Origin of the sequence: uncultured Sphingobacterium sp. (assembly GCF_964277905.1) — a bacterium.
Classification (GTDB): domain Bacteria; phylum Bacteroidota; class Bacteroidia; order Sphingobacteriales; family Sphingobacteriaceae; genus Sphingobacterium; species Sphingobacterium siyangense.
Window position 1 is genome coordinate 230,685 of record NZ_CAXYKD010000007.1, and the last position, 57,671, is coordinate 288,355.

Genomic DNA, 57,671 nt, shown 5'->3' on the forward strand with positions numbered 1-57,671 from the left:
CAAACCTCAATTCGGATAGCATTCGTTCGTGATTATTTATAAAATACTTCATCAGCTTATACTGTTCGGTAACCTGATGTGAAATTAGCTTTATTCCATTTTCAGATACCTGCCCTAGAACGACCCCGTTATAACGTCTGACTCATGTAGCGGCTTTGTGGCTTTTTGGGTTACGCTCCAAACTGCTTTAAATGGTGGTTGCAATGTTTGTATATGAATTGTCCTAATTGGGCTCTGGACATTCTACCAAAGAACCAATGTACAAATGTATCTTTTTCAAATGTTTCATATTTCTCGATTAATAATTTCCAATTTCGTTTCTCCATTTCTAAATCATGTATGTCTTCATTTACGATAAATACAGCGGATGTGAGTGCGTTTTTGCCAAAACTTGTTGTTTCATCTTTCAATATCCCCTTTATCGCATTTTGACCAAACATTCGCCCTAAAAATGAACGTTTAACCTTTATGGATCCTTGGTAATATTGTTCACATAATATACAATGCCTGACCATTTGCGTTACTGTCATTTTTCCCCAAAGAGCATCGCTGTCCTCGTGTAATAAGTTAATTCTTTCGATGAGCGCTTCTCTTATGTTTTTCTCAAATATTGATTTCATATTAGGAACATTTATACATTCTATCTGGATTTTGATCATTTGTAGTCTTACAAATCTAACAGATTTGTTCTTCGATCGACTTTGCATAGGATAAGAAATAGAATTGCATATCTAACGCATTGATGATAAGATTTGTTTAAAACTCATCATATTTCCAGTTAGAGGAATGGATAAATAAGATACCTTTCTATTTTAATTTTCTAACAGCCTTATTTTCTACGAGCGACTTCATTTGTGTTACCGCTACTTTATTCAGTTGCATAAGCCGTTCATTTTGTGGTACTCCTTGTTGAATTAATAACGCGTTTATACTTTCCATGTTACTTAGTACGACCAACTGTTCTATAACCGCGTAGTCTCGGATATTTCCCTTTTTATCAGGATTAGTATCTCGCCATTGTTTGGCAGTTATTCCAAATAGTGCGATATTAAGTATATCGGCTTCGTTGGCATAAACGGAATTTGACTGTTGTTTGGTGATTTCTGGCGGAATAAGATTTTCTTTGATAGCATCTGTATGGATTTGATAATTCACCTTAGCTAGCGTTCTATTTAAATCCCAATTTAATTTCAAACGATTGTTTTCATCGTCTTTTAAACGTTGAAACTCCTTTATTATATAAAGTTTAAACTCGATTGAAATCCAGGAAGCGAATTCTAGTGCTATGTCCTTATGAGCAAAAGTTCCCCCGTATCTCCCAGCTTTAGAAATTATACCAATTGCATTGGTATTTTCTATCCAGCGTTTGGGAGTCATCACAAAACTATTGAGACCAGCTTGTTTTCTAAACCCGTCGAATTCGACGGGTTTAAAATTGGGATTATATATACTTTCCCAAAAACCTAAGAGTTCAATGGTATTGCGATTTCTCATCCAGTTTTTAATTAAATCGTCAGTATGTGCCGAATCTTTGTGTCTTGCAATATCCGTAAGTGATATGTAATCATTTTGATGTTCTTGATATAGGAGAATATCTACTCCTTGTACATTAATTTTTTTATTCTTAGTCATGCTTTTAGATTTGATAAGTTCTTCCCATCAGCTCGAGAAAACTAGATGGCATATTGGCTATTACAATTTTATTTTACTTTTTATGAAGATAAATATACTAAAAAAAATAGCAATACATAAATAGATATATATCAAGATTTAGAATAAAACCTCAAGAAAGATTTATTGTCAATAGTCTTATCGCTAGGCTCGCAAAATCTATCCTATGTTTTATATACAACATTTGTCTGCTGTTTAGTAATATTCATGATAATAATAATAAATAGCTCATTAATTATAATTTTTATTTCCATTTTTTTATCTTGATATCACATAACCCTGATATATTTAAAGTGTCGGATTTTAATGAATTTTATAGATGAAGATGTTGCTTGCTTTTATACAGACTATTATGTTCTTTTTTACGGAATTAAACGAAATATAGTGGGGTATATTAACAGGAGTATGAGCTGTAATAAACTGGTTTCAAAATCAGGAATTAAAGAAAGGACATATTATTCGCAGGATAGACTTAAACTAGTTTATATCATTTTTTTTATTTTACTTTTTAGCTGTAAGACCGAAAAATCGATTTTTGGGATCTACAGTAGCGAAAATTTTGGGAGAATTGAGTTGAAATCGGATTCAACGTATAAATATCGAGGGGGACATTTAGATTTGGTATATTTTTCGAGCGGCGTCTGGCAGAAAGTCGAAAATAATTCTGTTTTGTTAAACAGTACAATTACCAATACTACTGCCCAGCTTTTCCTAACAAAAAACAATAGGGCAAAAAATAACAGCAAAACTCTAAAGTTTATCCCAACCTTAGTTGGTGATAATGATATAAAAAATTATCGTTTTTACTTATATATTGATAATGAGAGGTATACTGATGTTAGATGTGATTCATTAAATCAAATAGATATTCGCAAACAATTTAGCCAGTTATTTATAAAGATAAATTATGAGCCACTATTGTCTACTTCTACGGCCATTTCAACACCGATAATATCCGAAATATTTAACTTTGAGAATACTGATGCATTGGATTTGGAGTTTACCGTGTTTATTGAAAAGGATAAATTCTTTTATAAAAGTTTTGATTCCTATTTATTGAATGGAAAAAGAGCAACTCTTTATTTTATGAATGAGTATACTGGGAAATGGGAAAAATTGAAAAAGATAAATTGAGATTAAGATTACAGGGCTAGGTTCTATGACCCTGAAATAGGACGATGGAATGTTTTGGATCCAAGAGCAGAGGAAGGAAGAAGATGGTCACCATATCGATATGCATATGATAATCCTATTAGATTTATAGATCCAGTAATAATTTTTAAAAAGAAATTGAGTGAGGGAGATTTCAACAGTTGGCAAAAATCCACAAGAAGAGTAATAACGGATGTTTATGGCGGTGTAGTTGTTCAAAAAACCTTAGTTGCTCCTTATAGAAATGATTCAAGAGGTCAAAGATGGATTAAAGCAGGGGGCATGTATTATGAAAAGAAGAAATAGGTTCGGTTTTATTTTATGGGCAATTGTACTTGTTACAGCTGCTTTCGTCATTTATAAAATGGCAACATTCTCACTATTTGAAAGCGAGGTAAAATGTCTCGTAGAGTTTGATGTTCCTGAACAGGATTATAAATTGAGGGTGTATCACGTCCCATCAAATGCTACAATGCTTGATTATATTCAAGTTAGGAAATTTAAAAACAACAAAGAGGATATCCTTGAAAACTACGAAAGGTACGATTCACTAGTATCTTATTTGTTGTCTGATACATCACTGGAGCTAAGGATTATTAATACCGTGCAAATGAAACCTAGAATAGATACACTGATATTAAGATTGAAATAGCTATATAATACAAGGCCAAACCGATGAAAGATTCAAAGAGAATTATTGAACAATAGTACTTCCCGCAAGGAGTGATGAAAGACCAAGATTTGTTTATCAAGGAGTTGATTCAATTGTTTCCGAGTTTAAAAGAAGAACTTTTAGATGAAGATTGCTAGTGCGAGCGATGTTGGAACTTATTCAGCAGGATTTATCAATATCTAGGTCATTAATCTTGGATAAATATGTTTAGGCAAAAAACTTTTATGCATAAAAAATAGAAGCATGAAAACGATTATTAAGGTTATTATTATCATCGTTATATTACTATTGGCGTTTGATCAATCTAGAACTATCTATAAAATAGATGATAACCATTATATAACAGTTTGGAAAAGGTTAGGGGGGAAATGTATTATCACATTTGATAAACATTATTCAATCTTTAAACCATCTCGATATATAGAAACTACAACAGATAATTATCTAACGATTGTCATTAACAAAGAATCGTCAAAGTCAAATTTTGCCGTTTTATCAGGATATGATCTACCTGTAAAGTTCGTAGGATACAAAAACTTAGACTTTTATCAGCCGGATCAAAATGATGACTTTAAAAAGCGATATTATATTAATGGCGATCATTTACAACATTATTTATATTTCTCAATAGATATTAAAGAACAATATATGTCCAAATAATAAGAAAAAGGAGTTTAGTTAGCATAGCATAATGATTTAGTAAGGATGTATCCTGAATCTGAAAAATCAATTTTTCCTTTAAAACCGAATAGGAATTATATTTTTACTAATAGTACAGTTTATGATGCTACCCCTGCTTCAGTAAAATTTTATATTGATAGTTTAGGAAATTTTCATAGTTTGGACAATCGAGTTTGTGAATGATGTGTTTAAAACACAAAGGCACTATGATAAACCGTACGATTACGAAGAAAGGTTCTACGATGCGGAAATAGGAAGATGGAATGTGATGGATCCGCTAGCAGAGAAGTATTTTAATCATTCTCCATATAATTATGTTCTTAATAATCCAGTTGATATTATTGATCCGAATGGGAAAGATATTATAATACTATCATATGGGCCGCTCCAGATTAGACATAAGACAGGTCATTTGGCGATGCTAATTGGAAATAATAAGGATGGATGGACTTATATTCAAAAGACGGTGATAATGGAGGTGAGACAATAATAGACGAAAAAGGGAATAAGTCTTACAATAACACTTTTACTGTGGAAAATTTTAAAAGTCTCGAGGACTTTGTTAATAGTGAATATAATACTTTTAAAGAGGATTATGATGATGTTAGACAGGGCGTTAAAGATAAATTTGCAACCTCAGAAAGAGATAGACATGGCAATATCAAACAACGATATGAAAATGGATTTCTAATGAGGTCAGACAAGGAAGCAGACAAGAGAATGAAAGATGTTGCAGATGCAACGACTAAAACGGACTATAGTGCAATCCAAAATAATTGTATAAGTAATGTGCAGGCAACTTTAAAAACTGGAAATTTTAAAACCGCTAATCCGTGGTACCATACAAACCCATTTGGCACGTATGAGGACATTAGAAGAAATAATAATGGTTATAATATTGGGATTATATTGAATCCTAAAGATTATAAAGCTTCCTTGGAACGTATCAAAACAAAACAAAAAACTAAATGAGAAAGTTAACTCTCAAAAGAGGTGGTATAGTATTTCTAAAAGTAACCGCCACAATAGCTGCTTTTTATGTTTTGATATCAATATTGATTCTTCCAGGTGGTAAATTTATTTACACTTATTATCCCACTCAAACTCCTATCAAGGTTGCAAAAGATAATGGAAGCTTTATTAGAGAAATTTCTCCGTCAAGCATCAATATTATTGATACGATATCCTATGATAAGATAAAAAGTGATTTATCAATTTATCTATGTAAAGATTTATCATATAGGAGATATGGTTTTTTTCAGTTTATTAGAAGAAAAGTTGAAAATCCAAATTTTGTTTGCTTAAATATAGTGAGACCGAATGTAGATATTTTATTTGTACAATATGATAACTTATTGCCAATAATGGCTATTGGGGATAGTGACGCTGATTTTAAATTTTATAAAGTAGGATCAGATGCGACTGTCAGGATTTTTGGCAAGAATAGAAACGAAATCGTAAGCATGAAATTTTCGAACCTCGGAAACTAAGGAGCTGTCTAATAAAATGTGTAAGTTACAAAAATTCGAGACTGTAATGTAATCTGTGTCAGAGGAATAATTCAATAAGATTATTTATATTCAATTATTCAAACGACACGCTCATGAAAGAAAAAGACCCATTCGATTTTTGGTTAGTGAGAAAGGGACTGTCCCAGTAAGTGTGTAAATAAAACTACGGAGTTCAGTTATGTTCCTTATAACTGGACTCTGTTTTCAAATAAAGTTAAGAACTGATTTAGGATAATAGCCCAGTTACGAATGGGCATTGTCCATTTTTTAGAGATTTCTCTCAAAGCCAAATATACAGATTTCAATTTTTCATGAAAGGAAAGCTCACATAGATTAGAAGGGCTCGGTTATAAAAATATAACTGAGCCCTTCTTCCTTTTACTTCGAATCCCCTGGTTTGATTGCTTGAATAGTTCCTATATAAAAAATGTTTTTATCTAAATTTTTGTCCGATACCAGACGGATGATGTTGAATAATGAACATTCGGTATATTTATCAATAATATAGATTTAGTTCACAAATGAGAGCCTTATTAATTATAGATATGCAACTGGGGAGTTTTAGACCCTATGAGCTGCGGCTGGATACAATTGCTGTTATTAATCGGATAAACAGACTTTCTGATGCATTCAGAAAGAACGGAGACCTGGTCATTTTTGTTCAGCATGATGGGACAAAGGAAAACTGTTTCATACCGGGCACAGAAGAGTGGTCTTTGTTACCTGAGCTGATCAGAGGTGCCGCAGACATATTTGTTTCTAAGACAGCGAATGATTCATTTTATAAAACTGATCTTCAGACGATATTGAGGAGTAGGGGAGTGAAGGAACTGATCGTGACCGGATGTGCTACAGATTTCTGTGTGGATGCGACTATAAAATCAGCCTTGACGAGAGACTATTCTATTACCGTGGTTGCTGATGGACACACCACCGCCGATAGGCCCATGATCCCAGCTCGGCAAGTGATTCAGTATTTTAACTGGCTATGGTCAGAGATGACGTCAACAGAAGGGGGGATTAAAGTCGAAATGTGTGATGTAATTTTATAATTTATATCAAAATAAGATAACACGTCTAACAAATAGAGAAGACAACAACCCTTCAGTTATGGATTATATAGCAACAGGAATTGATACCAGTATATTTTATTCAATTGTGAAATTTTTACAACAAAATAAGTGGAGATTAGATTTTGAATATGATGAAAAGATGTTTGATAAAGGAATAGATTTTGATCTTTATCAATTTAGTAAAGATGGCGAAATAATCCTACTGGCCTGGGACAACTGTTTTGAAGGAGAAGTTAAAGCCAGCAAAAAAAGATTAGAAGAATTATCTGCTGATTTTAATTTTGAACTTTTTGATAAAGGAACAGCGTATCTTCATCAAACTGACTTAATTCAGAACATGAGCAAGCTAATTAAATTCTATAGCTAAGTATTGTTACTGGAGATTTATAAAACCTGATTATTCAAGCTTTTTATAGCGTTATCGCTTCGTCGAGAGAGTGCACGCTACATTTCTGATCCGCCGTCAACTAACTGAGCGGTTCAATCCATTGGGGTATACCGATAAACATATCATTTACAAATTTTTCTGTATACCGCTGCATTCCAGTTTCCTCTTTATCAAAGTAGGTCTTTATTTTTGAGCATACTTTAGGGTTGTAGCATAACTTGACGCGGAAGTTTTCGATCCATTCGGCCCGTATAACAATGGTAATTAATTTTTTTGTATCTCTGGACAAGCCGATTACGGTAATAGCTTGACACATCCCAGCATACCAATCGATAATATACACCTTGGTGCCCGGGCTAAACTGTTTCGTGCCATAACGGGTTTGCAGTTTTCCTTGACCATAGCTAATTTCCTGTTTGATGTTAGCTACCAATGTCCATAATGGTATAGGTTCTAAATGATCCATATGACGTTACTGGTTTTTGAATTTACAGAAAAGAATCTAACATGGCAAAATATAGAGCTCATTAACGATGATTTCCATCTCTATTTGTAATCTTGGTATTACATTGCCCAGATATATAGTGTCGGTTGTGAATAAACTTTTGTGGAAGAATGGCCTGTAGATCGCTTTGTCGGGTAGTAGCCCTGTTGAAAACTGACTGAAATTTTGGGATACTCATATTTCATTTTGAAATAACCTTGCATTTATATAGATTTAATATAAGTTTTGTTGCTTAGACCAAGTGTAACCTAGGGAAAATATAACCATGGATTTAAATGCAGTTCCATTGAGTCTTGATGAGTTTAATCGCTTTAAATTGGGAGACGAGAAGGTTTTTAAAAAGATTTTTGATTTTTATAGGCCTTTGATGTACTACAAGGTACGTCGTGTATGTTCTTCCGAATTAGACGTGGAGGAGGTTATGCAAGAGATTTTTGTGCAACTTTTTCTAAAACGGAATTCAATCCCGTCTGCGGAAGCTATCTTTCCATTTTTATTTTTAGTAGCAAAGCGAACGGCCATCACTTTGTTTCGAAAAGAGCTGTCTAGACAAAAATATCAAGTATCACAATTAGCAGAATGGGATGAATTAAGTGATGAATTAGAGCGGACAATCGCTCATAAAGATTTAGATAAAGTACTCAAGACGATTGTATCCTGCTTACCGCCACAGCAAAAACTTGTATTTCATAAGAGCAAAATAGAGGAAATGAGTTATGCAGAAATTTCCGAAGAAATTGGTATTTCCAAAAATACCGTACGCAACCATCTTGTAGCAGCATGCCAGTTTGTACGTTTGAAACTTGATGGCTTACTTTTAATCCTTTTTTTAATAAAAAATATCTTTTGACTAGTTCATCGATCCTAGTTGTACGAATAATATTATAGCGTACAACAGATAAGGATGTCCAAAGTAGAAGCATATAAGATTATTATCAGCCAATTTTTGGCAAAAACATTAGACGAGCGTGCAAAGCAAAATTTTGCCAATTATCTCAATGATCCGGATTTTTTGAATGCGTGGCAACAGCTTATGGACGAGGGAGAGATAGAGCAGTCTCCAGACAATCAAATTGCGCACGATAATCTTTTTAAGACAATCATTGAAGATGAAAGAATAAAAGACCAAGTTGTTTCCAGCCCAATTGCAAAGAGATCATCAATTCACATTCTACAGTATGTCAGTATCGCAGCTATATTGTTGCTAGTTGGTATATCTGCTTCGATCTTCTTCTTTATACAAGAAAATAGACCGGATGACCGGGCAATGGTCAACAATCTACCTGCGGTAGTTCCCGGATCCCAAAAAGCCGAAATAATTTTAGAAAGTGGCGAGCGTATAGATCTCGAAAAATTGAAATTGGATACGATCATAGATAATGGTGCGTTTGAAATTATCAAATCCGACAAAGGTATTATATCCTATCGTCTGAAAAGCTCAGGGACTAGCAATCAGCAGACAGCGTATAATACAATCGTTACGCCGCGTGGTGGGGAATATAAGCTATTATTGGCAGATGGTACAAAGATTTGGCTGAATGCCGCTACTACACTACGTTATCCAATTAGTTTTAACGGTGATGAAAGAAAAGTACAATTGCAGGGTGAAGCTTATTTTGAGGTTGCTAAACAGGTCTATCAAGGAAGACGGGTGCCCTTTATTGTTCATGCAGGTAATCAGAAATTGGAAGTTTTAGGAACAGCATTTAACCTTCAAAATTATGGTAAATCGATCGTGACAACTTTGGTGGAAGGCAAGGTGAAATTAAATGTTCAAGATAGCCCTCAGGACAACCTCTACTTAAGTCCTGCTGAGCAAGCCGTGTTTCAATTTACAAGCAAAAAGTTTCTAAAGACGGCTGTAGACCCACGCTATTTCATTGCCTGGAAAGAAGGAAAATTTGCTTTTTATAATACACCTATTGATGAAGTCATGGAAATTATCAGTAGATGGTATGACGTGGAAGTCCAATTTGATTATCATCCCGAAAATTTTGCTTTCTCGGGCACAGTGTCAAGATATGATAATATCGACAAACTACTCCGTACGATCGAACTAGTCGGAGATATTCATTTTGAATTGAAAGGGAGGAAAATTTATGTGAAAAGATAACCCATAAAGAAGAGTTCAGGAGCGTTACGACCGCCCCTGAATTTGTCTTCGAAAAGACCAGGCTGAAAAAGATTTAATAGACTTAAAAACCATTACAACCGTATGCAAAAGTACAAAAAAAAACGGTATGGAGATCCTTTGCCTAAAAGTAGGATCTCTGCCAAAAAAGAATTTGCTATGAAAATGTCATTAGCGATTCCCTTGTTGCTGGCCTCTAACCTCCAGTTGAGTGCAATTACATTTGGGCAAGGAGTCAATTTCCAAAAGAAAAATGCCAAACTCGAAACCATATTAAAGGTTTTAGAAGAACAGAGCGGTTACAATATTCTGTATAAAGCTACTCTGCTAAGCAATGCCAAGCGTATCGATGTCGATTACAAAAATGTACCTTTCGAATATGCATTGAAGGATGTGCTTGCAAACTATCAGATCGTCTATAAGATTATGGACAATAATGTCGTATTAAGCAAGCCAGCTTCTACAACAGAAGGAATCCCGTGGAATCGATATGTTACAGGTCTCAATACTACTCTTGTCCTTCAACAGCGTCGCGTAGGGGGAAAAGTGGTAGATTCAAAGGGCAATCCAATTAGCAATGTTATTATTACGGAGAAAGGAACGGATAATAGAACAACTACCGACGACAATGGTAGGTTTGAGATTCGCCTTAAAACAAATAATGATCAGCTTGTATGTTCAATGTTAGGCTATCAGTCCAAGGAGGTAAATGTAGATGGACAAAATGAAATTCAAGTTAGCCTAGATGTCGCTATTACTGCAATGGATGAGGTCGTTGTAGTCGGTTATGGTGAACAGAAAAAAGTTAACCTAACCGGGGCGGTGAGCCAAATATCGGGTAAGGAGTTTGAAGATCGTCCTGTCACACAGCTTACCCAAGCCCTTCAGGGCAATATTCCCAATCTCAACATTGTCTTTGGATCAGGAAAACCCGGTACAAGTGGTTCAGTCAATGTGAGGGGAAATACATCCATTAACGGTGGTGGTCCATTGATTTTGATTGATGGTATTCTAGGTACCTTGGATCGAATTAATCCCAATGATGTAGAGTCCGTAACGGTGCTTAAAGATGCTTCCGCAGCGGCTGTTTATGGAGCGCGTGGTGCCTTCGGTGTTGTTTTGGTCACAACAAAAAAAGGGGGTAAAAATGGAAAGACCTCCATTGAATATAATAATAATATTGGTTTCACTACCCATGCCACAAATACTGATTTCATAACAAGTGGTTATTGGAATGCGAAGATCAACGATGACGCTATGTACAACGCATTAGGGTATCGGACCACGCGTTATACCGATGAGGATTATGAAGAATTACTTGCACGTGTTAACGATAAGACTGAAAATCCGGATAGACCCTGGGTTGTGGTTAAGAAAGATGCTAGTGGTAATGACATATATCGTTACTATGCCAACTTCGATTGGTTCAATTATTTGTACAAAAAAACAAGACCAAAAAACGAGCATAATCTTTCTTTTTCTGGATCTTCTGGCAATACACGTTATGCAATATCTGGTTCCAAAGCGAGTGAACAAGGGATATTCAATATTGATCCCGATAAATTTGGACGTTATAATCTACGTGCAAATATCGCGTCAGATATCCGAAGCTGGCTGACCATCAGCAATAGCACACATTTTTTCAAATCCAGCTATGATTGGGCCGGACTGGAAAATAATTTCAGCACCGTTGCCAACAACGTGAGCAATAGTCCGACCTACCATTATCATGCGATGTACGTGCCGCGAAATCCGGATGGCACACTTACGGGGTATTCGGGTATTAATAGTTATCCTATTGGGTACGGCCTGCACAATGCGCTCGAAAGCGGCACAATGCGTGGCTATACGCGGGGCACAGAATTTACCAATATGACAGAAGCGGTTTTGAAATTGGGAAAAGGTCTATCCCTAACTGGAAACTATTCCTATCGTGAATATCGTTCTGACTATTCCTACCGACAGACCAAACAGTATTATTCGAAATATCCTGGACAGCTCGAATTGTCTTCACTCGGAGCTTTGAATCAAGATAAGCTTCGGGAAAATATGGGTAAATATGCTTGGCATTTTATCAATGTTTTTGCTACTTACCAAAAGGATTTTGGCGATCACCACCTTACTGTGATGGGCGGTTTTAATCAAGAAGACCGTTTTTATAAGCGTATTGGAGGAATTGGTCAGGATCTATTGTCTGAGAATTTAAATGATCTTGATTTGGTGATCGGGGAGAAACAGTTTGAGGCAGGTGGCGATGAGTGGGCAGTACGTGGAGGGTTCTATCGTGCCAATTACGATTACAAAGGCAAATACTTGCTGGAGGTAAGTGGTCGATACGATGGTACCTCACGTTTTCCAAAGCACAGTCGTTTTGGATTCTTTCCATCCTTTTCTACAGGCTGGCGTATCAGCGAGGAGAAGTTCTTCGCTCCACTGAAAAACAAGATCAATAACCTGAAGATTAGATATTCGTACGGCTCACTTGGTAACCAGGAGGTGGATACCTATGCTTATATTTCATCCATGGGTACAGGTCAGATCTCCTATTTAGTCAATGGTCAAAAGTTAAATGTTGCCAATAGCCCCGCGCCGGTAGCGCCCACATTGACTTGGGAAAAAATTACCACCAGCAACTTAGGTCTGGACTTTAGTTTATTCAATAATAAGCTCGATTTTCAATCTGATTTTTATGTCCGGCAGACAAAGGGTATGCTGAGTAAAGGCAAAACCCAGCCGGCTGTATTTGGTGCATCTGAACCCAAGGAGAATGCAGCCGACCTCAAGACCAAAGGTTTTGAACTTTCTCTTTTATGGAAAGATCATTTTGATTTAGGCGGAAAACCTTTCAATTATTCAGTTAGAGCAATGTTGTCTGATTATCAAGCCGAAATTACCAAGTTTGCCAATGATGCCGGGCTATTGAGCAATTATTATACGGGACAAAAATTGGGCGAAATATGGGGGTATCATTACGACGGATTTTTTAAGACAACCGAAGAAGCACAGGAGTATGCGAAAATCGTCAATCAAGATCAGATCAATAGGCGTCGTGTTCAGGCTCCCACAGCAGACTTGCGCATGCTTCAAGCAGGTGATATCAAAATATTGGATCTCAATGGCGATGGTATCATTGATGCTGGCGATAATACGCTTGCCAATCCTGGTGACCGTACCATTATCGGAAACGATCAACCGCGTTATTCCTATGGGCTAAACCTAGGCGCTAATTGGAATGGCATTGACCTATCTGTCTTTTTCCAGGGGATTGGGAAGCAAAATTGGTATCCTAATCTCGAGGCACAGGCGTTTTGGTCCGTCTATGCGAGACCATGCGACTCATTTATTCCGTCTAATTTTCAGGATAAAATATGGTCTCCAGAAAATCCAGATGCTTATTTCCCCTTTTTACGCGGGTATACAGCACAAAACTCTGAACTTTCTGTCGCCAACGATATGTATATGCAAGATATAGCCTACCTAAAACTACGTAATCTGACTGTAGGTTATACATTTCCTGTGGCACTTACCCAGAAGGCAAAGATCAATAAGCTACGTGTGTTCTTCAGTGGGGAAAACCTACATACCTGGACGAAGTTAAAGACCGACTATATTGATCCTGAACAAGTAATGAGCGATAATACCGGCAGGAGTTATCCTGTAGGCCGTGTCTATTCTTTTGGCGCTCAATTGTCTTTTTAGTTTGTGCGTGTAAATTTTAAAATGAAAAATCATGAAAAGAAACCTCAATATTTTTACGCTCATTATTGGACTTGCAGTTAGTTCTTGCAACAACGATTATCTGGAGCGATACCCCATAGCCGAATTGGCACCTGAAAATTATTTTCGGACCGCTTCCGAGTTGCAGACCTTTACCAATGCTTTTTATGCAGATCTTCCGGATGCGCTCGCCATACATTACAATACACCGGGTCAGGGCGATGACGAAGCACGTAATACGCTCGCTTCTGAATTTCAGGGTACTCGTACCACTCCAGCGAGTGGAGGAGGGTGGACATGGACATCCCTTCGTCGTATCAATTTTTACCTTGAAAATTCGCACAAATGTACAGATGAGGCAGCAAGGTTGCAGTATGACGGTGTAGCTCGGTTCTTTCGTGCATATTTTTATTACGACAAGATCGTTCGCTTTGGTGACGTACCATGGTATGACAAAGTAAATCAGCTGGATGATCCTGCGATGTTCAAACCTAGAGATTCACGTAAAGTTGTTTTTGCTAAATTACTTGAAGATCTTGATTTTGCTATCGCCAATTGCAGTACAGCCAAAAGCGCTCAATTGATCAGCAAATGGACCGCTTTGGCTTTTAAATCCCGCATGTGTTTATTTGAGGGGACATTTCGCAAATACCATGGCTTGGGCGATTGGGAAGACATGCTTCAGCAAAGTGTGTCTGCCGCCGACGAGTTAATGAAGTCCAATACCTACAGTATCTACAAAAGTGACCCAAATAAAGCCTATCAGGAGCTGTTCATTGCAGAAGATGCCAATCCTGCAGAAATGATCTTGGCGCGGCAGTATAGCGCATCTGTTCCTTTTGTCCATTCTGCGAATTTCTATATTTTGTCCGCTTCTTACGGCCGTCCGGGTATGGTTAAAGAGCTTGTGAATAATTACTTGATGAAAGATGGAAGCCGATTTACCGACAAGCCTAACTTTGATAAACTATCGTTTTACGAAGAAACGCAGAATCGCGATCCGCGGCTATCGCAGACGGTTCGCACACCTGGTTACAAGCGTATTGGTGCGAATACAACATCAGTTCCTGATTTTGCAACATCAGTAACAGGTTATCAATATATTAAGTATATTCTTGCACCGGGCTTTGATGCTGGGCAAAGCACCAATGATATGCCCATTATCCGTTATGCAGAAGTATTACTTAACTATGCCGAAGCAAAGGCCGAATTGGGTACAATCAATCAGAATGATATTGACAGATCCATTAAATTACTTCGGGATCGTGTCAATATGCCCAATTTGGTGTTGGCCGATGCCAATTCCAAAGCTGATCCCTATCTTTTGGCTGCTTATCCCAATGTTAGTAAGAGTGGCCAAACAGGGGCAATCTTGGAAATTCGCCGAGAGCGCCGTATCGAGCTTGTAAAAGAAGGGTTACGCTATAATGACCTGTTACGCTGGAAAGAAGGAGCGAAAGTTGCCAAACCATTTTATGGAATGTATTTTCCTGGAGCAGGCGAATACGATTTGGATCAAGATGGAAAATTGGACCTGGTGATTTACGAAGGCACTGCGCCTACCAAAAAACCTGGTGTCCAATATCAGAAACTGGGTGAACTGGTTTTGGAAAATGGAAAAAATGGTGGCCGTATTGTCAATTTGCCGGACATTCTAAAAAAATGGACAGAGGAAAAAGATTACTACTATCCAATTCCGACACAAGAGCTTCAGTTAAATACCAAGCTCGAACAGAATAAAGGTTGGGATAAATCAGGTACTTAAAGAAAAAGAAAATGAAAAATTATAAAAACTTATTTGTTATTTCCATCATTTTGGCTGCGAATGTGTGTATTGTAAATGCGCAGGAAACATTAAAGATTGTCTCGTATAATGTCCTTTATGGATTAAAGAAAGATTCGGTCAATATAGATCGGTTTGTAAACTTTGCAGAGGACTGGAAGCCGGATGTGATTGCCCTGGAAGAAATGAATGGATATACCCAAAAGACGCTGGAACAATTGGGACAGCGTATCGGTCACGACTATGTTTTACAATCTAAGGAAGATGGATTTCCTGTGGCCATTACCTCCAAGTATCCTTTGGTCAATTTTAAGAAGGTCACTGAAAATATGTGGCATAGCTACATCTATGCGAAAATAAAAGGTGTACACTTTTTTGTCATTCATTTTTCGCCATTCAGTTATGAGAAGCGATTGAAGGAAGTGACGGATATCTTGGCGCAAGTCAATGAGATGCCGAGTAACGAACCTATACTCATTATGGGTGACTTTAATTCTCTGGATATATCGGACAAGGACAAATATGGAAAGGAAGTTTTGGACGCTATGAAGCAAAGTGAGCAAAAACATGATCACATCCGTAACTTGCACAATGGAGCGATCGATTATTCTGTATTGGGGAAACTGCATGAAGCAGGATTTAAAGATACCTATCGTTTGTTACATAAGGAGTTTGAAAGTTCTGTTCCGACTTTTAAGGATGGTAATGGCAATATCAAACAAAAGAATACCGGTCATCCTAAACGTATTGATTTTATTTGGGCCAATTCAGTAGCAGCCTCACGGGTTACCAAAAGTGGTATTGTTAAAAATGAATATACACATTATATTTCTGATCATTACCCAACATTTATAGAGCTTAAGCTCAGTAAATAATAAAATTCGCCCCCATAGGGGGCGAATTTTATTACGACTTTTGTTTATCATTAATTTAAAGTGCAATGAAAAAAAAGATCAGTACGCTTCTCTTTATCATCCTTATTTGTAGTTCATTTTCTAGCTATGCGCAACAAGTTATTCCTGCATCTAAATTTGAGATTCAAGGAAAGTCTTTTGAAAATACCCGTAGATATCATCGTGTAGACACATTAAAGTATAAAAATCTTCCTGCTGCCGTAAAGAAATTGTATACACATGGTACTGGAATGTATGTCACTTTTAAGAGTAATACCGGTAAACTATCCCTGAGATGGAAAACAGTCGATGCGGAATTGGGTAATAATTCGACCCCAATTATGTCACGGGGATTTGATGTATATGTGAAAGAAGCTAACGGCTGGCGCTTTGCCGGGGTGGCCCGTCCCGATCTCAAGAAAGCAGAAAGTAATGCTATAGTGGTCGAAGATATGGCCAACACCGAGAAAGAATTTCTTCTTTATTTTCCTTTGTACAAAGAATTATTAGATTTTGAGGTGATTATTGATGAGAAAGCTTCCTTTTTAGCCACTAGACAATCTTTTAATAAAACGGTGGTGGTTTATGGGTCTAGTATTGTCCATGGAGCCTCAGCAAGCCGTCCAGGCTTAGCTTATCCGGCTCAATTAGGACGGAGATTAAATGCTAATGTGATTAATATGGGAGTGAGCGGAAATGCCCGTATGGAGCCGGCTGTCGCAGATATGCTCGGTGATATCGGGACTGTTGATTTGTTCATTTTGGATTGTGTACCAAATAGTAGTCCCGAGGAGGTGAAAGAAAGAACCTTTAATTTCGTAGCGCGGCTTCGTAAATCTCATCCGGATGTACCTATATTGTTAATAGAAAGTATTACACGGCAGATAAGCAATTACAATTTGAAGTGGAAATCAAGATTGACTGAGCAGAATAAGAATTTTAGATTACAATATGAAAAACTGCTGCAAGCCGGATATAAAGACTTGTACTACTTGCCAACCGATCATTTAATAGGCGATGATTCGGAAGGAACCGTGGACGGTACTCATCCGACAGATGTGGGATTTGATAGGATGCTAAAAATAATCGGTGCTAAAGTAGAGACAATTCTTAATGATTAGATAATGGCATCATAGATTTTACTTTGGAATAGAACCTCTAATGCCATAGTCAAAGGAATCTGCACTATTGTACGGTTTGGAACTTTATTAAAATTGCGACGTACAAATAAGGGCTTCAGCTATACTTTATAGCTGAAGCCCTTATTCTTTTACTTCGAATCCCCCGGTTTGTGCTTATGTGGTTTCAGATCCGGATGTTTGGGTTTCGTTTCGGGAGTAACCCGTTGTTTTCTGTCGGGAGTGCCGTCTTGTTTCTTCGGCTTTGGTCCCGGTTTTATTGCTTTAATTGTTTCCATATAAAAAATGTTTTTATCTAAAATACAGTTAGATGAGAAGCATTTTTTATGGTATCCCGTAGAGTATTATAAAATTCTGAGGCTATAATTGCATTTTTGATTTCTCGATAGATAATCATTAAATTTAAGAATGAGCCATAATATTGCATTACCTAAATCAAGTCGACAAGAAGAGCTAGAAACTATTTCTCGAAATCGCTTGTCGCTTAAATTTGATCCTTCATTATTTGAACTTCGTTCAGAGAATCAACGAGACAAAGGGATTGATTTTATAGGTGAAATCAAGCAGAATGGTGTGTATACCAATTTTCGTTTTGCCATACAGCTGAAATCTACTGAGTCTAGTAAAAAGTTAAAAGATGGATCTATAACATACCCAATTGAAGTAAGTAATTTGAATTATTTAGTAAATTTTGGAATTCCTTCCTATTATATTCTATATGATTATCCCGCAGATCAGTTTTATATGGAATCAGTAGGAGAGGTATACCGCAGTTTTTTTGATAAGTATAATTCAAAAAAAACTCCCAAAACATACAAAGTCAAATTCAGACAAGCTCTTGATCATGCAAAGATCAATATGATCTTTAAAGAAGCTTTCGATTTCGGTAGCGTACAACGTAATGTAGGAATGCATCTTCGATTCAATAGCAATGAAGGAGGAAAATTAAAAGGTATTGTTATCGATGGTATTCAAGAGGTATATAGTATCGATCAAAACATAGCATTTATTGAAAATTATGGCTATGAGTTGTTGAATCAACATGCATTCTCTCAGATTATTGAGATAGAAGAGCGGTCCCATCCGAGAGATAATGCCTCAGCAACATTCAATATGGTCTGTGGAATAGCTTACTATCATCAACATGATTTATTGAAAGCTATTAACTTTCTTAAACTGGCTTATAGCGAGTTAAATAGTTTGCATCCAGAAGATCAGACTATGGTCACATATACCCTAATCCAGGCGAAGTATTTACTCGGTATCATAGGGAAAGATCAATTTAGTAAAGAGATTGAAAGGATTGTTGAGAATGAAAATGCCGGATCATTTTTACAATTTGAAAATCTCTATAACAAATGTTTTGAGGGAAATGAATTTAGAGCAGAACAGATAAAGAAGTATTATGATGGTGTCACGAAAATTCTAGACAATAATCCGCAGTTTGCAGATATGAGAATCGTTGCCTATGCTCATGTGCTAAAAGCCGAAGCGAAATTATTATTGCACGAACTCGTTGGAAATTACTTAACTACAATTGGACGAAAAGTCGATGCCTATCGTGACTTACTCATTGCAGAATGGTCGAAGCTGGATGAACAATATAACCATCAATTGAAAGAGCTAGTGAAGTTTGCGAAGGAGAACTACAATTTTCTAGCAGTATGCAATCTTTTGGGTGAGAAAATAGAATGGGAGTTTACGAAAACATATTATTTTCATTCGTTCAGTAATTGGAATAAAGAAACTCTATCAATTAACATTGATATAAGAATAGAGGATCGTGATTTTTTACTTCTTTTATTAAATGATCTAGATCCAATTTTGGATACTTATGATAAATTACAGCATCGTAGAAATCAGTTTCATTGTTTGGTATTACGGTTTGAGATCTTACACTTTTTAGGAATGAAACATGAAGCTGAAGATTGTTTAAATTTAATGAGAAGGCTAATAGAAGCCTATGAGTTGAATTCCTTGGGAAAAGATATAGATAAGTTGACTAATGGTAATACCCGCTCATATTTGTTTATGGAAAAACTTGTTAATCAACGAGCAACTTTAGATAGAATAGCAAAAAATGAGGGAATACATGAATATTTGTATAAGGATATATCACCTGAAATGAATGCACATCTTGGACGAAAACCGAAATGGTCGCTTGCTGAGCTATTACCTCTTACTTTATCCAGAGATTCGGAATTAAAGGTGCCAAAATAAAGTATATAGCTACACAGAAAAACCCTTCTCATATATTTTAGCAATAATTTCTAGGTCAAGATCGAATAAATTTGAGAGGCCCAAATTATATTCAGAGTTTAATATTTTCTGAAATTCATTAAGTAACACAATTAGATTATTTAAATGTCCGGTATCAACATAATTTAAAAAATTTCGACGCTTTTCAGTTCCAAAATGCGCAAACCATTCATTTCTGAGATCCAAGACATTACTATGGAATTCTTTCCAAGAACTCAATTCGATCTTTAAACTCTCTAGCGTATTCGAAAGATATTTACTCTTATACTGTGGCTTTAGACCTTCTATAAACGATAATATTGCAAAAACTGAATATTTATCATTTTCGTTCTTGCTGTATTTGCCATCAGAGATTTTATAATTCAGTAGCTTAGAAGCTTCAATTATAGCAAGTTTATAATGAATTACATGTAATACAGAATTTTCTTCTGTATTTAATTTTGGAAATCTATTATGTTCAATTTTTAAGCAGGCATCAATATGGATCATTGATTCACATATGAGTTGAGAATATCCTTTAAGTTTACTTAAAAGGATTTGTCTTAAATTTGAAGGTAAATCCCCATTTTTATGTTCCATCACTTTTATTGATTAAAATCAAAGAATAGCATATGTATTATTAAATACATTTATAAACCTTCAATAATCTGTTTACCTAATTCCGTTAAGGCATATTCAGAAACAATAGTTCCTTCAAAATTCTTCTTGCATAAAGTCAATAGTCCTACGTCAATAGATACTTTTAAAGAGTTAGTTAATTTGGAACTTCTACGTTTAAGGCCAAGTAACTCTAGTATCTCATTTTCAGCTTTTTCTTCCACGCAAAAAGGAATAATCAATGCTATTCGCTCAATATCTTTATCTGTGATCTTATTTTTAATTATCAGGTTATTTTCATTCAGTAACTTTGATATAATGTTGATTAGCTGTTCTGAAGGAGTAAATTCCTCTTTAAGCTTTAAATTACCAAATAAATCTTTTTGCATCTGACAAGCCTCTACGTTTATAGCCAATGAAATCAATTGTAACTCACTGCTACGTATATATAAAACAGGAGCGTAACATAGCCATGTCATTCTAGTTGGATGTATCCCAGTTCTTTTACATACCTGTGCTTTGTTTATAGATCTTTTCTCTAAATATTCCCCGAATGCATTTAAAATTCTTTTCTTCTTTTCCATAATATAACATCAATATCTAAATGTAGCTTGATGCAATAATTTTGCATATTATTTGTATTTATATACATATAATGTGTATATTTGAATTGTTTAGTGAGGTTGCTAATTTTAGCAATAATTGAATAAAATACTGTTTAAGTATAAGTGCTTTAAAAATCTTGCGGAGAAAAGTAGGACGTTCGAGTGCAAGGAGTAGGAAAGACCTTTGTCTTATGTTATCTTTGTGTAGTCATAAGACTTGGTCACCCTGCTTGCTCTGTGCTCGGCCGTCGAAAGACGGTGGCTGTCCTACGCCTTCTCGGCAGAGCAAGCAATAGGGTGATCTATTATAATTCTGTTGTTTCTGCCAGTTTCCCCTCATAGAAATAAACAATAGAATTATGACAAAAAAACAGAACACAAAAAACATCTTCAAATCTCCCGAGTAGCTCGGTCTGATTTCGCCAGCAATGATCTGGCCACATCAGCTACGGAATTCGAGACGCCCAATTATTTACCTAGTGATACTCATTCAAAAGAATTCTAGCACCGCCAATTAATCAATTTTATTACACGTGGCGTATAGCCTGAAAAAATAGCTGATTCAGTCGGACTGGAATAGCTATGTCCTAAGCACGCCATTAAAATCTTAAGAATGAAATCTAATTACGCTCACCTAGTCCTCCTGGATATGGTGATCTTCGAGACGCATCAACCAGGATATGATCCTGTTAAGAATGTTCAGAACTTTTGGGAAAAGTATCCCTTAATCGCAATTCAAGACTATATTGTTGCTTTACAACCTGACACGAGGGATAAGGAAAATTTGAATGGTAATTCACAATTGTCTGAATTTTCCGTTGCACTTCTGCGCACATTAATAGCTTATTTTATGATCCACATGACTCAATGTGATCTTGGTAAGGTATCTATTTCTTTAGAGGTAAACAAAGAAGCAATAGATATTTCTAAAGCAATCTCCGATTTCTTCCAACGAGTGTCCCCATCCAAAACCAACCCCTAAAATGATGAAAAAATTAAAACTACAATCCAATAGTAGCGCACTGTTATATATTCAAATACTAAAGATCACCGTACTAGTGATCCTATATCTTCTAGTTTCTATGTTTAGTTTATCAGCTCAGACGCCCCGCAAGAATAGCGGGGCCAATGGGCAATTGATCAAACCGCTGATAGTGGGGGATAGCATCCCAGAGTCCCTTTGGGATTTGCCAATTGATATTGTTAATGCTCCATCTAAAAGTGATTCAATTAAACTTAGGCAGTTTCGCAACAAGAAGCTGATCATCATCGATTTTTGGGCAACATGGTGCAGTCCCTGTATCAGGTCTATCCACAAGCTGGATAGCCTACAGCCAATTTTTAAAGATGAATTGGCGGTATTTGCGACAAGTTATGAAGATCGCGATCGTGTAAATGCTTTCCTGAAAAAACAGGGAATAAAACTTTTCTCGGGTACGAAAACAGAATATCTGAAACAGTATTTCCCCCATAAAATGATCCCGCATCAAGTATGGATCAAGAATGGTAAAATCATCGCTATTACAAAAGGTTCTGATGCGACAGGCGAAAATATTCAACGCGCATTAACAGACGATTCATTTAAGCTTGCAACTAAAAATGATCGGCTTGATTATTCACGAAGCCGATACCTTACAGATTTTATAGATACTGCGAATGTTAACCGTTTCGCTGTTACTACATTCAGTAGTGGACGGGATGGTCTCGGAAGCATTATTTCGCAAAAAAAATTACAAGACAAAATCTTTGTCAATTATACCAATGCTGATCCGATTTCTATGTTTTTGCATACGTTGCAACAACCCAACAACAAAACGATCATCACCCATAAAAACCTATTGCAAATAGATAAGCTTCATGGACTGGAGGCGATGTTCTGCTATCAATTGATCAGCAAGGATACTGCTAGATCACACTGGGTAAGACAAGTCTTAAACGATTTATCGCTTCAATTTAATGTCAAGATTGAACGCAAATTGCTTAGGAAAGAGTGTATTGTCATAAGCAAAGTAAAGGATAATAACTCCAAAGAGAGCATCACCAATTCTGGCCATCCGCAGGGCTTTCAGGACTTTGTTAAGCTGCTCAATTTTTCAGTACGATGGAAGGTTGACCAGCCTCTTTTTATAGATGAGTCGGGATTTACTGGTAAAGTGTCGATGCCTTACTATAAAGACCTTCAAATGAATCTTGATAAGCTCAATCAAGCTCTGAGAGCTTACGGACTTACAGCTTCAAAAAAGAAAAGAAAAATAGACATGCTCATCCTTGCGGATAACAATATAGCTGAAATTAAGCCTAACATAAGATAACCTATAATAATGAACCCTATACTACAATTACATAGTGGGATCAAAGTATACTTTGTTCTCCTCATCATATCCTTATTATCGACCAATTTTGGCTATAGCCAAAATAATCGAGGTCTATTGGCCGGAATAGTGCTTGACTCCTCCACAAACACACCTATAGAAGGTGTTACCATTACACTTGTCGGTGGATCATCGATAAAAGCGTCTACCGATAATAAGGGCAAATTTGAAATTAAAATAAACGCTCCGAAAGGAAGCCTGACCTTATCGCGGATAGGGTATCGACCTAAAACAGTAGCATTTGGCCTAAGTGCATCCAACACGATAGAAATTGGATTAGCTAAAGCTGATAACATGTTACAAGAGGTGCTGATCAACACGGGATACCAGCATATTTCAAAAGAAAGGGTAGTGGGCAGTGTCGATGTGATCGGAACAGAGCTGATCAATCGGAATGTCGGTGCAAACATAATCCAACGTATCGAGAACCTATCTCCGGGATTATTGGTTAATCATGGAGATGCGGCTGCACAGGATGCCTTTCTGATCCGTGGCCGCAGTACCATCAATGCCGAAGCCAAACCTTTGATCGTACTGGACAACTTTCCGTATGAAAGTGATCTGGAAAATATAAATCCCAATGATATTGCCTCCGTATCTGTGCTTAAAGATGCAGCTGCTGCCTCAATTTGGGGCGCTCGTGCTGGTAACGGTGTCATTGTACTGACCAGCAAAAAGGGAAAAATAGGTGCAACTACCGTTTCCTGGAATAGTAACTTGTCTTATAAGGGAAAGCCTGACCTTGATCACCGCAAAATCATGTCTTCGGCAGATCGTATCGCTTTGGAAAAGTTCCTCTTTGACAATGGCCGATATGATGCTTATAAAAATCCGACAACCTTAGGCAATAGAATTACTGTCGTACCGGATGCGGTGGAACTGATGATCGCGAACGCTCCTGATCTTGATGCGCAGTTAGCACAACTGGCTGGTCAGGATGTGAAAAAAGATCTTCGGAAATATTTTTATCAGGGCACACTAAATAGTCAGAATGCCGTGAATGTCAGTGGTGCAAATGACAGGATGCAATATTACATTTCAACGGGGTTGGATAATGGACGTAATCAATTGGTCGGTACATCCAACGAACGTTTTACACTGCGTTCCAACAATCGCTTCAAAGTAACGGATCGGCTCGGATTTGAAACGACAATCAGTTATATCCGTACAAACAACAAGAATGGAAATAATGATGGGATGGGAACAGCACCCTCTGGTACGTATACCTTATCACCGTATGCACGCTTGGCTGATGACAATGGGAATGCGTTGCCCGTGTATCTGAATTATAGAAAAGGATTTTTGGACACTGTCGGTAATGGCCGCTTGTTGGACTGGACATATCGTCCCTTAGACGAAATAAATCGCGAGACGCATTCCACAGACAAGCAGGATTTACTTTTCGCTGTCTCGGCGGACTATAAAGTTCTCGATGGATTGCAGGCTTCGCTCCAATACCAATATCAGCATCAGTCCGGCAATGGTCGGGATCTATTTTCCGAGGAATCGTATTATGCGCGAAACAATATCAATGATCTTGCGCAGATCAATCGTAACACAGGTCTGGTCACCTATCCATTTCCATTGGGTGGCATTATCTGGCAAAATTATAGCAGCACCCACAGCCATCAAGGGAGAGGGCAGCTCAATTATTCTAAAAATTGGAAGCAAGAACATCAACTGGATGCGATGGCCGGATTTGAGATCCGTACAATTCGAACTCAAAATGAAAACTACCAAAATATAGGCTATAATGCCGAAAATGGCGCCATAGCTAATCAAGTGGATCTGTTGACTTATTTTTCACGGCGGACAACAACGGCAACGAGGCGAATCGCATTTAATGATTATAAGGATGGCGCTGTAGACAACTTCTTGTCTTACTTTGGCAATTTATCTTATCGCTACAAAAATCGGTATGATGTATACGCCAGTTTACGAAAGGATGAAGCGAATCTCTTCGGCCTCAATACAAATGACAAGGGGACACCATTATGGTCATTAGGTGCGGCCTGGGATATGGCAAAGGAAGATATCGGATTGGACAAACTGTTTTCCCGCTTTAAACTTAGGGGTACCTATGGTGTCAGCGGAAATATTGCACGCAATGCCAATGCGATATCGACCATTACATTAAATACAAGCGGTACTACGCATCCTTTCCCAACAGCTTATCTAAATAATATTGCCAATAGTAAGCTCTCCTGGGAAAGAGTGAAGCAGTGGAATGCGGGGATTGATTTTGAGTTTTTGAATAAGCGTATTTCAGGAACGATCGATTGGTACACTAAAAAAGCGGTCGATCTACTTGCCAGTACTCCAGTAGATCCTACCTACGGTGTGTCAAGTGTCTACATGAATGTGGCTGATATGAAGGGACGCGGCATTGATATTCAGCTCAGCACACAAAATATTAAAGGCGCACTGAGCTGGGAAACCGTATGGATGTATAGTCATACAAGTTCCAAAATAACAAAGTACTTATTGCCGGTAGCGAGCACAAGCCAGCAATACCTACCGATCACCTTAGCAAATCCGCTGGAGGGCAGACCGCTATACAGTGTGTTCGCTTTGAAATGGGAGGGACTTGATCCGGCCAATGGCGATCCACAGGGTTTATTGGCAGGAAATCTTTCGAAAGACTACAATGCTTTGTATAACCAGACGCCCTTGGAAGATCTTGTTTTCTTTGGCACTGCCCAGCCGACACATTTCGGCGCGGTAAGGAATAGATTGACCTATAAACAATTTGATCTTTCTTTTAGTATCAGCTTCAAATTCGGTTATTATTTTAGAACAAATTCGGTGAATTATACCAATATGTTTGCCGGTGACTGGTACGGGCATGCAGACTATGCGGCTAGGTGGCAAGAAACTGGGGATGAAATGTACACAGCTATTCCTTCCCTTGTATATCCGGCTAATGTGAATCGGGATAATTTTTATAAATATGCTGAGGTACTCGTGCAGCGTGGCGATCACATCCGTTTTGATGACATCAATATTGGCTATTCCATTCCTAAACTCGGAAAACTGAAAAACGTAAGAGCCTTTCTATATTTCAGCAATCTGGGAATGCTATGGAAAGCGAATCACCGCGGCATTGATCCTTACTATAACAATAATCCAAGAGAAGCGAGACAGGTCGCGTTTGGTCTAAAACTTTCACTTTAATTTTTAACACATGAAATCAATTATAAAACTGTTGATAATAAGCCTACTGTTCAGTGGATGCAGCAAAAAAGAGTTTCTTAATGAAAAACCTAAAGATTCTTTGATTATCCCGACCACATTGGCTCATTTTCAAGCACTCTTGGATAGAGATGCTTATTTAAATGGAACAAATGGCCAAGGGGTGACTCCGCAGTTAGGGGAATCAGGCGCAGACAATTTTTATCTGCTAGATGCTGACTTCAATGCCAATTTACGCCCTCAGATGCAAAACTATTATACTTGGGATGCACAACCTTATGCCGGAGTGGAGGTATTGGACTGGCTATATCCTTACCGTGCGATATTGGCAACAAACACGGTGTTGAGTCATTTAGATAAGATAGGTGCTTCGAAAGATGACCTAAATTATCTTAAAGCGCAGGCTTTATTCCATCGTGCCCATTTATTTTATCAGTTAGCACAGGTGTTTGCCCCGCCATATCGTAGCGGTGGGGCAAATGATGAAAAATCAATTCCCTTGCGGATGACAGATGATATCAATGAAGTTTTGGTGAAGTCTACTGTAGCGGAGACTTACAGCCGTATTGTAGGCGATCTGAAGGAAAGTGTCAAATACCTGAAGGAAAATAACGATTTTCCGACAAGACCGTCCAAACAAGCAGGCTATGCCTTGCTTTCTCGGGTATCTTTAATGATGCAGGATTATACTGCTGCTGAGAAATATGCTGATTCTTGTTTGGCTATCACAGATTTCCTCTTGGATTATAATCTGATCAATATGGCACTTACTGAACCGTTGACAGGCAATAATCAATCGGGCATCATCAAACCAGAGGTGATTTATTGGGCTGGTATGTTGGCGGATCCGTATCAATATTACCCAACGACATTTTTGAGTGCCCTAATTCCCGATCAGCTTTATAATAGCTATACCGAGGGTGATCTGCGCAAGAAATTGTTCTTTGAGAAGAGACCGAATGGTTACCGGTTTAGGGGAACATATAATTACTTTTCGACCCGGAGTAATTATTTCTCGGGATTGGCGGTAGATGAGATCTTTTTAAATCGGGCGGAATGTCGTGTAAGAAACGGCAAAGTCGCAGGGGGACTGTTGGACTTAAACCATCTTTTGGAGAAACGTTGGGAAAAAGGGAAATATGTGCCTGTTGAAAATCTGTCTCAGGCAGACGCCTTGAAATTAATTTTAGAGGAGCGGAGAAAAGAACTGATCTTCCGTGGAATCCGTTGGTCGGATCTGCGACGGTTAAATATCGAGGGGGCCAATATTACCTTGGAACGTACCGTGGATGGTAGGAAATATGTGTTATCACCCAATGATCCACGGTGGACATGGCCATTTCCGCTTGAAGTAACAGCAAAATAAATAGGAAAACCCCGTGAAAGACAATGCTTTCACGGGGCTTCCTTTGCTAACCAAAAGTATTACGGCTCTACATGATAACGTTGTGCATCAGATGGAGTGGAGTCATTAATCACCGAAGGCGCTGTATCTGGTTCAAAACCTTTGGCACATAATTCAGTAATCTCCTTTTGACAACCATTTGATGGTTCATCTGTCGGACCACCCGAAAGTAATTGATAAGTTCCATCAGGTTGTCTTTCATACCAATCCATTGGATCGGCATATTTAGTGGTGTTTGCAGATGTCAACGACCAAGTTGATAATCCTGCTGCAATGGCTAATCCTAGAATAGGCATTACATTTGTTTTGATAATTTTAATTAGGTTCATGACCATAATTTTAAGATTTTGTAAATTGATTTGTACTTCTGTCTGCTTTTTGCTGACTTTTCTGTTCGTTGCGCTCAGCAGGGAAAGCAGGGTAATCCATGTCTTTTGGCAGACACGCCCTTCACTCCAATGCCTGGCATCAGAGTTCTGACGTTGCTTTTGGTGCTATTCTTTTTTATGCCCATGATTTCGTTTTAACACGGGCTGCTTATTGCCACTCCGGTTTCTCCAGATAGGAACTGATTGTATATTGCTATAGCGATATGTTTTATTGTTTATATCAGTCGTGACTACAGATTTTGAGATCCACCATTGCAATACAAAGGCCCAGCTGCTGATTAGCAGGAGAAATACGTTGAAGACAAAATGTTTTTTCCAACCGATCTGAATGATCAACCCACAATTGCAGGGTAGCTTATCACTCCAGACATGTAATATGGCTAGGCCAACATATGCTGTGAAAGCAGTCATTAGTAGTGCTGAAAATCCTAATCCGAGCAGTCGAGTAGGCTTGTAGCCGATCAATAGCGCGGCAATAAGTTCACAGCTTGGTACTGCATAAGCTAGAAAAATTGCAACTGGCTTTGAAAATGGCTGTCGGAGCATACCTTCCATGTGTTGCTCAAAATTTATTATTTTGTTATAGGCGACAAAGAGCCAGATTCCCATCATCAACGACCCATAAAAGGTAACGGCGATTTCTTTCCAATGAACTAAACAAAAGCGAACAAGCAACCCCGGCAATCGATACAATAGTGCAAATGCCTGTGTCGACGGCGAGGGGATCTTCTCAATCTGAAGATCTTGTTGACTGATCGGGCTGTTCGTTCTTTTCATTTTTGTTTACCAAGTTTTACAATGCTAAATTACAATCTCGAACTGCTCTGGCGTTAGGCCAAAGATGACCTGGCGATAGGCAGGTTTTGCTATCGCAATATCCTGCTAATAAGAGTAAACATCCCTCTACTCACAGTAATCTTCCAATCGATAGGGGTAACCCTTCGGAAACTCATCATAGCTGTGCAGATAGGCCAGCACAATGGGGCATACTTTGCGTTTATTGAACAGCTTCACGATAGCAGGCAGATCAAACGGATCTTCTACAGCAGTGGTATAGCCATCCATTATCTCTATAATCTCCTGTTTGAGCGCCGTCCGTTTTTTCTCTTTTTCTTCGGGATCGAGACAGCTGTAAAAGACCTCGTTGTGCGCATCCTGCAGTTCGGCAATCTCGAGCAGCTCCACATCCCAATAGTCGAGCTTAAAGCCATAGCTTCTCAGGACGGTAAATAAGGCCTGGATGCAGTGATGCAGATCCATTTCCTCGAGCAGTGGCTCGGGGCAGGGCGGAAGTAGGCTATAGCAGTCGTGATCACAGTCTCCATTGAGCTGCCGGCGCTGGGAGGCTGTCTTAAGCATCAGATCTTGCATATCCTGACGGTCGAAATAATAGGCCTCCGGTTCGCCCGGCCGATAGATGGTCGAAGCACAGGTGATCTCAGTCAGGATAACGCCTAGGAGGTAAAAAAGCTCAAGCTGACTATTGTGCTCCGGCGGAAAGCTAAAGCTGAAATAGTCGTCAAAACTAAGATAATCTTCGGGTTCAATATCGTCGAGAAAGGTACCATAGAGCTCCTGCCGATGGGTCAGCAGCTCCTGGTGGGTATATCCGTTTTCCCAGCCCTCGGGTGTAATGATGTTCATAAGCCGGGGTAGGATGTCGTAGCAGTCCTGAAGGATATTGTAAAGGCAGTCGCGGTCGAGCTTTGGGTTGTTGTAAAATTTCATATACTGTTTTTATCGGATGGGATGGTGAGCTATTTGTGGGGTTGGTCTTCAATGTGTTTTTTATACTGGGCGGTAGTCATGCCGCTCATCCGGCAGATAAACCGGTTCATCTCGCTGACCCCGGCGAATCCGGCCATTTCGGCTGTGGCCGCCTGTTTCTCATTTTCGATAAGCAATTGGCCGATATGCAGCAGCAGCAGTCTATTGCGGTCCGCGAGCATGCTGACGCCATGGTACGCATGGTATTTTCGGCTCAGGGTAGCATGCGCTATTCGTAGTGCTTTGGCAATATCCTTCAGCCGGGCTTGGGCTCCTTCCTGCAAAATGAACAGCTCGAGCAGCTGCTTTGCCTGCTCAGGAAGGGGAATGTTGGATTCCTGCTCCAGCAGTTTGAAGCGGCTCAGATTCACGAGAAAAATAAGATGCTTGAGCAGGATATACTCATTGTCGAGCATATAGGGATTGAGTCGGCTAAAGACAAGCTGCAGGTATTCGGTCGTGGTGCTGCCCACCCGAAAACCGACACTCTTGATCGGAAAAGGCGAACGCTCCTTTTGGGCCTGGATAAGGGGAGCGAGGAACCTGAAATGCTGTAGCGCTGGTGGTCTGAACATGCCTGCATCGATAACAAAGCCGATCAGGATATGATGCCCCACGGGCAGATGAAGGTTGTATTGTCCCCGCGGTAGGTAAAAATAGCTGCCATGATTGGGCAAAATTTCAACCACAAAATCCGCTTCGGCCTGTTTAGCAAAGATGGTCTGCTGGCTGAACAGGGGATAGATCAGATGCAGGTCTTCCAATGTGATCTCAATAGGTATATCCATCGCTTCCTCAATCCAGTATTCATAGGAATAGAGATAGGCAAAACGGCCGTCAAATGTCTGTTCGCTTACCTGATTGTGGGGGGATTCCCAGTGTTGCTGCTGGGCATGCCGTATGGGGAAAGTTATTGCTTGTCTGGGGCAAGAAACTATCTTATAGTCGTCTCCCAGGCTGAAAGTATAGGATTTTATCATCTCTTATTTATAATTAGTTAAAAGATGATTTTATGAAGTTTAATGGATGACTGCCAAATAAAATGCTAACCAACCTGTTTTTGGGGCCAACCGACAGCTTTCGGTCGAAATCGGTATTTTCTGTCAACTGGCCGACAGCTGATTGCCGTGGCCGTAAGCCAGTCGACAACGTAGCCGCTATCTGCAATTTTTTTTAGGAATTATTTAGCTGTTCAAACATATTTGTTCCCGTTGGAACCAATAGGAGTGTTCATGTGCTCGAACGCAGGAAGGTACAGTCTGCGCGAGGGCCGATTATTAATTATAGATACAATGAAATGGAAATCTTGAAAGAACAGGAATTCAATGGCTTGGATCAGGTGCTGGCGGAGCAGACGATGCTCGCATGGACAGCGCTGCTGCCATTTATCTCAAATGACGAAGATGATGCAGACAGCTGCCCCATCTTAGCTTTCTAATTTTTGCAGCCAAATACCCTTGTGGGGAGGGAAGGTCTAGAAAGGTCTTTGCCCTCCCTCTTTTAAAACCTAACTGATATGATGTGTACCCACAATAAACAAACCTGGCATTATGCGCTGTTCTCTGCACATATACACCGCTACCTCCCGGCACTGTCCTGGGGCGAGCATACTGCACTTTATCAGCGCTGGAGAGATTATCACCAGCCGCAGCCTGTTCATGCTGCACTGCACTGGGATACTTCCTTGCTCGGGAGCTTACGGTCGGGTCCACCCCAGATTTTAGTCTTGTTTCACCTTGGCATGCATGCCTTTTTGCCGCAGATGCTGGCTGACGAAGGTCTTCAGTTCGACCTTCTGCTCGACCGGAAGGTTTTTGCCCGGCATCAGACGCTTTTTGCGGCGCTGCAGACAGCGCGACAGGAGCAGGGAGTCTGCTACCGTTTTTTGATGAGCGACGACCCGCAGGTGCTGCTCAAAGCGCGCTCGGCTATACAGGCAGGCCGTCACCTGCTCATATTTGCGGATGGCAACAGCGGGACCTCCGACCAGATCGACAAAAAAGTAAAGATCAGCTTTCTGGCCAACGACCTCTTTGTCCGTAAGGGAATAGCTTTGTTAAGCGCCCTGCTAGGCGCGTCCATCCTGCCGATATCGCATCGCACCGTGGCGGGCCACCTGCAGCTTTTTACGGGGACGGCAATTGGGCAGCTGCCCAATGAAAGGCGGGAGATCTATATCCAGCGCAGCATGCAGTTGCTGTACGATTTCCTGTCTGCCCAGATCCGCGATGAGCCATGGCGCTGGGAATGCTGGGGCTATCTGCATAAACTCCATTGCTATCAGATAGAAGCACCTCAGCAGGCCGAACTGGACCCTGCATCTGAAAGCAATATCAGTATTGTACTGCAGGGCAGAAATGGAGTTTTTAATAGGGAATATTTTTGTTGTTTGTTTAAATGAAAATATTTTTATATTTAAATATTAAGTAAAATAAATTAATTCCTAATGAGACGCATATTGGATTTAACCTGCCAGCATCTTTTTATATTTGGCTTTATGTTGCTTATCATCTGGTCTGCCAACCAGTTATGGAACAGCGTGCCCATACCTCCAGCGCAGATCGTTACAGCGGCATGTTTGTATACGCTGTACAGTTATGTGATCTTTAGGCTGATCCTCCTCTATTGGTATGGTACTGCTGTGAAGAAACTGCTGAGTATAGGCATCTATCTCTTTATCACGTTAACGGTACTCTTTTTTATGCGCAAATTGATCTATGTGCTGCTGCCGCTCATGGGTATCCATTTTTCGCGGCGTGCCCAGCCGCCGCAGCTGCACCTGTTTAATTTTCATATGGGCGTTCGTTATTTTGTGACCAACCTGATGGGAGGGTTTACCTTCTGGCGGCAGCATGCTTACCGAACGGAGAAGGAAAAAATTGTACTGAACAGTGAGCTGGCTACCTTTCGGGCAAGAGCGCAAGATATGAAATACACTTCGCACTTTTTGCAATCGGTATTTGTGACAAGCTTTGGTAAGATGATGCTCAGCGAGGTGCCCCAAGACCGTCACACCAAACGTGATATAATGCAGTTTTTGGCTTACCTGTTGCGGATTGAAAATTTAGGGAAGGCGCAGCCTTTCGCAGCTGAACTGGATGAACTTCATTGTTTTATCCGATTGCTGCGCTACCATTATAAGGAACATTCTATTCAATATCAGGAAAGGATGGCGGATTTTCACTATCCGGATATCCCTGCCGGTATGCTATTCTTTCCGCTCGAAAATTGCCTCAAACATGCAAAAATTGATGCAAAGAACCCGGTCGAACTAGAGCTTACAGCAGATGAATCGGGCATCAGCCTCCGCTGCCAAAATCATTGGTCGCCCAAGAAAGGTGACATCAATTCAGAAACTGGTTTTGCCCTGCTCGATGCTAAATTGAAGCAGGTAGATTATAAGTCCACGGTAAAAAAACTGCTGCAGGACGATATTTTTACCGTACATATTAAACTTGATTTTACCAACCGCAAATGAACAAACTGAATTACCGCTTATTGATTGTCGACGACGAACCGGATTCGCTGTTATACATCCTGATGCAGCTGCGTGACCTGCCCTTTATCCACGAAGATATCGGCATTGTCAGCAGCCCTACGCAGGCACTGACTTATCTGAAGGAGAACGAAGTGGATATCTTGATGCTCGACATAGACCTTGGTCAAGGTGGCGTGGATGGGATCAAGCTGGCCGGGATGATTGCCGATCCGCCGGTGATGGTAGCATGCTCGGCTTATCCCAGCTATGTGTTTGAGGCGAACGAGGCGGGTATACGTGCTTATCTGAGCAAGATAACAAGCTTTAAAGTTTTAAAGACCATTATGGAGGAGGTTGTAGGCATCGTCGACCGTAAAGCAGAACAGCGGAGCCGCGATATACAGAGCCTCACGATGAAAAGCCTGCAAAATGAAATGGTCCTGATCGAGGTCGAGGAGATCTATTACGCCAGTGTGGAAGCGGGCGAGCTGCAGATCGTTCTGGAAGCGGGGAGCCATCGATTTCATGCGACGCTGCATGAACTGGAGTCAAAGCTGTCTGTCCAGAACTTTGCCCGGCCGCGCCTCAATACATTGGTCAATCTGGCCAAGGTCGACCTGGTGCGTCCAAACGAGCTCTATCTCATAAAACCGCGAAATGGAATGGCTATTTCGATTACGCGGGCATATCGGGAAAATTTTAACCATCGCTTTGAAGCGTACCGGCAAAACAACAGATAAAAAGGGTATGGCTGCCCACATTTCATGGTATCGTCCAATGAAATTTTTGTATGAAACAATTAGACAAAATTGTAGCGTTGTTGACCGAGATCAACAACAAACTTCTTCCTGTAGGTCATCACCTGCTTCCCAAAGGAAATCAAGATAGGGAATGGAAGGTAGATGAGCTGATGACCCGCATGGCTGTGGTGTCGCACCTGGGAATCTCTGAACGCACCTACAATCGCTGGGTTAAAGCGGGTATTCTCACCCCGATTTGCCTTGGCAACAAACACTATTACCGCGAGCAGGATCTGCAGGATGCATTAAAACGTAGCGTCAACAGAGGGTTGATCTAAAGCTTTTTTTAAAGGCTGATTCGCAAAGGAATTAGCCTTTTTGCTTCTTAGAAAGAAAATTGTGTCCCTGTAAAACGAATATACAGTCCAATAGAAAGTGCAAATCTAGATGTCGCGCAAGATTTTAATATTTTCATGGGCTTCACGCTGCTGGCTAAGCTGAATCTGGATCAGGTTTTTGGCTCCAATGGAGAGCTTATTTTCCTCTGCCAGCGCCTTGTTGTAAACCTCACGGAAAGCTGTCTCGCCCCGCTCACAATGTTCCAATAAATCTTGCATATTACCGCCCGATAATTTTGATTTGATGACCATCCACAGTCGAAAAAGCTCGCCGCTTAATTTTGTCCGGTCAGTGGCGTATTGACCGGCAAACTCAACCAGCGGACTGAGTTCTGCAATAAACTTTTCCGACTGCCCTATTAACTGTCTGAAAACTGCTTCGCGCGCACCCTCGCCCTTTTCATTGGCGAGGTCAATCGCTAGCTCATAACCTTCGATACGGTCATTGTTGATTTTAATAAGGTCATTTAAAATGTTAGGGTCGTTCTGATTACTTTTCATATTTTCTCATGCTCTTTTAGGAGGAACAACTTGGGTTAATCATTAGTTTGTCTTTATTTCTTTTAGGTAATTATCTGCGGCTTACTTCTTGATTTTTAGGATACTTAGATTTGATTGATTGGACTAAAGACGCATTTGGAGCCTATGGTTATAGCGCATCGTAAAAGCCTAATTTTCTTAAAAAACAAACTTTATGTCTTTTTAAGGAGTTTCTTTCTAAAAACAATAACGACGATGAATGTAAAAAAGGAAAATAAAAGCAAGCTGCAAACGTATTGGACGATACTGAAAAATACCGTATCGGGTTTTATGAATGAAGACTCCATGAAATATAGTGCTTCATTATCGTATTATACCGTTTTTTCGATCGGCCCAATATTGGTTTTGATGATCGCGCTGGCAGGTATATTTTATGGTGCCGATGCTATTCAGGGAAAGGTTTTTGCCGAGCTTAACGGCCTGGTAGGCAATAGTGCCGCCAAACAGATTGAAGAGGTTATCCAGAATCTGCAGTTATCGGGCAAATCAAATATGGCGCTGGTGATCAGTGTGGGGACCCTGATCATCGGTGCAACGACGGTGTTTGGCGATATGCAGAATTCAATCAATAAGATATGGCATGTGCGCCCCAAACCCAAAAAAGGCTGGCTCAAGATGATCCAGGACCGCCTGCTCTCCTCGTCGCTTGTTATTGGGCTGGGGTTTCTCTTGGTGGTGACCCTGATTATCAACGGCATCATTCTGGCACTTACAGGGCAGCTGCAGCGCTACTTTCCGGATATTACCGTTGTACTGTTGAACCTGATCAATTTTGTTATTTCCTTTGTAGTCATTGTGATCCTCTTCAGCGTCATTTTTAAAACTTTGCCTGACGTCAATATTCAATGGAAGACTGTTCGCGCAGGAGCTTTATTTACAGCCATTCTTTTTGTGATTGGCCGCTACCTGATCGGGATATATCTAGAACGTTCGGCTACACAGGATACCTACGGTGCGGCTGGCTCATTTGTCCTTATTTTGCTCTGGGTGTATTACACCGCGGCAATTCTTTATTTTGGAGCTATTTTCACGCGGGAGTACGCGACAGAAATGGCTATTCCGATCGAACCTTCTGAATTTGCGGTCCATGTAGAGACACAGGAAATCGAACGCAATGTCGATGAAATCCCGCCGGCGCCGCTCGATGAAGAAGAAACGACCATTGATAAAACAGAATAGAATCCCTTAACTTGTTTTTTAACATTTGATAACATTTTTTTTTAAACGATTCCAGCTGCAGGCTGTTCTATTTATAAAAAAACGAAAGGAGAATATTATGAGCGAATTAACATGGAAAGGTCGTTGGAACGAAATTAAAGGTAAGGTAAAACAGCAATATGCTGATCTTACAGATGATGATTTACTATATGCAGAGGGCAAAGAAGATGAGTTGGTCGGTAAACTTCAAAAGAAAACAGGTAAAACACAAGATGAGGTGAATAGTTGGTTGAACGGTTTGTAGAATAGTGTTTTCATGTTAAAGGCGGATAACAGCAATGTTATCCGCCTTTTTTATTTCCTTTTGCTGCAAATCAGATAAAGATCAACAGACAGAAATCCAGGATTAAAATGGATAGCCGATCGCAAGATTAAACATCAGATTATCTTTTCGCCATCTTGAACTCCCAAAGTCGATATCTTTCAATACCCAGCGCTCGCCCTTCGGTAAATAAGGGATACGGAATGGGATGGAAAAGTCGGTACGCAGGATCAGAAAGGTAAAATCAAACCGTAATCCCAAGCCGCCGCCGACGGCTAGTTCCTGCAGGAAATCCTTGCTGAATTTTCCGCCTGGCTTGGTCTCATCATCCCGCTGCAGCCATACATTTCCAGCATCGATAAAGGCCGCCCAATGGACAGGACCAGCAATTTTTGCCCGGTATTCGGTATTCAGCTCCAGCTTGATATCGCCTGTCTGATCGGCATAGAAAAGTCCATTGCCCAGCCTTTCCGGAGCTACTGTACCCGGTCCGATCGCACGTGCGCCAAAGGCACGGATACTATTTGGTCCGCCCACATAATATTGCTTAAGATAGGGCAGGGAACGCGAATTGCCATAGGAGTAGCTCATCCCTATACTCACCCGTGATGCGATCTGTGAATTTTCGCTGAGCTTGAAATAATGCCTGCCATCCACACTGGCTTTGACATACTGCGAGAAGTACGCATCAAAAAGTTTAAAAGTCTTGCCCTTATTAAAGTCTGCACCTTTGATAAGCCCCAGGATATTTCCCGATAGATCCAAGTTCCCCTTAAAATAAAACGTATTGCGCAGGTGCTTTTTCATGGTGTTCTGAAAGGTGAAGTTATAATTGGGCCCAATTGTGAATTGGGGATCGATTACATGCCGGAGCGCCGGAATGGTATCCATCTGCATCTTGTAGCTCTCCGAAATACCTCTCGGCTGTACATAGGTGATTTCCATAAGCGCCAGATCATGCTGTTTCTCTTCGTTCTCCTGCCAGGTATAACCGTAGCTCAGCGCCATCGAATTGAGCGTATAGGCTTTGCGCCGGTTTAAAAATTCATAGCGTGCCTTGATATAGGTGTTCGGAATAAATTGGCGCGAAGGATTAATGGTGCCAAATGGTGTCAGTATCCTCGGGAACGTCAAGGTGGCCTCGGTACCGTAGCGGAAATAGCTGGAGTTCAGATCGGCATTGCCGCCCGTCTGCAATTCGTAACCACCAAATACGTTGATATTGAGCTTCTCGGCACCCTTAAAGGCATTTCGAAGAGTCCAGTTGACATTCACTTCGGTCCCATTGTAGACCGAAGCCATTTTTCCCAGCAGTTCTACACGGATAGATTTCTTCGGCAGGGGAGTGAGGTAATAGTATACATCGAGCGCATTGGGTACCTCCTTGCTGTCCACAAAGTTATTTTTGACAAATTTCCAGCTGTTGAGATTCACCAAGTGGCTGATGGTCCTGTTGTGGGCGTCGCGGTTATACAGATCGCCCTCCTTGAAAAAAATATGATTGGCAATAACAGGTTTGCGGAAGGTATGATTTGGGTCAATAAAATAATAACTGCTGTCAAATAGTTCGGCATGCCGCGGTGACTGCTGGTAGCCAGCTCCGGTTTCGGTATAGTTTGGGAAAATATAGATCTTGTTGATTTTGGAGGCAGTTCTTGCCTGTTCGGGCGTTTCCTTTTTTACGGTCACATAGAGGTTGACTTTATGATCTCCGATGGTGCTGTCTACCTGCACCAGGATATAGTCTGGGCTAAAATAATAATAGCCCTTATTTTTAAGGACGTTGTCGATGCGGTCGCGTTCATTGAGCACGACGTCAAGACTATAATTTTTGCCCACCTGCAACAGGCTGCGGTCAGAAGTTGCGCGGATATCGCGTCCCAGCTGCGTGCTGCTGTCGACATCAAAAGTGACGGATCTGATCCGGTAGATCAGATTGGGCTTGGCGGTATAGTCTACCGTAGCTTTTTTATTTTCGACGATTGTATCCGAAGTAACTTCCGCATTGAAAAAACCGATATTCTCAAGCCGGTTGCGCAGCAGATTCTCATTGTACTCCCGGTTTACATCGCTCAGCAAAACGGGTTCTTCACCTATCTTTTTGAGAAAACGCTTGATAAAATTGCTATTTGAAGTATCGCCGGCCATGTTGTTAAAATAGAGCTTGTAGGGCATGCCCAGAACGCGTTTGTTGGGCTGGGGCCGAAGCGATTCGGCCAGATAGGTAGCCAGCTTTTCCTTGTCTTTCTTTGAAATAGTATCGGAAGCGATCTTAACGTTTCCCTTCACATAAAGGCTGTCTCCTTCGGGCAGGTTTTTAGTCGACGAACAGGAAGCAATCAGCCCGCTAAAGGCAAGCAGGCCAATAATCGATTTTAATTTAATTTGCATGGTAATTCCTTTCCTCGTCTTCATTTTTAATCGCTGTGGTTCTGATGGTATCTGAATTTGTTGGCATATTATTTTTTTGCCCATTGTTTGCGGTGCTGTCTAGCTGCTGGCGGCGCTGCTGTTCTTTTTGCTGATCTTCTAGCTGTTTTCTATATTCGGGGCTATGGAGCATCAGGCTATCACGGATCACCGTGCGCACACTGTCCCGGTAGGCCGAATCTTGTTCCATGCGGTCTACGTCAAAACGTTTCCTGAATTTCTTGCTGCTGGTATTGTAATATTCCTTGAGCTTTTTGGAACGCATAAAGATTTCCTTAAATCGGTTGTAGTCCATCGTGATGATAAAGCCGATTCCGGTTTCAACAAATTGCCCCTGTAAAGTGACCTGATATTGGTTTTTGCGGTAGAAGCGGGCAAAGTACCGTCCGTCTTGTGAAAGCTGATAATCCAGTTGTATATCGCCGGCAATATTATTGGCAGTTTCTCCTGGTCGTGAATTTCCTTCTACTTCAAAGTTAGATCCGATATTGACTTTCAGCCGGTCGTTGAGCAGCATTTTGGAGACGCCGATATTCAGGTCGGTGCGCGTCTGGGCCGTTCCAGTGCTGTAATCGTCTTCTGATGTCAGGTTGAAATCAAGTTCAACGCCTGTAATTAAATCGGAGGCAAGGCGATTGAGCTGCGAACTCAAAAATGAACTGACACTATTTCGTACCAGTGCCTCTGTACCTCCGCCACCGGAAAGGCTTTCAAATGGATTGGCCGACATAAAGCGCCCTAACACAATCAGTGAAAAGACTTGTTTGTTCAGGTCGGAAGGATTATCACGTAAGGTGGTCAGTGCATTGTCTACCTTACTGATGACGTCCTGTGATACGATGGCATTATTAGCATTCAGGTCGATATCAAAATTCAACTGTGGCTGAAACAGTTGGTCTGAAATTTTCAGCAGCACGTCGAAAGGTATCTTTTGCTTATACAAGTTTGCGTTCTGCGTACCAAGCTGTGGCGCAACCAGTTCCAGGGTTGGTGCTTTCAATGTGTACACTGCCGTAATATTGAGCTGCGCGTCCAATGGATCGCCATTCCAGGTAATTGTACTCCCTTTCTGAAATTTGAAGTCTCTGCTCACAGGTCCAAAACTGAATGAATAGCTCCCTTGCTCCACAGTAAAAGTTCCTGACATGGTTATTTTACCACTGGCATCTACACCTGCATTTAATTCAGCCTCGCCTTGAATGTTTAGGGCATCTTGTGATCCTGCGTCGAGCAGAATCTTAAATTTGGCGTCCTTATCAGTCTGCAGGTTCAGATCGACGTCTATTCCTGTAAGCTTTGTTACAGTCATAGAATCTAATCTGGCAAGCGCATTTGCGGTAGCCGTATCCCGTTTATCCACAAATTCGACCACGCCCTTCCGATCGGCCATACCGGGATCATTGTTTGGCATCACCATCGTGAAATCGGTACTGTCTAGGACCTTGATTGTACCGTCTACAACGGGTTTGTTAAGATTTCCGCCGATCTGCAGATCGGTGCCAAGAAACATTTTTCCATAAAATAGATCATTGTCTGCCTGCGTGGAATTCAGTACTTCAAAATTGTCCATGACGATGTTGAGGTCAAAGTCAAAATCGGTATAGGTTTGGGTATTGACAGAACCGCTGACCTGGGCCATATTGCCTTTGCTGTCTTCGAGTTCAAATTTGGGGAACGATATTCCATTTTGATCAAAACGGATCTGTTCATCCTTTGCTTTGAATAGGGCATTGAGCATGGCCACATTGAACTCGGCTTCCCTGAAATTAAGGTCACCCCTAATCTGTGGTTTTGAAGGCGATCCTGCTATTTTTAACTGCCCTTCGAGTTTGCCCTTTGAATCTTTGAGATTTCCCATGCTGAATGCCTGTACGGTCTTCATCGTCAGTGGCGCGATATCCAGTGTGAAGTCGAGCGTTGCGTCGCCTTGCGGCGGGTTGATAAAATCGCCGCTCAGGACGAGGTTGTTACCATTTTCGGTAATGCTCACATGGGCATTGTAGGTGTTTTCGCGTTCATTATTGACTTTGATATTGACGTTGCCCACGGTATCTTTTCCGAAGTAAAACTTATCTACCGTCAGATCTGCCACAAACACTGGACTGCTTTCCAATCGGGAAAGTGTAGTCTGCCCATTGATACCGCCGCCCAGATCCAGACTGTCACTCATGACCATCTTGCTCAGGGTCTCTATGCGGAAATTTTTAAAAGCCACATCAACCGGTGAGTTAAGGAGGCTGTCTTTCGATGCAATGCGCAGCTCCTGTCCCTTGTTGCTCAGAACGAAATTATCGGCCAGTATGCCCGCGCTGCCAAATTTTAAGGTATTATTAGGCGCTACATCCCATTTATCGTAGTTGAGCATTAAGCCGTCCTGAAGCAGGCTGAATACAAATAGACCATCTTTGGCCTGCATGTCGGCACCGAGGTGATATTGTTCTTTATCTTGTTTATCCTTGATCCATAGCCCCAGATTAACGATGTTTTGTGCGATCTTTCCGCTCAGAATGGTGTTGGTGACTTCAATGCTGCTGACTTTGACTTTATTGATCAAGGCCGAATAGTAGAGGGAACTATCCAGGCTGTTGATGTCCAGGGTAACATTATTGATTTCTGTACCGCCATATACTGCACGCGGTGCATCTAACTTGGCCGAGAGATTCTTGGATTCACTGTCGAAGAGACCATCCAGGGTAATGGCTTTCATTTCTGTCAGCTCAGGGAGAAAATCCTGAATAAGCCTATTTCGGGTCAGCTGTGCCGAAAATTCGATGCGCTGCGGCGAGTAGGGCGGAATCTTGACAGGCTTCTCGGGTTTATAATATAGCTGCAGGAGATCCTGTACGGCACTTTGCAGTTCTAAAATTTTGTACTTGCCGACGAGGTGGGCATTCAGAAAATCGGAACGCAGCTGCAGCTGATTACGGCCGCTGTCAGCTTTTGCCAGGAGAGATACCGTGTCAAGCGCATATCGATCGCTGTTGTATCGGATCAACGAATTGGTGATATGCGCTTCACCGTTGAGGAAGTTTGGATCAGCAGTGCTGAAATTACCGCTGAGCTTACCGCGGTAGCTGATAGCATCTTGCACCAGGTTCAACTTTTGTAGGTTGATGCTGTCGACGCTCATTTCAAAGGCTATTTTGGGATAGGTCGCATCCATCTGCGCAGTGGCATCCAATTTCAGCTTGATATTCGGGTCTGGACTGATGACGGATGCTTTAATGGCGCCTCTTTCTGCCGAGAGATCCATATCGATATCATGATAGCGGTAGCCCATGGCATCCATGCGGTTTACTTTGCCATCAAAACTGGCAATCAGTTTTTTAGGATCTGTGCCTCTGCCTTTGACTTTGCCTTCAAAAGAAAGAATCCCCAAGGTACTGTCCATCTTCATGATTTTGCCGATGTCCAGGTCTCGCACACTAACCGATGCCTCATAGCTGGTATCGCGCTTGGCCATAGCAACCCTTCCATCTAATTTTGCGGTCCCTTTTTCGGTAACTAAAGCCAGTTTTGTATTGAAGGCAGTCATTCCGCCTTTAAATGTGCCACTAAGTCCAATGGTGTTCGGTAGCTCGATACCCTGAGGTAGCATAGACCTGGAAACCAGGTTTTCGATATCCGAACGGCCGGTGGTTAATTTTTTAAGGTTGAGGTCTACCGACAATTTATTTATATCGGGTAATCCTTTTAAATGTAAACTGGCAATCAGCCGGGTATTGGAAAGTGTGCGGAAATCGATATTCGGAATATTCAGGTCATCTACACGGCCAGCTACGCGGGTATCAATATAAAACTTCTTGTCCAGTAGTGGCTTCATCACTTCCATAGTGTCCAGAAAAGGGGCAAAAAAGCGAATATCGCGCATATCAATATAACTCTTGATGAGGCTGGCATTGACCCGGATCAGTTCCGGCTTTTTGGAAATGATATCCAAGGAAGGGTAACTTAGCTTAATATAATCGCGAATCAGGGTACGGGGAGTTTCCGCATATAGATTTTTAATTTCGGCACCTGTACTGGTATAGTTAAAATCGGCTTTCAGCTGCTTGATCGTAAATCCAGAGTGGTCAGCAGCAACAAGCTCTTTCATTGATCCGCTGATGGAATCGGCGCTATAATATAAATCTGTCAACTGGGTTTTGAATCCCGGCATATGGATGTTAAAATAGTCAAATCCTTTGATGCGGGGCTGGTTGTCGTCCTTAAAACGGATACTGGTATTATTGATGTTGATGTCTTTTGCCGAAACGACCCAGTTCATCTTTGCTGCGCTGCTGCTGTCGGCTTCACTTTCGCCAGTTTTTGCTGCTGAGGCCGAAGATTTTTGGATTTTTCCCAGCAGGACATTATTATCCGAACCATCGAGATCGAGCTTTTGGATGTCGACAAATTCTTTGTTGAGATCGATCTTATTGATAGCGGCATAGAAATTTTTCAGTATAAATTGAGATTTAAGTGCACTCGATTCATCTTCATAGCGAACCAGCACATTACTGAGCTCGGCTACCTGGATGCCTACATCAGGAAGGAGGGATGTGGTTTGTGCAGTTTTATCGGTGATACCAAAATCTTCAACCGAAGGGCCAGATCCGTCAGTTGTTGGTTTCCATTGCTTTACTGTTGCATTTAGCCTGTCGACTTTAATTTTTGGTAAGTCAAAGGCCATGTTTTTGGTCAAGTCAAATTTTTTAATATTGGTATTTATGCTGCCTAGATACACATCGGCACTTGTACCGATAACCTCATCGGCATAGACAACATGTATTTTTGAAAACTTGACCTTATCGAGGTTAAAAAGAAGGGCTGAAGTTGTGTCGGCGGTTGGTTCGCTTTCCTTTTCAGAGGCAAAGGCTTTGACGATATAGTCAAAGTTAAAGCTGCTGTCGGGTAAAGAACGTCGTATTTTGGTGGTAATACCATCGGCTTCCAGGCTTTGGATTTCAACCGTATTCTTTAATAGTTTCAGCATATTGATATCGACCGCAATGCTTTTACCAGCAACTAAGGTATCCTTACTTTGATCTTCGAGATAGATATCTTCCAAAACCAATTTTTTAGGAAAATCGATATTGATGTAACCAATTTTGACGGGGGTGCCGATCTTTCCTTCGACATAATGTGTCACTTTACCAGCGATATAATTCTGTATGGAAGGTAGGCGAAGCAGGAAAACGATAAGAATAAAAAGCGTAATTATTCCTCCAATAATCCACAATATTGTTTTTAAAGCAATCCGGGCAAATCTGTTCAATGTGTTGTTGATTTAATTTTACAGATAGGACAACACAGAACTGCAAATGGTTTGGATATTGTGAATTGATATCTTCGCCGATGTATGTTTAATCTACCATAGCAGCCAGGTAAGAATTGCCAGAAAGCCCCCGCGGATAAGCAATTCCTGAGTCAGCTCTTCCCGGTCAAGTTTATACCAGCTATATTTTTCATAATACCTCCTGATGGTTTGTCTATTCTTTTCGTGGATGTTTTTATATGTTGTTTTCATAACCGATTTGTATTGATTTGCTACAAATCCTGCAATTTTAATGCAGTTTATATGAAGTTATAGGGATTTGAGTAGTTATTTTGTGCGATAGGTTATAAAATACTGGTGTTTTGGGTATTTTAACGAGTCGATTCGGGAAATACGGCCCGATAAAACAGTTATAAATAGACATCAGGCTTAAATAAATGCTGCAATTTAAGCCTGATGTAATAGTTCCTGATATAACAGTTATACCTGATTATCCTATAATTCACTGTTATTGTCGAGCGTACCAGGCTCATGTCCTGTGGTTTGCTCATGTCTGGCAGCCACCCTTCGGGTCCGTTGGGCCTGATCCGGCGGAAGACTTTCGGTCTTTTTCCCGCCGCTATAGAATGTATCTTCACTAAAGTGATAATGATCATAGAATTCCGTCGGGTGATAGCTACTCTCGCTCACGATAAAACCCACATCGCCGGTGCCTTCAAATACATGACGGATACTTAGTTCTGTTTCGGGATCGAGCTGATCCTGTTGATAAGCAGGCAGCCGGATTAACTGATCTTCGTTGACGGATATCACTACAACTTCACCATCATCGGCGGGATTATACAGATAATCCGTTGCAGGTTCTTCCGTTGGGATTTCGTCTACCGTTAGGATCACGCTATGATCGATCGGTTCGACAGCTGGAGTCGGGTAAGCTTCTTCATTGCTGGCCTGAATCTGCGTACCATCGTAAAGTGACGCCAGTCCAATGGGAGCCAATACTTTCTTATCTTCGTCAATAACAAATTCGGCGTCATGGAGATCGATTAGGATGTAACGGACCTGTTGGCTTTCAGGGTCAAAGAGCAGATCATCCACCTTGCCAAGCAATTGCCCGGCCTCATTTTTCACTTTCCAGCCGCGGATATCAGGTTCGCCATCGACAATTTCGTAATCGCTTCCACCGAGTTCTATCAAATGATTATATTTTTTTTCTTCTAATGCCATGTCTTCAATTTTATTGGGTGATCAATTCTATATGCAACGGAGGTCTAAAGGGTATCTGTTTGCGGCGCTGTTGTGTTAATGCTTGTGTCGGGAATAGGTTTATCTAACCTGGCGTCACTGTTGTAACGGTTTATAAAATACAGGACCAATCCCAGCGCGATAAGTGAAAGCAGCAGCCATAGCCACCAGGGCGCTCCGTTTCTCGGTTTTACTTCTAAATGTGCCATATATACTTTTTTAAAAAAGAACAACTGCTATGGGGCTTCGTTTGAAAAAAATTTGTTTAAGCTGGATTTCAGGCGTATGCGCTTGGGATTGGCGGTCCATTGGCTAGCTTTTTTGTTGCTGTCTCTCTGCTAGTTCTGTGCTCTTTATTTGCTTATCCTTTGCTGTTTCTCTGCTTATTCTTTGCCATTTGTCTGCCTGTTCTTTGCTCTTTCTTCGGGGCTGCTTTGGGCTTTCATAACCCTTTGTTTGCCTGTTCTTCGGTATTCCGTTGCTGTTTCTCTGCTGTTTTATTGCTGTTTCGTTGGTAGTGGGACCACAGAAAAACATCGAATTAGCCTGCTACAAGCGGACTAGTTGTCTTTTAGAAACCTCTTTGCTGCCTTCCATAAGTTTGCTAAGCTCATTTCACAGGCCTCGCTATTCCCTTAATGCATGCCGCCGAAACAGGCATTTCTAGACAAATGACGTCAGATGGCGCCATTTGCCAGCCTTCACCATATTCCGCATTTACCTTAGTGCCATGATATCGATATCCGTGGCTGCCTGCAGCGCCACATTGTTTTAAACATTTTAAAAAATTAATAACATGGCAAGATTTAATAAAGGTATACATGGTGCTTACACGGGTAAAGTGGGTAACATTGTGGGTTCATCATGGCGCGGAATTGACTATGTCCGCTCCCTGCCCAAGAAAAGTTCAAAACCGGCTTCGGATAAGCAGACTGCACAGCGCATGAAGTTTGGAATGACTACCAGCTTTCTCAAATCCATCAAAGATGTACTGATGCTGGGCTATTCCGATAGCAAACAGCGCGGAAAGACAGGCTACAACGTCGCTTTTCAGCATTTTATCGATAAAGCGATTGTCGGTAACTACCCTAATTTTAGTGTTGATTATGCTGCCGTAAAAATCGCCAGTGGCAGTTTGGCTATCTTAATGGGCTTAGAGACTGTTGAGTCATCACCGAGTGTACTCACACTGGGCTGGGATCCTACGATCAATAAGTTCAACGCCTTTTCAGACGATCAGGTACTCGCAATCCTGTATGAACCGGTTGAGAATCTCTTTTATGCCTATGAAGGTGCAACCAGAAACGATAGTACCCTGGAAATTGCATTGCCGGCAAGTTATTCGGGTAAGACCGTGGTTGGCTGGGCATTTACAATACACCGGGATGGTCTCATTACATCGAGTAGTCAGTATCTGGGTGAATTTGCGCTGACCTAGTTCTGGTCAGATCATGGAAGGCTACTCCAGCAGGAGTAGCTTCTATTGATCAGAAAACAGTTTTCTTTTAAAAATTTAAACATGCAATATGGAATTTATACAAAAACAACTGGCCCAGGATATCGAGGATACCTATTGGCCGTTAACGGGGCGGCAGCTGCTTAGCATTATACTGGCCTGCCTGCTGCTATTTTTTATTTCATCGGGACTTTTGCTGCAGGCCATCGATCCAACAGCGGGGGTATTGGACATCGGTATGCTCTCGGTGCTGCTATTTGCCGTCCTGGTTGGCCTGGCGGCTGTTTATTGCTGCTTTTGGCTTCAGGAAATGCTGTGGCAGCCTTTTAAGTTTTTCCGTCAGGAATTTAGTTTTCACTTTAATCAATTGACATCATGGCAACAATGCATTATCTATTTTTCGGTATTCTTTCTGTCGCTGTTCTCTTTCTTGGCCGTGCTGGCACTGCTGCTGTAAGGGAACAGAAGCTGTCAGGCGGATATGCCGGGCTTCGAAGTACCGATCCTTTAGATGGGCCTAGTGACGCTGTAGCGGTGAATTACTACACAGGATCGGACCTGCGTAAACGTGTTATCGATAGCGCCTTACAGGAGATTGGCGTGCAGGAAGCCACAGGCAATAACGATGGTCCGCGGGTAGAAGCCTATCTGCGCTACGTGGGACTTGGAAAAGGATACGCCTGGTGCGCGGCTTTTGTTTCCTGGTGTTATGGTCGGGCTGGACGCCCATTGCCGCGCAATGCCTGGAGCCCGGCACTCTTTCCAAAGGCCCGTCGGTATACGGCTGCACAGATCGCGCAGGGTGGCATCCGGCAGGCCGATCTGTTTGCGATCTACAGCAGCAGTCTGGGGCGCATAAACCATGTGGGGCTTGTACGTCAACAGAAGGGCAACTGGATTCTGACTGTGGAAGGGAACAGTGCCAATAGGGTCCTGTCGAAGCGGCGCCCTTTGGCGACGATTTATGCTTTTTCAAATTGGATGGACTAAGGCAAAAGGAGGAAATTTATGAGAACGAAACGAACTGATCTTTTGTTTCTCCTATGCACGCTGCTGATGCCGGTTTCCTGTAAACTATATCAGCAGCAAGATAGGGAAGAGCAGCACCTGGTTAAAGGATTATGGAAGCATAATGAACAAACCAACTTAGTGTACAACTTACGCAAGGATAGCTTTTCGCGCTATTGGTACTTTTCATCGGATAGCAGCTTCCGTTTTCATCCTGATAGTGGACTGATAGGGAAGGGGGGCGAATTGCTTATGCAGCAATCGGGGGGCAAAACAAGCTTAAAAAACAGTATATCTACTACAGTAAACGATACCAGCTTTAAAACGGCACAAAAGTCAACATCGGATCACCACCACAATTTATCTATCCTGCAGCTCTGGCTGATCGGATTCATAGCAGTGCTGCTTTTTGGATGCTGGAAACTGAGGTGGTTTATAAAAAGATTCCTAGGGTAAACAAGTTCCTAAAAAACTTAAGATGATCAGATGTGCTAAAGGTTGGTCCGCAAGGGCTGACCTTTTTATTTTCTAGGTTGATCCAGATAAATAGGGCAGCCACAACACTGTGATGAACCCTTACAGGATGCTATTTCCGCTTGGGGCGATTGATTGAATAAGTGGTATTCCATTTGAAATAATTAAGTTTGTGGTATAGCGCTTATAAAAAATGCAATCTTTTTATTTCTATTGGTTACTTGTCTGTTCCTTTGTGGGTACGGCTGTTTTCGGGCAATCGCCGGATTATCCCTCTTTTCGCAATATTTCCTTGGGAACGAATGCAAATACAGTCCACTCTTTTGCACAGGATAGCTTGGGGATGCTTTGGCTGGGAAGTAACAATGGGTTATTTAATTATGATGGCTATGCGTTGCAGTCGCTCACGGGGACCAAATCTCCTTTTCAGACGTTCGTTTACTGTATTGCGCTGATCGATAATAAACATTTCGCATTGGGGACAGGGCAGGGAGTGCTGCTCTATAACTATCAGTTCGACCGATTTGAATCTTTTCCGACAGGGGGACCTGGAGATGTCAGGTCTTTGCTCCTTGTTGGCGATACGTTGTGGATCGGTTCAATAAGTGGTTTGTATTGCTATAATACGAAGACACGTAAACTTATCGATTATCAGAATTCATTTCCAAAGAATAAATCAAAAACCGCCGTGTATGCACTGGAAAAGGTGGGCGATAGAATCTTAATCGGTACATATAATGGACTTTTTGAATTAAATCCATCGAAAAAAGATATTGTGCCTCTACCGCTCCCAGATTATAGGCTGGGGAGTAATCAATTTGTGAATTCTATATTCTCTATTCCGGAATCGGCAAGTACCTATGTGGGGACAGAATACGGCCTTTATCGCTATAATACGAAGAACCATACGCTTCAGAAGACTTCGGTACTACAAAATCATCCCATCAAAGCAATGGCTTCCAAAGATTCCAACACCTTGCTTGTCGGTACGGATGATGGTCTTTTTACGTATCAGCTGGATCAGCAGTTGGTCAAACGGATCAAACATGATTCCCGCAATAGAAACTCGCTGGCCAATAACATCGTGTGGAGTATCTTTAAGGATCGGTCGGAAAATATCTGGCTGGGTACAGACCTGGGATTTTCCTTATGGTCCAACCGTAAGGTGGAAAAAATACTGCCGATCTATCAATTGACAGCGAGCAGCGATGGCAACCGGTTTTATAAAATTAACAAGGATCGCAATGGCTGGTATTGGCTGGGAGGCGATAATGGTTTGATCCGTGTACGTGGGCTGGACGACAAGAATACGGAAAGCAGCTGGTACCGTATGGATGCCAAGAACTATCGTCTGGCACACAACCGTATCCGGGATATCTTTGAGGATCATACGGGATTGGTGTGGATAGCCTCCGACGGTGGCGTCAATGTGTTTGATGCACATACGAAACAGTTTAAAACCTTTACAATTGTCGATGCCAGTGGAAGACGAAATGCGAAATGGTCGTACGACATCTTGCAAGATGGACAGGATAATCTCTGGGTGGCCTCCTATATGGGGGGAATATTTGTCGTCAACCGAAGCCGTTTATTGGAAGCCAAGGGCCCGGTCATAGCAAACCGTAATTTCAGTAAAGCTGACGGTCTTCTGGAAGATTTTGCCAATCAGATCGTTGATAATGGAAGGGGGAAGATCTTGGCGCTGTTCTATAATAAGGGGATCAGTAGCATTGATGTGGCCACAGGGAAAATAACGGAGCTTAAAGACAGCGCTGGGCATGCATTGGATCAGGCGACCTTTATGCTGAAGGATAGGCAACAAACGGTGTGGGTAGGGGAACATGGCGAATTGAGGCGTATTGCTCCGGACGGGAAAAATACATTGGTTCGTTTTGATCCTGTTGGTAAAGGAGAAGTAACTGCCATGACCGAGGTCAAAGAAAGCATCTGGTTGGCAACGAGTACTGGAGTGTGGCAGGTTAATAAGCAGAGTTTAAAAACAGAATTATTAAGATACGGGCAAAGGATATCCTCGATGTATTACGATGCCGATCGGGAGGAAGTGGTGCTGGGCGGAATTGATGAGCTGGTCCTGTTGCCCGCGCAAAATGAGCTATCGGATCTGGATGGTTCCAAAAAGATTGTGCTCACCGCAATGTATGTCAATAATGAACGTTTCGGTAATTACGACTATGGCTTACGGTATAAAAACGAGATTGCTTTGGCGCATGATCAGAATAACCTTCGGCTTGAATTTTCCGATTTGGATTATGGAAATCATTTGGGCTATCGCCTAGCTTATGCTTTTAAAGGAAAAAATGAAACCTGGATTCCGATGGAACGGGGTGATAACAAAGTGCTCCTGTCCAACTTAAGTTCGGGTAACTACGACCTTCAGTTGGCTAAAGTGGATGTCGCCGGTCATGTTGTGTCGAAGATTTATACCTACCATATTCAGATCCGTTATCCATGGTATGCAAGCTATTGGGCCAAAACTGCTTACGCCCTCATTGTTATTTTCCTGCTATTTTGGGTCGTTAATTTTTTCAGGGTTCGCAGTACGCTAAAATGGGAAAGGCGCGAACGGAGGAAGGTACTTGAGCTCACAAAGATGAAAATGGACTTCCTGACAGCTGTGTCGCATGAGCTGAAAACCCCGTTAAGTCTGATTTTGGCTCCTGTCAGCCAAATGATGCGGCAGACAAAAAACAGTGACAAAAAGAAGCAGTTGGACGGTGTTCATCGAAATGCCTTAAAAATAAGCCATCTCATTCAGGAATTAATGACTTTTGATCAGGTCGAGCAGCAGCAGACGCCCTTGCAGGGCTTGCTTACCTCTCAGGTGGATCTGGTCGCTTATAGCAGGCAAATTATCACTGACTGGCAGCAGGTTCCCGAGTACAGTACCGTCCATATTGATTTTGTTGCCGATGTGGAGAGCTTTTTTATACAGACCGATGTAGCCAAACTGGGGTCGATTCTTAACAACCTCATTGCTAATGCCTGTAAGTATAATCGTCGGGAGGGTAGCGTGGAACTGCAGCTGAAAGTAATTGGTCCGGATGTCAAGCTTGTCGTTCGGGATACGGGAATTGGTATAGCACCTGAAGACCTACCTTATGTATTTAGCAAATTCTATCGTTCTTCCCTGAAAGAAGTGAGTGCTGTACAGGGCACGGGCGTTGGTCTGTACCTTGTCAAAAGTTATTGTGAACAGTTGGGCTGGACCGTTGATATAGCGAGCGATCAAAAGGGCACAGCCGTAACGCTTAGTTGGAAACATGACCATGTAAACGATAAGGATGCGACCGATAGCATACCGGTAGGCGCTAAACGAAAGCTACTGATCGTCGAAGATAATGCCGAACTCGCTGATTTTTTACGAAATGCCATGCAGCCACATTACGATTGCCGCATTGTGAGTGATGGTAGCGAGGGCTTACGCTTGATCGACGGACATAGTTTTGTGCCCGACATTATTCTCACGGATGCCATGATGCCCAATATGGGGGGAATTGAAATGGTGAAAAAACTACGACAAAATATCGTGACGGCAACCATTCCGATCATTTTGCTGACAGCACAAGACGATGAGCTGATCAGACGCGAGTGGGTTGCCGTCGGCATAGATGCTTATATGGCGAAACCTTTTGATCTGGACTTGCTCCAGATACAGCTATTGCAGCTCTTGGATAGGAAAGATAAGATTGTCGCTCAGTTGCGTATCGACGAAATCAGTAAACCCACAGAAGCAATAGCTGTACATTCACCGGATGAAAAATTCCTGACCAATGTGACGCAGCTGATCGAAGAAAATTTGGACGATTCGGAATTTTCGGTACAGCGGCTCAGTGAGCTCACGGATGTCGCCGCCAGACAACTCCATCGTAAAATTAAGCAACTAACAGGCTATACACCGGTGGAGTATATACGCAGCATTCGTATCAAAAAAGCAGCGCTGTTATTACAGCAAAAAAAGTTTACCGTTTCCGAGGTGATGTATATGGTCGGATTCTCCAATGCTTCTTATTTCTCAAAATGTTTTCAATCGGAATTTGGGATGTCACCAAAGGTGTATATGGAGGGTTATTTGTAAATTGCTGATTTTTATTGCTGTTTGTTGTGTTGGGAGCTGAGAGATGTCCAATTTGTGTTGTTCTTTGTCCGATATGTGGCCTTAAAAAATAATCACGTTTGATAGGTTTGTAAGAGTAATAACCAAAAAATTATAAATCGATACAATCCATGCGTGTAATTATTTTATGCTGCTTTGCTCTTTTGGGCTATGTCAATTCTTACGCTCAATTGAAGGCTATTAAAAAGGTCCCTACAGTTTTTGTCGACCGTGAAGGTGTCATGCGCTGGTCCGACTCCAACGCTGAAGCTTCATTTTATGGCGTCAATTATACCGTTCCTTTTGCCCATGCCTTTCGGGCTTTGCACGATAAAGGCTTCGATCGAAAGCAGGCTATTGATCGCGACGTTTACCACTTCGCCCGTTTGGGATATAATGCTTATCGTATCCATATTTGGGATGTAGAAATCTCCGATAAAAATGGTAACCTGATCAACAATGAGCACCTTGATCTATTGGACTATCTGTTCTTTAAACTTCAGGAGAGGGGAATTAGGATCCTGATTACGGGAATGACCAATTTTGGTAATGGTTATCCAGAAAGAAATATAAATACAGATGCATTTACGTATCATTATGATAAGTGTGCGGTTCATGCTAATCCGCAGGCGATAGCTGCACAGGAAAAATACATTACCCAATTACTTCATCATGTCAACCCCTATACCGGAAATGCTTATCAGACGGACCCCTATATCATTGGCTTTGAAATAAATAATGAACCTTGCCATACAGGTGCCATTCAGACAACGTCGGACTATATCGGTCGAATGGTGAAGGCCATGAAGAAAAGTGGTAACAAAAAACCGATTTTCTACAATGTAAGTCATAATATGGAACATGTTAAGGCTTATTTTGATGCTGATATCCAAGGGACAACCTATCAATGGTATCCTGTGGGACTGGTTGCTGGACGGGAGCGCCAGGGGAATTTTCTTCCTTACATTGATCAGTACGATATCCCTTTTTCAAACTTGAAAGGCTTTGCCAACAAAGCGAAGGCGGTTTACGAATATGATCCTGCTGATAATCTCTACAGCTACATGCATCCCGCAATGAGCCGCACATTTCGTTCGGCGGGATTTCAGTGGATCACTCAGTTTGCTTACGATCCGATGGATATTGCAGCCTACAATACCGAATATCAGACACATTATCTCAATTTGGCTTATACCCCGGCAAAAGCACTGAGTACCATGATCGCTGCGGAGGTAGCTTATACGATACCAAGAAATAAAAAGTTTGAACAGTATCCTCAAGACACCCTATTTGGCGATTTTAGCGTCAGTTATGAGCAGGATCTCTCCGTGATGAATGCGCAGGATAAGTATTTTTACACCAATAATACGACAGTAAGGCCTTTAAATCCAACGAAATTGCAACATATTGCCGGTCATGGTTCATCACCTGTGGTGGAGTACGGTGGATCCGGTGCTTATTTTTTAGATCGTCTGGAAGATGGTCTATGGCGTTTGGAGGTTATGCCGGATGCAGAAAAAATCGCTGATCCTTTTGCCAAGCCATCGCTCGATCGGGAGGTGGTACATATCCTGTATCGGTCACAGAGGATCGATATTCGGATTCCTGATCTAGGCGACCTGTTTACCGTCCGTTCACTGTTAGTGAAAAATGACAACGATGAAGCTATTTCAGTCGCTAAAACAAGTTTCAGCGTTAAGCCTGGAGTATATCTGTTAAAACGTAAGAATCTCCAGCTGAAAAATAGCTGGCTAGCTTCCTCGCCCTGGAAAAATGGCTATTTGGGCGAATATTACGCGCCAAAAACTGAAGCGCTGAAGCAGCCTTTATTGATACACCAGCAGCCCGAAATATTGGAAAAAGGGCGCTCTACCAAATTGCAGTTCCGTTATGTTTTTGAAAAACAGCCCGATTCCATTATTCTACAAACGGATCAGGTTTCATTTTGGAAAGATCATAATCCCTACATCAAGTTGATCTCCAAAGATAACTGTACCTATGAAGCGGATGTCCCGGCAGCCTTATTAGTGGGCAATGAATTGAAATATACAGCTACTGTGTTTGTGGATGGTGAAAAAATCACCTACCCAGACAATCAGAAGGGAGCCCCGCTGGATTGGAATTATCGTGTCAATAGTTATTGGACGGTGGGTTTAAATGAGCAGCGTGCATCTATAGGGCTTTTTGAGTCCTTGTCCAAAGTGTCTTCTTTGGAAACTTTCGCTATTCCAGAAACGGCTTACATAACTGCGCAACGGGAGCATCATGATCTCAGTAAAGTTCCTTTTTGGACCTATACTTTTCATGCCAAGGATTCGGGGGTACAGTATTTTTGGGTAAAAGATATCAAATCGACAATTGCTGAACGGCCTGCGGGTATCGCTGCTGCCACAAAGCTCTGTATACTCTTGAAACATGAGGGTGGAAATCCGCTGCTGAATGCTGGGTTTGTGACAAAAAAAGGGTATACCTATGTGGATAATATAGCTATTGGGGCATCCGGCGAAACAGTGGTCCGTATGGATCTAGCCGACTTAAAACTCGTGCCTACGGCTTTGCTACCTGCTCCTTACCCTGTATTTCTTGAGCGGTTTTTTAAGCCCACGGTTCAGGTTCAATTTGACAAAAGGGATATCGAAAAACTAATCGTTTCAGGCGAAAAGATGGAGGGGGTGGCACTATCTATAGCTGCGATATGGCTCGAATAGCGATGCAGCTGCATAATTCCACGGATCATTAGGCCATGGATAATAATCCGTCAGGCTATAAAGATCAAGGTTTGGAGCAGGATGTCGACCTGAAAAAAACGGCGACGTTTTTTAGGGGAATGCTTAATAAAGCGGTAAAGAATACAAAAAATATAATAAAGGGAAAGAAAACAATTATAAACACATCTAAATTTTAAACAATGAAGGGTTTTGCATTTAAAACAAGTTTATTGGGCTTGTCCTTGCTATCCTGTCTTGGGGAAACGCAGCTATATGCTGCAACGAAAGGGGAGAGCAAGTGGATCAGGTCGATGCAACAACAGGATGTCCGTGGGGTGGTCCGCAACGAGCATGGGCAGGTGATGGCAGGTGTTACAGTATTGGTGGCCGGAACTACGGTGGGCACTTCAACAGCGAGTGATGGCTCGTACCGTATCTCATTGCCCAAGGGTAAATCCCAACTTCTATTTTCTGTTGTAGGCTACAGTAGCCAAACCTTGACGGTGGTAGGGGGAACATCCGTGGATGTCAGTATGGTGCCTGCGGGAAATGTGCTGGAAGAGCTCGTCATCGTAGGTTACGGTAGCACAACAAAAAAGGATCTAACCGGTGCCGTAAATACGGTCGGAAGCAAGGATTTTAACAGTGGACTTGTCGGCTCTCCCGAACAGCTGATCAATGGAAAAACAGCTGGTGTGCAGGTGATGTCCAACAGCGGTTCTCCTTCTTCCGGGAGTACGGTACGTATCCGTGGGGGAGCCTCCTTGAGTGCCAGCAACGATCCATTGATCGTATTGGATGGGGTACCGCTAGAGACTGGTGGTATTAGTGGCAATAGTGGCAATTTTCTAAGTCTGATCAACCCGAATGATATCGAAAGCATGACGGTGCTCAAAGATGCGTCATCGACAGCAATATATGGATCCCGAGCATCAAACGGGGTATTATTGATAACAACAAAGAAGGGTAAAGGAGATGCTTTACGGCTTTCTTTCTCTTCAATCGTGTCCATGCAGCAGGCTATGGGAGTGGCTGATATGATGTCGCGCGATGAATTTGCCTCGCTCATCAATACCAAAGGGAGCACTGCCCAAAAGGCATTACTGGGCAATGCCTCAACAGATTGGCTGTCTGAGGTTTTTCAGGATGCCATCGGGACGGATAATAACTTAAGTCTACAGGGAAAGATCGGTAAAACCTTGCCTTTTCGTACATCGGTGGGCTATTATAATCAGCAAGGGACTTTGCGTACCGACAAAACGGAGCGCGTGACGGGCGCTTTGGTGTTAAATCCCACTTTTTTTAATAAACACCTGACCGTAAATTTAAATGTTAAAGGTGCCCATAACAACAACGGTTTTGCCAATACCGATGCGATATGGTCTGCTGTAGCGTTTAATCCTACGCAACCGATTTATTCTGGGGCAGATGCGTATGGTGGCTATTACGAGAGTTTGGATAATGCCGGTCTTCCGGCAACAGGTGCAAACCTCAATCCACTGGGATTGCTCAAGCAGGAAAAACACCGTAGTACAGTCAATAGAGCCGTGGGTAACCTTGACCTCGATTATAAATTCCATCTGCTGCCTGAATTGAAAGCGCACGTAACACTCGGATATGACTATGGCAAAGGGAATGGATCGAATCTTATTCCGGCAAGTGCGGCCAATAATTTTACGATCGGAGGCGCTTTTGACCGTTATGAACAGACGCTTAAAAATAAATTGTTTACAGGCTATCTAAACTATAATAAGTTCTTCCCGGAAATTAAAAGTACAATTGACGTGACAGCAGGCCACGATTATCAATATTGGAGTGCCCGACGGCCACCTATCGTATACTATAACGAAGCTGGTGATATACGCTCGACTGCTATTGCATCTGACGAAAGACATACCCTGATTTCCTGGTACGGACGGATCAACTACAATTACGATAGCCGTTATTTATTGACCGCTACGGTCCGTAAGGATGGAACTTCCCGATTCAGTCCCGAAAACCGCTGGGGAACATTTCCGTCAGTCGCCTTGGCCTGGCGTCTTTCGCAGGAGTCTTTCATGAAAGGAATCTCTTTCCTGGACGATCTAAAGCTCCGTGCGAGTTACGGTGTTACAGGGCAGCAGGAAGGAATCGGAAATTACGAATATTTGCCGGTATACAATTTGGGAACAGCCTATGCACAGTATCGTTTCGGCGATCAGTACCATCTGGTGTATAGACCATCGGTTTACAATCGGGACTTACGCTGGGAAACGACCAAAGCATTTAACTACGGCCTGGATTTCGCTTTGTGGAAAAACAGGGTGTCTGGTTCAATAGAATATTACACAAGGAAAACGCATGATTTATTGGCCAATGTGCCTGTAGCCGCGGGAACCAATTTTGACCAGAATGCGACCATTAACGTAGGTAATGTCGAAAGTAGTGGCTTCGAATTTCA

Annotated in this window: 49 protein-coding genes and 1 pseudogene (1 of these 50 only partly in view); 34 read left to right on the forward strand and 16 right to left on the reverse strand. The window is 41.4% G+C overall.

Annotated elements, in window-relative coordinates; genetic code table 11:
* Positions 1 to 170: 170 nt before the first annotated feature.
* Both ACHWSC_RS05615 and ACHWSC_RS05620 read right to left on the reverse strand, forming a co-directional pair.
* Positions 171 to 620, reverse strand: coding sequence for a DUF1569 domain-containing protein (locus ACHWSC_RS05615; protein ID WP_394676093.1), 450 nt, complete (start codon positions 618 to 620; stop codon positions 171 to 173).
* Between the two features lie 187 nt (positions 621 to 807).
* Positions 808 to 1,632 (reverse strand): KilA-N domain-containing protein, encoded by an 825-nt coding sequence (locus tag ACHWSC_RS05620; RefSeq protein ID WP_394676094.1) that lies wholly within the window; start codon positions 1,630 to 1,632, stop codon positions 808 to 810.
* Between the two features lie 345 nt (positions 1,633 to 1,977).
* On the opposite strand from ACHWSC_RS05620, the gene ACHWSC_RS05625 reads away from it, so the two are divergent.
* The 9 genes and pseudogenes from ACHWSC_RS05625 (at position 1,978) to ACHWSC_RS05665 (ending at position 7,128) form a co-directional block, all read left to right on the forward strand.
* Positions 1,978 to 2,805 carry a hypothetical protein gene (locus ACHWSC_RS05625; protein ID WP_394676095.1) on the forward strand — a complete coding sequence of 276 codons (828 nt, stop codon included), beginning with the start codon at positions 1,978 to 1,980 and terminating at the stop codon, positions 2,803 to 2,805.
* A 21-nt stretch (positions 2,806 to 2,826) separates the two neighbouring features.
* Positions 2,827 to 3,129: pseudogene (locus tag ACHWSC_RS05630) on the forward strand (RHS repeat-associated core domain-containing protein); the annotation flags it as partial.
* On the forward strand, positions 3,113 to 3,475 hold the full coding sequence (locus ACHWSC_RS05635) for a hypothetical protein (RefSeq protein WP_394676096.1): 363 nt from the start codon (positions 3,113 to 3,115) through the stop codon (positions 3,473 to 3,475). The pseudogene ACHWSC_RS05630 and the gene ACHWSC_RS05635, both read left to right, overlap by 17 nt.
* A 264-nt stretch (positions 3,476 to 3,739) precedes the next feature.
* Positions 3,740 to 4,156 (forward strand): hypothetical protein, encoded by a 417-nt coding sequence (locus tag ACHWSC_RS05640; RefSeq protein WP_394676097.1) that lies wholly within the window; start codon positions 3,740 to 3,742, stop codon positions 4,154 to 4,156.
* Positions 4,157 to 4,361: 205 nt separating this feature from the next.
* Positions 4,362 to 4,667, forward strand: a complete 306-nt coding sequence (locus ACHWSC_RS05645; RefSeq protein ID WP_394676098.1) for an RHS repeat-associated core domain-containing protein — start codon at positions 4,362 to 4,364, stop codon at positions 4,665 to 4,667.
* On the forward strand, positions 4,622 to 5,149 hold the full coding sequence (locus ACHWSC_RS05650) for a hypothetical protein (RefSeq protein WP_394676099.1): 528 nt from the start codon (positions 4,622 to 4,624) through the stop codon (positions 5,147 to 5,149). The genes ACHWSC_RS05645 and ACHWSC_RS05650 overlap by 46 nt, the downstream gene beginning before the upstream one ends.
* The gene (locus ACHWSC_RS05655; protein WP_394676100.1) at positions 5,146 to 5,667 is read left to right on the forward strand and encodes a hypothetical protein; all 522 of its coding nucleotides are present in this window, start codon (positions 5,146 to 5,148) and stop codon (positions 5,665 to 5,667) included. Before ACHWSC_RS05650 ends, ACHWSC_RS05655 begins: the two co-directional genes overlap by 4 nt.
* A 542-nt stretch (positions 5,668 to 6,209) precedes the next feature.
* Complete coding sequence (locus ACHWSC_RS05660; RefSeq protein ID WP_394676101.1) at positions 6,210 to 6,740, forward strand: cysteine hydrolase family protein; 531 nt, start codon at positions 6,210 to 6,212, stop codon at positions 6,738 to 6,740.
* Positions 6,741 to 6,798: 58 nt separating this feature from the next.
* Positions 6,799 to 7,128, forward strand: coding sequence for a hypothetical protein (locus ACHWSC_RS05665; protein WP_394676102.1), 330 nt, complete (start codon positions 6,799 to 6,801; stop codon positions 7,126 to 7,128).
* 100 nt (positions 7,129 to 7,228) lie between these two features.
* Here the strand turns inward: ACHWSC_RS05665 and ACHWSC_RS05670 are convergent, their stop codons facing one another.
* Positions 7,229 to 7,615 (reverse strand): hypothetical protein, encoded by a 387-nt coding sequence (locus ACHWSC_RS05670; protein ID WP_394676103.1) that lies wholly within the window; start codon positions 7,613 to 7,615, stop codon positions 7,229 to 7,231.
* Between the two features lie 304 nt (positions 7,616 to 7,919).
* Here ACHWSC_RS05670 and ACHWSC_RS05675 point away from each other — a divergent pair, with 304 nt between their 5' ends.
* From ACHWSC_RS05675 to ACHWSC_RS05700, 6 genes are all read left to right on the forward strand, one after another.
* The gene (locus ACHWSC_RS05675) at positions 7,920 to 8,504 is read left to right on the forward strand and encodes an RNA polymerase sigma factor (RefSeq protein WP_394676104.1); all 585 of its coding nucleotides are present in this window, start codon (positions 7,920 to 7,922) and stop codon (positions 8,502 to 8,504) included.
* 54 nt (positions 8,505 to 8,558) lie between these two features.
* Positions 8,559 to 9,767: a FecR family protein gene (locus ACHWSC_RS05680; RefSeq protein ID WP_394676105.1), complete on the forward strand. Its 1,209-nt coding sequence runs from the start codon at positions 8,559 to 8,561 to the stop codon at positions 9,765 to 9,767.
* A 177-nt stretch (positions 9,768 to 9,944) separates the two neighbouring features.
* Positions 9,945 to 13,484 (forward strand): TonB-dependent receptor, encoded by a 3,540-nt coding sequence (locus ACHWSC_RS05685; RefSeq protein WP_394676106.1) that lies wholly within the window; start codon positions 9,945 to 9,947, stop codon positions 13,482 to 13,484.
* Between the two features lie 31 nt (positions 13,485 to 13,515).
* Complete coding sequence (locus ACHWSC_RS05690; RefSeq protein WP_394676107.1) at positions 13,516 to 15,267, forward strand: RagB/SusD family nutrient uptake outer membrane protein; 1,752 nt, start codon at positions 13,516 to 13,518, stop codon at positions 15,265 to 15,267.
* Positions 15,268 to 15,278: 11 nt separating this feature from the next.
* Positions 15,279 to 16,160 carry an endonuclease/exonuclease/phosphatase family protein gene (locus tag ACHWSC_RS05695; RefSeq protein WP_394676108.1) on the forward strand — a complete coding sequence of 294 codons (882 nt, stop codon included), beginning with the start codon at positions 15,279 to 15,281 and terminating at the stop codon, positions 16,158 to 16,160.
* A 65-nt stretch (positions 16,161 to 16,225) separates the two neighbouring features.
* Positions 16,226 to 17,299: an SGNH/GDSL hydrolase family protein gene (locus ACHWSC_RS05700; protein ID WP_394676109.1), complete on the forward strand. Its 1,074-nt coding sequence runs from the start codon at positions 16,226 to 16,228 to the stop codon at positions 17,297 to 17,299.
* Between the two features lie 149 nt (positions 17,300 to 17,448).
* Here ACHWSC_RS05700 and ACHWSC_RS05705 read toward each other — a convergent pair whose 3' ends face one another.
* Positions 17,449 to 17,595 (reverse strand): hypothetical protein, encoded by a 147-nt coding sequence (locus tag ACHWSC_RS05705; protein WP_394676110.1) that lies wholly within the window; start codon positions 17,593 to 17,595, stop codon positions 17,449 to 17,451.
* Between the two features lie 130 nt (positions 17,596 to 17,725).
* Here ACHWSC_RS05705 and ACHWSC_RS05710 point away from each other — a divergent pair, with 130 nt between their 5' ends.
* Complete coding sequence (locus ACHWSC_RS05710) at positions 17,726 to 19,537, forward strand: DUF4365 domain-containing protein (RefSeq protein ID WP_394676111.1); 1,812 nt, start codon at positions 17,726 to 17,728, stop codon at positions 19,535 to 19,537.
* Positions 19,538 to 19,546: 9 nt separating this feature from the next.
* Here ACHWSC_RS05710 and ACHWSC_RS05715 read toward each other — a convergent pair whose 3' ends face one another.
* Entirely contained in the window at positions 19,547 to 20,155 is a 609-nt protein-coding gene (locus tag ACHWSC_RS05715; protein WP_394676112.1) for a hypothetical protein, read from the reverse strand.
* A gap of 50 nt (positions 20,156 to 20,205) precedes the next feature.
* Complete coding sequence (locus ACHWSC_RS05720) at positions 20,206 to 20,757, reverse strand: hypothetical protein (RefSeq protein ID WP_394676113.1); 552 nt, start codon at positions 20,755 to 20,757, stop codon at positions 20,206 to 20,208.
* A 634-nt stretch (positions 20,758 to 21,391) separates the two neighbouring features.
* Between ACHWSC_RS05720 and ACHWSC_RS05725 the strand changes: the two genes are divergently transcribed.
* The 4 genes from ACHWSC_RS05725 to ACHWSC_RS05740 are packed head-to-tail and all read left to right on the forward strand — an operon-like array spanning position 21,392 to position 27,708.
* Positions 21,392 to 21,760 (forward strand): hypothetical protein, encoded by a 369-nt coding sequence (locus tag ACHWSC_RS05725; protein ID WP_394676114.1) that lies wholly within the window; start codon positions 21,392 to 21,394, stop codon positions 21,758 to 21,760.
* Position 21,761: 1 nt separating this feature from the next.
* Positions 21,762 to 23,090, forward strand: coding sequence for a TlpA family protein disulfide reductase (locus tag ACHWSC_RS05730; protein WP_394676115.1), 1,329 nt, complete (start codon positions 21,762 to 21,764; stop codon positions 23,088 to 23,090).
* 9 nt (positions 23,091 to 23,099) lie between these two features.
* On the forward strand, positions 23,100 to 26,324 hold the full coding sequence (locus ACHWSC_RS05735) for a SusC/RagA family TonB-linked outer membrane protein (protein ID WP_394676116.1): 3,225 nt from the start codon (positions 23,100 to 23,102) through the stop codon (positions 26,322 to 26,324).
* 10 nt (positions 26,325 to 26,334) lie between these two features.
* On the forward strand, positions 26,335 to 27,708 hold the full coding sequence (locus ACHWSC_RS05740) for a RagB/SusD family nutrient uptake outer membrane protein (RefSeq protein ID WP_394676117.1): 1,374 nt from the start codon (positions 26,335 to 26,337) through the stop codon (positions 27,706 to 27,708).
* 59 nt (positions 27,709 to 27,767) lie between these two features.
* Here the strand turns inward: ACHWSC_RS05740 and ACHWSC_RS05745 are convergent, their stop codons facing one another.
* The 4 genes from ACHWSC_RS05745 to ACHWSC_RS05760 form a co-directional block, all read right to left on the reverse strand.
* Positions 27,768 to 28,076, reverse strand: coding sequence for a hypothetical protein (locus ACHWSC_RS05745; RefSeq protein ID WP_394676118.1), 309 nt, complete (start codon positions 28,074 to 28,076; stop codon positions 27,768 to 27,770).
* A gap of 165 nt (positions 28,077 to 28,241) precedes the next feature.
* On the reverse strand, positions 28,242 to 28,913 hold the full coding sequence (locus tag ACHWSC_RS05750; protein WP_394676119.1) for a DoxX family protein: 672 nt from the start codon (positions 28,911 to 28,913) through the stop codon (positions 28,242 to 28,244).
* A gap of 126 nt (positions 28,914 to 29,039) precedes the next feature.
* Positions 29,040 to 29,864, reverse strand: coding sequence for a hypothetical protein (locus tag ACHWSC_RS05755; RefSeq protein ID WP_394676120.1), 825 nt, complete (start codon positions 29,862 to 29,864; stop codon positions 29,040 to 29,042).
* Between the two features lie 29 nt (positions 29,865 to 29,893).
* On the reverse strand, positions 29,894 to 30,883 hold the full coding sequence (locus ACHWSC_RS05760) for a helix-turn-helix domain-containing protein (protein WP_394676121.1): 990 nt from the start codon (positions 30,881 to 30,883) through the stop codon (positions 29,894 to 29,896).
* 254 nt (positions 30,884 to 31,137) lie between these two features.
* On the opposite strand from ACHWSC_RS05760, the gene ACHWSC_RS05765 reads away from it, so the two are divergent.
* The 5 genes from ACHWSC_RS05765 (at position 31,138) to ACHWSC_RS05785 (ending at position 34,459) form a co-directional block, all read left to right on the forward strand.
* A complete protein-coding gene (locus tag ACHWSC_RS05765) occupies positions 31,138 to 31,341 on the forward strand; it encodes a hypothetical protein (protein ID WP_394676122.1) in 204 nt (67 codons plus the stop codon).
* A gap of 78 nt (positions 31,342 to 31,419) precedes the next feature.
* Positions 31,420 to 32,304 (forward strand): hypothetical protein, encoded by an 885-nt coding sequence (locus tag ACHWSC_RS05770; RefSeq protein ID WP_394676123.1) that lies wholly within the window; start codon positions 31,420 to 31,422, stop codon positions 32,302 to 32,304.
* A gap of 45 nt (positions 32,305 to 32,349) precedes the next feature.
* Positions 32,350 to 33,381, forward strand: a complete 1,032-nt coding sequence (locus ACHWSC_RS05775; RefSeq protein ID WP_394676124.1) for a hypothetical protein — start codon at positions 32,350 to 32,352, stop codon at positions 33,379 to 33,381.
* Complete coding sequence (locus ACHWSC_RS05780; RefSeq protein ID WP_394676125.1) at positions 33,378 to 34,121, forward strand: LytR/AlgR family response regulator transcription factor; 744 nt, start codon at positions 33,378 to 33,380, stop codon at positions 34,119 to 34,121. Before ACHWSC_RS05775 ends, ACHWSC_RS05780 begins: the two co-directional genes overlap by 4 nt.
* A 50-nt stretch (positions 34,122 to 34,171) precedes the next feature.
* Positions 34,172 to 34,459, forward strand: coding sequence for a helix-turn-helix domain-containing protein (locus tag ACHWSC_RS05785; RefSeq protein WP_394676126.1), 288 nt, complete (start codon positions 34,172 to 34,174; stop codon positions 34,457 to 34,459).
* A 105-nt stretch (positions 34,460 to 34,564) separates the two neighbouring features.
* On the opposite strand, the gene ACHWSC_RS05790 is transcribed toward ACHWSC_RS05785, so the two are convergent.
* The gene (locus tag ACHWSC_RS05790; protein WP_394676127.1) at positions 34,565 to 35,020 is read right to left on the reverse strand and encodes a PA2169 family four-helix-bundle protein; all 456 of its coding nucleotides are present in this window, start codon (positions 35,018 to 35,020) and stop codon (positions 34,565 to 34,567) included.
* A gap of 234 nt (positions 35,021 to 35,254) precedes the next feature.
* Here ACHWSC_RS05790 and ACHWSC_RS05795 point away from each other — a divergent pair, with 234 nt between their 5' ends.
* Both ACHWSC_RS05795 and ACHWSC_RS05800 read left to right on the forward strand, forming a co-directional pair.
* A complete protein-coding gene (locus ACHWSC_RS05795; RefSeq protein ID WP_394676128.1) occupies positions 35,255 to 36,238 on the forward strand; it encodes a YihY/virulence factor BrkB family protein in 984 nt (327 codons plus the stop codon).
* Between the two features lie 97 nt (positions 36,239 to 36,335).
* Positions 36,336 to 36,521, forward strand: coding sequence for a CsbD family protein (locus ACHWSC_RS05800; protein WP_046675215.1), 186 nt, complete (start codon positions 36,336 to 36,338; stop codon positions 36,519 to 36,521).
* Positions 36,522 to 36,623: 102 nt separating this feature from the next.
* Here ACHWSC_RS05800 and ACHWSC_RS05805 read toward each other — a convergent pair whose 3' ends face one another.
* From ACHWSC_RS05805 to ACHWSC_RS05825, 5 genes are all read right to left on the reverse strand, one after another.
* The gene (locus tag ACHWSC_RS05805) at positions 36,624 to 38,954 is read right to left on the reverse strand and encodes a BamA/TamA family outer membrane protein (protein ID WP_394676129.1); all 2,331 of its coding nucleotides are present in this window, start codon (positions 38,952 to 38,954) and stop codon (positions 36,624 to 36,626) included.
* The gene (locus ACHWSC_RS05810) at positions 38,920 to 44,226 is read right to left on the reverse strand and encodes a translocation/assembly module TamB domain-containing protein (RefSeq protein WP_394676130.1); all 5,307 of its coding nucleotides are present in this window, start codon (positions 44,224 to 44,226) and stop codon (positions 38,920 to 38,922) included. Before ACHWSC_RS05810 ends, ACHWSC_RS05805 begins: the two co-directional genes overlap by 35 nt.
* 93 nt (positions 44,227 to 44,319) lie before the next feature.
* Entirely contained in the window at positions 44,320 to 44,478 is a 159-nt protein-coding gene (locus ACHWSC_RS05815; protein WP_183043818.1) for a hypothetical protein, read from the reverse strand.
* Positions 44,479 to 44,721: 243 nt separating this feature from the next.
* Positions 44,722 to 45,453 carry a PRC-barrel domain-containing protein gene (locus ACHWSC_RS05820; RefSeq protein WP_394676131.1) on the reverse strand — a complete coding sequence of 244 codons (732 nt, stop codon included), beginning with the start codon at positions 45,451 to 45,453 and terminating at the stop codon, positions 44,722 to 44,724.
* A 44-nt stretch (positions 45,454 to 45,497) separates the two neighbouring features.
* Positions 45,498 to 45,680, reverse strand: a complete 183-nt coding sequence (locus tag ACHWSC_RS05825) for a hypothetical protein (protein WP_394676132.1) — start codon at positions 45,678 to 45,680, stop codon at positions 45,498 to 45,500.
* Between the two features lie 587 nt (positions 45,681 to 46,267).
* Between ACHWSC_RS05825 and ACHWSC_RS05830 the strand changes: the two genes are divergently transcribed.
* The 7 genes from ACHWSC_RS05830 to ACHWSC_RS05860 all read left to right on the forward strand — a co-directional run.
* Complete coding sequence (locus ACHWSC_RS05830; protein WP_394676133.1) at positions 46,268 to 46,909, forward strand: DUF6266 family protein; 642 nt, start codon at positions 46,268 to 46,270, stop codon at positions 46,907 to 46,909.
* 88 nt (positions 46,910 to 46,997) lie between these two features.
* The gene (locus ACHWSC_RS05835; protein WP_394676134.1) at positions 46,998 to 47,384 is read left to right on the forward strand and encodes a hypothetical protein; all 387 of its coding nucleotides are present in this window, start codon (positions 46,998 to 47,000) and stop codon (positions 47,382 to 47,384) included.
* A complete protein-coding gene (locus ACHWSC_RS05840; RefSeq protein WP_394676135.1) occupies positions 47,303 to 47,917 on the forward strand; it encodes a CHAP domain-containing protein in 615 nt (204 codons plus the stop codon). Before ACHWSC_RS05835 ends, ACHWSC_RS05840 begins: the two co-directional genes overlap by 82 nt.
* An 18-nt stretch (positions 47,918 to 47,935) precedes the next feature.
* Positions 47,936 to 48,391 carry a hypothetical protein gene (locus ACHWSC_RS05845; RefSeq protein ID WP_394676136.1) on the forward strand — a complete coding sequence of 152 codons (456 nt, stop codon included), beginning with the start codon at positions 47,936 to 47,938 and terminating at the stop codon, positions 48,389 to 48,391.
* A gap of 211 nt (positions 48,392 to 48,602) precedes the next feature.
* Complete coding sequence (locus tag ACHWSC_RS05850) at positions 48,603 to 52,505, forward strand: ATP-binding protein (protein WP_394676137.1); 3,903 nt, start codon at positions 48,603 to 48,605, stop codon at positions 52,503 to 52,505.
* A 149-nt stretch (positions 52,506 to 52,654) separates the two neighbouring features.
* Positions 52,655 to 55,231, forward strand: coding sequence for a hypothetical protein (locus tag ACHWSC_RS05855; protein WP_394676138.1), 2,577 nt, complete (start codon positions 52,655 to 52,657; stop codon positions 55,229 to 55,231).
* Between the two features lie 200 nt (positions 55,232 to 55,431).
* Positions 55,432 to 57,671, forward strand: the 5' portion of a protein-coding gene (locus ACHWSC_RS05860) for a SusC/RagA family TonB-linked outer membrane protein (RefSeq protein WP_394676139.1). Its footprint extends 745 nt past the window's final position; only the first 2,240 of its 2,985 coding nucleotides appear in the window; the start codon lies at positions 55,432 to 55,434; its stop codon lies off the right edge, out of view.

Coding starts and splice junctions, on each gene's coding strand:
- ACHWSC_RS05615 (WP_394676093.1), bottom strand. CDS start 620: ATGAAATCAATATTTGAGAAAAACATAAGAGAAGCGCTCATCGAAAGA.
- ACHWSC_RS05620 (WP_394676094.1), bottom strand. CDS start 1,632: ATGACTAAGAATAAAAAAATTAATGTACAAGGAGTAGATATTCTCCTA.
- ACHWSC_RS05625 (WP_394676095.1), top strand. CDS start 1,978: ATGAATTTTATAGATGAAGATGTTGCTTGCTTTTATACAGACTATTAT.
- ACHWSC_RS05635 (WP_394676096.1), top strand. CDS start 3,113: ATGAAAAGAAGAAATAGGTTCGGTTTTATTTTATGGGCAATTGTACTT.
- ACHWSC_RS05640 (WP_394676097.1), top strand. CDS start 3,740: ATGAAAACGATTATTAAGGTTATTATTATCATCGTTATATTACTATTG.
- ACHWSC_RS05650 (WP_394676099.1), top strand. CDS start 4,622: ATGGACTTATATTCAAAAGACGGTGATAATGGAGGTGAGACAATAATA.
- ACHWSC_RS05655 (WP_394676100.1), top strand. CDS start 5,146: ATGAGAAAGTTAACTCTCAAAAGAGGTGGTATAGTATTTCTAAAAGTA.
- ACHWSC_RS05660 (WP_394676101.1), top strand. CDS start 6,210: ATGAGAGCCTTATTAATTATAGATATGCAACTGGGGAGTTTTAGACCC.
- ACHWSC_RS05665 (WP_394676102.1), top strand. CDS start 6,799: ATGGATTATATAGCAACAGGAATTGATACCAGTATATTTTATTCAATT.
- ACHWSC_RS05670 (WP_394676103.1), bottom strand. CDS start 7,615: ATGGATCATTTAGAACCTATACCATTATGGACATTGGTAGCTAACATC.
- ACHWSC_RS05675 (WP_394676104.1), top strand. CDS start 7,920: ATGGATTTAAATGCAGTTCCATTGAGTCTTGATGAGTTTAATCGCTTT.
- ACHWSC_RS05680 (WP_394676105.1), top strand. CDS start 8,559: ATGTCCAAAGTAGAAGCATATAAGATTATTATCAGCCAATTTTTGGCA.
- ACHWSC_RS05685 (WP_394676106.1), top strand. CDS start 9,945: ATGAAAATGTCATTAGCGATTCCCTTGTTGCTGGCCTCTAACCTCCAG.
- ACHWSC_RS05690 (WP_394676107.1), top strand. CDS start 13,516: ATGAAAAGAAACCTCAATATTTTTACGCTCATTATTGGACTTGCAGTT.
- ACHWSC_RS05695 (WP_394676108.1), top strand. CDS start 15,279: ATGAAAAATTATAAAAACTTATTTGTTATTTCCATCATTTTGGCTGCG.
- ACHWSC_RS05700 (WP_394676109.1), top strand. CDS start 16,226: ATGAAAAAAAAGATCAGTACGCTTCTCTTTATCATCCTTATTTGTAGT.
- ACHWSC_RS05705 (WP_394676110.1), bottom strand. CDS start 17,595: ATGGAAACAATTAAAGCAATAAAACCGGGACCAAAGCCGAAGAAACAA.
- ACHWSC_RS05710 (WP_394676111.1), top strand. CDS start 17,726: ATGAGCCATAATATTGCATTACCTAAATCAAGTCGACAAGAAGAGCTA.
- ACHWSC_RS05715 (WP_394676112.1), bottom strand. CDS start 20,155: ATGGAACATAAAAATGGGGATTTACCTTCAAATTTAAGACAAATCCTT.
- ACHWSC_RS05720 (WP_394676113.1), bottom strand. CDS start 20,757: ATGGAAAAGAAGAAAAGAATTTTAAATGCATTCGGGGAATATTTAGAG.
- ACHWSC_RS05725 (WP_394676114.1), top strand. CDS start 21,392: ATGAAATCTAATTACGCTCACCTAGTCCTCCTGGATATGGTGATCTTC.
- ACHWSC_RS05730 (WP_394676115.1), top strand. CDS start 21,762: ATGATGAAAAAATTAAAACTACAATCCAATAGTAGCGCACTGTTATAT.
- ACHWSC_RS05735 (WP_394676116.1), top strand. CDS start 23,100: ATGAACCCTATACTACAATTACATAGTGGGATCAAAGTATACTTTGTT.
- ACHWSC_RS05740 (WP_394676117.1), top strand. CDS start 26,335: ATGAAATCAATTATAAAACTGTTGATAATAAGCCTACTGTTCAGTGGA.
- ACHWSC_RS05745 (WP_394676118.1), bottom strand. CDS start 28,076: ATGAACCTAATTAAAATTATCAAAACAAATGTAATGCCTATTCTAGGA.
- ACHWSC_RS05750 (WP_394676119.1), bottom strand. CDS start 28,913: ATGAAAAGAACGAACAGCCCGATCAGTCAACAAGATCTTCAGATTGAG.
- ACHWSC_RS05755 (WP_394676120.1), bottom strand. CDS start 29,864: ATGAAATTTTACAACAACCCAAAGCTCGACCGCGACTGCCTTTACAAT.
- ACHWSC_RS05760 (WP_394676121.1), bottom strand. CDS start 30,883: ATGATAAAATCCTATACTTTCAGCCTGGGAGACGACTATAAGATAGTT.
- ACHWSC_RS05770 (WP_394676123.1), top strand. CDS start 31,420: ATGATGTGTACCCACAATAAACAAACCTGGCATTATGCGCTGTTCTCT.
- ACHWSC_RS05775 (WP_394676124.1), top strand. CDS start 32,350: ATGAGACGCATATTGGATTTAACCTGCCAGCATCTTTTTATATTTGGC.
- ACHWSC_RS05780 (WP_394676125.1), top strand. CDS start 33,378: ATGAACAAACTGAATTACCGCTTATTGATTGTCGACGACGAACCGGAT.
- ACHWSC_RS05785 (WP_394676126.1), top strand. CDS start 34,172: ATGAAACAATTAGACAAAATTGTAGCGTTGTTGACCGAGATCAACAAC.
- ACHWSC_RS05790 (WP_394676127.1), bottom strand. CDS start 35,020: ATGAAAAGTAATCAGAACGACCCTAACATTTTAAATGACCTTATTAAA.
- ACHWSC_RS05795 (WP_394676128.1), top strand. CDS start 35,255: ATGAATGTAAAAAAGGAAAATAAAAGCAAGCTGCAAACGTATTGGACG.
- ACHWSC_RS05800 (WP_046675215.1), top strand. CDS start 36,336: ATGAGCGAATTAACATGGAAAGGTCGTTGGAACGAAATTAAAGGTAAG.
- ACHWSC_RS05805 (WP_394676129.1), bottom strand. CDS start 38,954: ATGAAGACGAGGAAAGGAATTACCATGCAAATTAAATTAAAATCGATT.
- ACHWSC_RS05815 (WP_183043818.1), bottom strand. CDS start 44,478: ATGAAAACAACATATAAAAACATCCACGAAAAGAATAGACAAACCATC.
- ACHWSC_RS05820 (WP_394676131.1), bottom strand. CDS start 45,453: ATGGCATTAGAAGAAAAAAAATATAATCATTTGATAGAACTCGGTGGA.
- ACHWSC_RS05825 (WP_394676132.1), bottom strand. CDS start 45,680: ATGGCACATTTAGAAGTAAAACCGAGAAACGGAGCGCCCTGGTGGCTA.
- ACHWSC_RS05830 (WP_394676133.1), top strand. CDS start 46,268: ATGGCAAGATTTAATAAAGGTATACATGGTGCTTACACGGGTAAAGTG.
- ACHWSC_RS05835 (WP_394676134.1), top strand. CDS start 46,998: ATGGAATTTATACAAAAACAACTGGCCCAGGATATCGAGGATACCTAT.
- ACHWSC_RS05840 (WP_394676135.1), top strand. CDS start 47,303: ATGGCAACAATGCATTATCTATTTTTCGGTATTCTTTCTGTCGCTGTT.
- ACHWSC_RS05845 (WP_394676136.1), top strand. CDS start 47,936: ATGAGAACGAAACGAACTGATCTTTTGTTTCTCCTATGCACGCTGCTG.
- ACHWSC_RS05850 (WP_394676137.1), top strand. CDS start 48,603: ATGCAATCTTTTTATTTCTATTGGTTACTTGTCTGTTCCTTTGTGGGT.
- ACHWSC_RS05855 (WP_394676138.1), top strand. CDS start 52,655: ATGCGTGTAATTATTTTATGCTGCTTTGCTCTTTTGGGCTATGTCAAT.